The following is a 57,671-nucleotide window of genomic DNA, read 5'->3' as shown; positions in this document are numbered from 1 at the left end:
AAAGAAGGGGCTGCAAAGCGCTCTTCACGCTGCCACGACGGAAGCCGCCGCCAGCGCCGCTTACATGCGTGACTTCCTGGACATCATGCGGAGGGTGAGCTTTGCGTCGCTGTCGGGGATTACGGCGTTGTAGTGTTCCCAAATGTTCCCTATGTGATCACCGTGGTATGCGAGGTGACTGGAGGCAGCTTGCTCCCGGAGGGAGCGCGGATGGTAGCCGGTCGGTGAAGGGAGTCTCGACGACCGAAACCACCGGATCTTGCGCGTGAGAATTGGAGCGTGCCGGAGGTGCGCCGGAAGGTGTGCCAAAACCATGTAACGCGTAATCGTCAGCGACACGCCCTTCCGCCGTACCCTCCGGGACGGAGCATCGTTCTTCATCTGATCCGGTGGTTCCCGGCCTGATTACAGGCCTCCACCACCGGCTACCGGCCAATGTCCCTCCGGGACAAAGAAATAAACTTGCCGACAGTTTCCGTTCATCTTGATCGTTCGTGGGGCAACTGCATGCTCCGCACCACATTCCTCACATTCGTTATCGTTGCGTTCACGGCAGGCTTTGTCGTTGCCCAAAACCCCAAGCCTCCCGCCAAGAAACCCGCGGCTGCCAAACGCGAACCACTCCCCAGCACCCCGCCGGACACCATCCAGGCCGAGCTCGATATCACCTATGGCAAGACACCCGAGCAGGAACTCAAGCTCGACATCTACCGCCCCAAAGCTGGCGGAGACAAGCTCCCTGCATGCCTCCTCGTGCACGGGGGTGGCTGGGTGAAGGGAGACAAGGAGCGCTTCCGACCACTCGCCATCTCCCTTGCGGAGAAAGGTTATGTCGTCGCAAACATCGAATACCGCCTCGGCCCCGTCGCGAAGTACCCGGCGGCGGTGCAGGACTGCAATCTCGCGGTGCGCTTCGTGCGGGCGAATGCCTCGCGTTTCGGCATCGATCCCAATCGCATCGGCGCGTGGGGAGGCAGCGCGGGCGGCCACCTCGTCGGCATGATGGCCGCAGCACCAACGCACGAAAAATACCTCACCGGTGATTTGCGGGATGTCTCCGCAGCGGTGCAGGCCTCCTGTGTCATGGCCGGGCCCACGGACCTCACGATGGAAAAGTTCGTCGAGGCCCTCCGTCGAGCGAAGGAGAAGAGCTACGCGTTTCAATGGCTCGGTAAACTCTATGACGATGCGCCGGAACTGTATCGTGAAGCGTCACCCATCACACACTTCAGCAAGTCCACCGGTCCTGTGCTCTTTCTCACGGGAGATCTCGACAATCCGGAACGTGATGCTCCGGGAATGGCAAAGCTGAAGGAGCTCGGTGTGCCGACGAAGCAGGTCATCTTAAAGGATGCCAGGCACGGCTGCTGGATGCAAAAGCCCTGGCATGCGCAGTGCGTGGATGCTGTCGATGCGTGGTTCAAGGAGCATCTGAAGTAAGCGGTGTCTGTATTCCTCCCTGTCATCCAGTCATGACGCGACTCACTTTCCTCACTCTGGTAGCCACCCTCGTCTGCACGGCAGCGCGCTCGTTCGCAGCGGAGACCCCATCCCGCCCACCAAACATCATCTTCATCCTCACGGATGATCTCGGCTACGGTGATCTCGGATGTTATGGCGCAAAGGATATCAACACGCCGCAGCTGGATCGCATGGCAACGGAGGGGACGCGCTTTATTGACTTCTCCGTGGCAGCGGCCCTCTGCACGCCCTCACGCGCAGCGATCATGACCGGGCGTTATCCGGGCCGAAGCGGACTCGCCACGGGTGTATTACGACCTGATGCTGCCAACGGTCTGCCGACGGAAGAGCTCACACTCGCCGAAGTGGCGAAGACCCGAGGCTACGTCACAGGCTGCATTGGGAAGTGGCACCTCGGCTTTGTGAAAGGCTCACGTCCCATGGACCAGGGATTCGACAGCTACTATGGCGTGCTGCACAACCTGGATAAACACGAGACGGTGATCTTCGAAAAGGAAGGTGGCATGCCCGTGCTGCGTGGTGATGTGGTGGAGAAGCGCCCTGCCATCCCATCGGAAATGACCGGACTCTACACCGCGGAGGCCCTGAAGTTCATCGAGACAAACAAGGACAAGCCCTTCTTCCTCTATCTCGGGCATGCCATGCCGCATATTCCCTTCGAACCTTCGGCACGATTCAACGGACAATCCTTCCGTGGTGCGTATGGCGACACCGTGCAGGAGCTCGACTGGAGCACCGGCGAGATTCTTGAGAAGCTGCGGGCACTTGGTCTCGCGGAGAATACGCTGGTGATTTTCACGAGCGACAACGGTCCCGAGCGCAAGACGCCCGGATCCACGGCCGGCCTTCAGGGATCAAAACACACGGTTCATGAAGGCGGTCTCCGTGTTCCGTTCATCCTGTGGTGGCCCGGTCATGTGCCAGCAGGCCGGGTGAGTCATGACATCATCTTTTCGCTCGATCTCCTGCCGACATTCGCCCGGCTGGCAGGCGCGTCACTTCCGCCAGATCTCAAGCTCGATGGCCTCGATGTGTCCCAAGCATGGCTGGGAAAGGGGATGCCCTCAAACACACCGCGAACGTTGTACTCTCTCTATGGGCTGAACCAGCGTCGGCTGGAGTCGATTCGCGAAGGCATGTGGAAGCTGCATCTCACCGAACCGCCCGCCTTGTATGATCTGGATATCGATGTGGGCGAGACGCGTGATGCGTCAGAGGGCTACTCAGACCTTGTAGAAAGGCTGTCCAAGATTGCGGCGAAGATTCGCGCGGAGACGGTGAAGACTGCGGTCCCGCGATGATCATCTTAGGCGGCGAATACGTCGTCAGGCTACAAAAGCAAACGATGCATGGGGGTCCCCACCTTTTGCAAACCACCTAGCGCGAAGCCCTTTGGAGCGCGTGTGTGCGCGAAGCACCGCTTTGGTATGCCATGTCGCGAATCGAGCGAACTTCCTGGAGTGCTGGAGCTTGCTCCAGCTTTCCGCAGGCAGCTTGCTGCCGTGAAGTCAGAGAACAGAGCAGCAATCCTCCAGCATGGTCCTCAATAGGTCGCTTCGCGCAGGGCAAAGGGCCGCGTGAACCATTTCAGGATGTCCGTCATCTTCCTGTGTGCTATTGCCTTGGTGGCAGCAGCCCAATGCCCCGTCTGGAGCCGCCTTCCTCACGATCATCAAAGATCGCCTTTTTCCCCGCGAACACCGGTGTGTCCTTCGCGACCTGCACCGCCTTGGCATAGGGGTCTTCTTCCAACCGCTTCATATCATCCATCTCCAGCCGCGTCGTGGCGAAGACGGGAAGGATTGGCGTGCCATCCGCGCGCTCCTCGTACTTCCCGTCCTTGTCCTGCACCATGAGCAGGCCGCCCACGCGTCCACCAGGAGTCTCACCCACCACGATGTCCAGCTTGAAGGGTTCTTTCATCTTCACCCACTTGCCGAAGTAGGCCGTGCGATTTCCCGCCACGGGCGGTCCCTTGAACTCCTGTCGGATTTCATCGTCGTACTTGCCCTCGCCCACACCGGCCATCGGCACCCAGGAGCCATCCAGCACCGGCCTGTTGTTGATATACACAATGAGCAGGTCATCGAAGAATCCCACGAAGCGATATGTGCCCGCCTTCGGCGGAGTCACCATGCCGCTGTAGTGCACGAACCATCCACGCGGCTCCACTTCCTTCTCCACGTTGAAGCACTTCGGCCCTTCTTGTGCCGCCATGTTTGGCACGAGCAGGTAGGTGAAGCTCACCTCCTGCTTCGCCTTGTAGTAGTCCTTCAGCGCGGAGGGCGAGAAGCGGCGTGAGGCCGCATGATTGATCACGGCGATGTAGTCGGGGAAGGTGCCGCTGTAGGGCAGGGCCTTGCGCTCACGATCCTGCTTCATGTCATAGAAGGCGCCGGGCAGCCCCTCGCCACCCACACGGCCAAAGAAGGTCATCGGCGCAAATCCCTTGGACATGCCGATGCCCTGGCCTCCACCACCACCTCCTCCTGCTCCGCCGCCCCCGAAGCCCAGGCTGCCCGACGCTCCGCCCATGATGGAGCTGGTCTCTGGCAGGTCGATGCTCTCCATGGGAATATCTGGCAGCTGAATCGCCGCGAGCCCGGTCTGGCTCACAATCTTCTGCCGTGGGATGGCCTGCTGCATGGGGCGGCGCTTCTTTTCCTTCAGCATCTTGTGAAGCTCATGCGAGGCCGTGTCTCCCGCCTTGTTTCCGCCGCCGGGAAGGAAATCCACTGGCTTCTCCGGGTTCGCGATGGTGGTGATCAGAAAGTAGGCGCCCACCAGGAGCAGCGCGTGAATGGTGAGGCTGAGCAGCAGCGAGCCGCCACCCACAGCATACCAGTATCTTCTCGCCTTGTGTCCGAAGGTCTCCGGCGGAGCAGGCGCAAGCTCGGGCTGGAACTGCATGGGAGCAGCATGAGCATGGGCATGCCCATGCCCCTGTGATGCAATGGCGGCAGGCAGCGGGATGGCCTGGGTGACCACAGGCGCTACTGGGGCGCTGGAGGAGGGGGGCAGGACATAGTCCTGGGACTCAGGAACGCTGGAAGTGGGGGACAAGCTCTGAATGACCACCGATTTCGGCTTCTGCACAGGCCCGGAGGACGTGGCAGGCTCGTGGTTGGGGTGGGGCACTTGGGAGGAATCGCTGGGGCTCATACGGGGCGGATGGCAGGGAGAAAATGGGCTCTGCCGGGCACATCGATTCATCCGCGATTGTCTTGGAATAATTCGCCCCTTTTCTTTTGCTTCGTGTTGCCTGTGACCGGGAGGGCATGGTCATTTCCCTGCGCAGCGATGTGGCCTCACCAATGATGGTCATCCGGTGTCCTTGATTTTAGGCGCGGAAGGACAATCCCTGTCCCGGGCAGAGCGGCCATGTGCGGATTTGTTTGCTCAGAGCCAAGGGCCTTGCTACCTCTTGGCTCTCTCCTCACGAATCCATGTCCCTGACCTACCTCGACGCCATCCGCGAAGCCCAGCACGATGCCCTGGCCCGGGATCCGCGCGTCTTCATCTACGGGCAGGATATCGGCAAGTTCGGCGGCGCGTTCAAGGCGACGAAACGCCTCGCGGAGGAGTTCCCCGGCCGCGTGCTGGATGCCCCCATCAGTGAGGATGCCATGGTGGGCGTGGCCATCGGTGCTGCCATTGAAGGCGCACGGCCCATCGTGGAGATGCAGTTCGCGGACTTCAGCAGCGTGGGCTTCAACCAGATCGTCAATCAGGCAGCCACCCATTTCTGGCGCACGAATGTGCCGTGCCCCATCGTCATCCGCCTGCCCAGCGGCGGCACCGCCGGCTCCGGCCCCTTCCACAGCCAGAGCATGGAGAGCATCTATGCGCATTACCCGGGACTCATCATCCTGACGCCTGCGACGGTGGAGGATGCCTACCACATGCTGCTTGCCGCCGTGGGCTGCACAGACCCGGTGATCTTCTGCGAGCACAAGTTCCTCTACTACCACCTCAAGGCGGATGCCCTGCCGGATGAAACCCTCCCGCTGGGGAAGGCCCGCATCGCCCGCCCTGGTCGCCACGCCACCGTGGTCGCTTATTCCGCGATGGTGCATGAGAGCATTCGCGCCGCGGAAGAGCTGGCGAAGGACGGCTACCAAATCGAGGTGGTGGACCTGCGCAGTGTGAAGCCGATTGATACGGATACCATCCTCGCCTCCGTGGCCCGCACGGGCCGCCTGCTGTGTGTGGGTGAATCCTTCCCCTGGGGCGGAGTGACTGCGGAGGTGATTGCGCGTGTCACCACGGAAGGATTTCACCTGCTGGATGCTCCCCCGCAACGTCTGAATTCCAAGGACACACCGATCCCGTATCATCCCAATCTGTGGAAGGCCCATCGTCCGACGTCCCCGGCGATTGTGAATGAGTTGAGGCGGCTGCTGAAGTATTAACGTACCTCGCGAGTCCCTTCGCGAGTCAGTAGGCTCGGCAGCGCACCAGATCATATCATCTCGCGAAGGGACTCGCGAGCTACGTTGGTAGCCGTCACTCGCTGGCACTGCATCGTCGTGCGGCGATGGCCTCTTCGTGGTAGAGGCTGGATAATCAGCACTTTCCCCAAAGAACTTTCCCATTGCACCCGTAGTGGCAATCCGCTGGAATCCGACTCCACCACCGCCACCTCTTTCTTTTTCACTCCGCATGACTCAAGCCGCGCCCGCCCTCTCTGACGAGAAGTCCCACATGAAGCTCTTTTGGGCGTGTTTCATCGCGCTGGTGGCCACGTCGTTTGTCTTCGGCATCCGGGCGAATACGCTGGGAGCGCTGCAGGATTCGCTGAATCTCTCGGAGCAGCAGAAGGGGGCCATCAATGGCGCGGGCATGTGGCCCTTCGCCCTCAGCATCATTTTCTTTAGCCTCATCATCGACCGCATCGGGTACAAGACGGTGGCTGTCTTCGCGATCATCTGCCATTTGGTGTCGCTGTATTTCCATCTCCAGTCCAGCACGTACCGTGACTTCTACTGGAGCACGCTGCTCGTCTCCGTGGCGAATGGCTCGGTGGAATCGTTCATCAACCCCGTGGTGGCCACCCTCTTCGCGAAGCAGAAGTCGAAGTGGCTGAATATCCTGCACGCAGGCTGGCCGGCGGGATTGGCGCTGGGCGCGCTGGTGTGCCTGCTCTTCCCGAATACGACGCTCTTCTTTGACACGTCTTGGAAGTTCCGCTTTGCCACCTGCCTCATCCCGGTGGTGGTGTATGCCATCCTCGTGTTCCCCTGCAAGTTCCCCGTGCAGGAGCGCGTGGCCGCAGGCGTGAGCTACCGCGACATGCTCAAGGTCTTCGGTGCGGTCGGTTTCTTCATCTTCTTCGCCATGTTCACCATGGCCATCTACCAGTCTCGCACAGAGGAGATCAACTGGGGCGTGGTGCTGGCCGTCGGCGGTGCCGCCGCATTGCTCGCAGGCATTTACACCCGATCGTTGGGACATTGGCTCTTCCTCGTGGTGCTGGTCACCATTGGACCGCTGGCCACCACGGAGCTGGGTACGGACGGCTGGATGCCTGAACTCCTGAAGCTCGGCGGCCCTGCCGGGGTGGATGGCGCCATGTTTGCCGCCGGCATCTTCCTTTACACCTCCACCATCATGACGGTGCTGCGCTTCTACGCCGGGCCCATCGTGCACAGCTTCTCGCCCATCGGCCTGCTCGTCGTCAGCGCACTGGTGGCGATTGGCGGATTGCTCTTCCTCTCTGTGTCCGCTGGCTGGATGATTGTCGCGGCCGCCACCGTGTACGCCTTTGGCAAGACCTTCCTCTGGAGCACCACCCTGGGCCTCACCGCCGAGCAACTTCCCAAGGGCGGAGCGCTCGCGCTGAATGGCGTGTCCGCCGTGGGCGTGCTCTTCCTCGGCGTGCTCGGCGCGCCGTACCTCGGCTTCAAGCAGGACAACGACCTCGCAAAGACCCTCTCAACGGAGCATGCCGCGCTCTACGCGGAAGTGAAAGGTCCCGAAAAACCCAGCACCTTCGGCAATGTCCCCAGCCTCGACCAGGCAAAAGTCACCGCCCTGAGCGCGGAAAAGAAGGCGGAACTGGAAAAAGTGCAGGCCCCGAGCAAGCGCGGGATGTTCGTGACCATCGCCATCCTGCCCACCTTCATGCTGGTGTGCTACATCTTCCTCTGGTTCTACTTTAAGGCCAAGGGCGGGTACAAACCGGTCTCCATCTCCCACGGCGAAGAGGCCGAACCGGGCTTCTGAGGCCACGGCAGGGGCAGTTTTTGCTTGTCCGGCCTCTCCTTTCTGATAAAACCGCGCTGCCCTGAAGGAGTCGGCGCTTCTTCACGTTTGTTTTTGCCAGTTTCTTCAAGACAGCAACCACGCATCCATCCATCCAACCAACACAATAAAATATGAGTAACGACGGCATCGCACCCAACGCCAAACGCCTCCTCTGGGCGGGCTTTATGGCCATCTTGGCGGCAGGGGTAGGTTTCGCAATTCGAGGGCAGATTTTTGACGTCTGGCGCGCAAAGTTCGGTTTCACCGGCCTTGAGGTAGGTCTTGTTGGTGGTGCTGGTTTCACGGGCTTTTGTTTCGGCATCATCATTGGTGGTGTGATCGTGGACAAGATAGGCTACGGGAAGCTGGTGGTCGCCGCGCTGTTGTTCCACGTGCTTTCTGCGGTGGTGACATTCGGAGCCATGGACGGCATGGCGACCAAGACGGCTTTCGTTTATCTCTGGACCGGAACGTTCCTTTTCGCGGTGGCGAACGGTACTCTTGAAGCCGTGGCAAACCCGCTGGTGGCAACGCTGTTCCCCAACAATCGTACGCACTATCTCAACATCCTCCACGCGAGCTGGCCTCTGGGCATGGTGCTCGGCGGCAGCGCCGGTGCGTTCCTGGGTGAGCAGTTCCACTGGGGCTGGAAGGCCCAGCTGGCTCTCTTCCTCGTGCCTACGGCCATCTATGCGCTCATGTTCATGGGCCAGAAGTTCCCGAAGTCGGAAGCTTCCCAGAAGGGCCTTGGCCTTGGTCAGATGCTCAAGGACGTGGGCATCATGGGTGCCGCAGTGATTGGCCTTTTCATCGGCCTCTTCTTCAAGGATGGCCTTGGACCCTTGCTCGCTGGCTTCACCGGCAGCGACTTCTTCAGCAGCTCGAGCTGGATGTGGATTTCCGTAGCCATCGGTGTGGCCACCTGGTTGCTCTTCAGCGGACTGAGCGGTTGGGCCGTGGGTGCCTGGCTCCTTTTCGTGCTCTTCATCACCCACGCGCTCGTCGGTGCTGTTGAACTCGGTACGGACGGCTGGATCCAGAACATCACTGGCAACATCCTTACGCCGATTGAAGGCAAGTACCTGTTCATCGCTACCTCGGCGCTAATGTTTGCCCTTCGTTTCTGCGCCCACTTCATTGAGAAGAACCTCAAGCTGTCCCCGATCGGCATTCTGCTGGTGTGCGCACTGATTGCGTGCCTCGGCCTCAACATGGTGGCCGGTGTGACTGCCTTTGGTGGCGCTCTTGGCGCGGTGCTGATCTACGGTGTGGGCAAGACCTTCTTCTGGCCCACCATGCTGGCTGTGGTCGGTGACCGCTTCCCGAGTACGGGTGCTGTGGCCATGAGCATCATGGGCGGCATCGGGATGATGTCCGCCGGTCTGGTCGGCTCGCCCGGACTCGGCTATGCCAAGGACCGTTTCGCGGGTGAGTCACTCGCAAGTACCGATGCCGCACTGTATCAGCAATACAAGGCAGAGAAACCGAGCGCTTGGATGGGCTTCATTCTGGATCCTGCGACTGGCCTGGACGGCAAGAAGCTGGGCGAAGCCAAAACGAAGCTGGGCGCTGCCCGTGAGGAGTTGGTTAAAGCAGGTACCAAGGACCCGCAGGCTGCCTATGCAAAACTGACTCCCGAAGAGCAGAAGGTGCTCAAGGCAGACATTGAAGGTGATCGCAAGACCCTTCGTGCAGACGCCTTCATTCCTGCTGCGATGGCAGTGATCTACCTGCTGCTCCTGCTCTACTTCAAGGGCATCGGTGGATACAAGCCAGTTTCCATCGAAACCGAACGCATTACCGGTGGCGTCAATGCGCCTATGGAAGCGTGACGTTTCCAACATGAGTCCTAAAAGGCGGCTGACTTCGGTCAGCCGCCTTTTTCTTTGTCCACTCATCACTCAAGCCAGCGCACCAATATTTGAGAGAAATCCTCCATGAACGTCTCGTGACCGAAACAATCCACATCAGCACGGCGCGGCCCTTAAGCAAACCACCTTGCGCGCAGCGCTTTGGACTGCGCGTGCGAAGCACCGCTTTGACCGGAGAGATTCCGTCCTGACACCCTGAAAAACTTCATTGGAATCCCAGCGTCCGAAAGTTCCTGGCAAGAGCACCATCGTCGCGCATTGGAAATCGCAACATCCTCAGTCTCCGAAGTTCCTCTGCGCCTCCGCGTCTCTGCGTTGAATCCAATGCAGCCCGCCTCACCCCCGTACGGCACGGCCATCAAATCCCGCCAACTGCCAACACAGGTCGGACAGCGCCGCAAACCCATCAGTCCACTCCGCACCCCTCAATAAATTCAACACTTGTTTAACAAGTATATCGGCCTAAAATGACTCCCAACCATCCGCTCGCATCATGCGTCAACACACCGCACCCTCCACCCATCATAGCCACCACCAATCAAGAAAACGCCCGCTTTCACTCTGAAAATCAACAGCCTGCAAAACGATAGTTCGTTTGGCCAGTTTTTACGTTTCGCAGCACCCCCCGCCATCTACCTCATTCGATGGCGTTCGCGTCCATCTCACAACCCCCATTTGCCATCCCCTCAAGATCCGCGTTCCTTATCCCCATGCCCCTTCTCCGGAAGCCACTCGGAAGCACAGCCCTCATCGCCGCACTCGCAGGCGTGTTGACCATTCTATTTCACGCACCCGCCACTCACGCCGCCACTCCCTCCGAGTCCGACGCCAAAGCCGCCCTCCAGCAATGGATGACTGCCTCCTCCAAAGCAAAGACCGTGACCGCCGACTTCGAGCAACTGCGCAACCTCCGCAACGTGAAGCGCGCCCTCCGCAAACCCGGCAAGCTCTGGATCGTGAGGGAGGGCGGCAAGTTCCGCTGGCAGATCGGCGAGCCGCCCACACTCATCGCCGTGCGTGGTGCAGATGGCGGCATGATGGTGGTGGATGTATCCGACAAGGAAGCCCAGACTTGGACCAAAGAAGCCCTCCTCGAGAAGGAGAAAGAAGGCAAGGGACAGGGATTCTCCTCCATGATGGAAGCCATGCACACGCCCTCACTGGCCGTGTTCGAGCAGCGCTTCGAGCTTAAGGACTGGCGCATCGATCCCTCCAATCCCACTTGGTGGGAATTCGACCTCGCCTTCCGCGACCGCCGCACCTCCCTCGTCGTGCGCCAGCTTCAGCTCGCCGTAAACACCCAGGACGGCGCCCTCCGTTCCATGACCCTCCACATGCGCGACGGCTCGAGCTTGAGCACCGTGATCCGCGGCTACGCCCTGAATAAGCCAGTCCCCGCGGATACCTTCAAAGTGGACACCACCGGTTACGAGGTGAAGCAAGGCGAGTAGCGAACGAATCAATCAAAGACCAGTGACGCAGGCTCCTCTCAATTTGCACTTTTCATTTTTCACTTCTCATTTTGCATCGAGCTGCAATGCCGGACCCTGCTGGGAACTTCCACCCTTGAAACGAATCATCAACCCGATGGAACCTCCCCCCACAGCACCCAACCCTCTCGACTCTCTTCCCCACGGCCCCGAGTTCCGGTTTGTGGATGCCATCGTGGAACTGGAGCCCGGCAGACGCGCCGTTGGGACCTATCTTCTCAAGGGCTCAGAAGACTTCCTGCGCGGACATTTCCCCGCCCAACCCATCCTGCCAGCCGTGATCATGGTGGAAGCCATCGCCCAGGTCGCCGGCGTTGCTCTGCAGTCTGACTCCCAGATTCCTGCCATGCCGGACCTGCGCCTCACCGCCATTCGCAACGTGAAGATCCTCGGCACCGCCGTACCCAGTGAGACACTACAGATCGAAGCCACCATCCAGGGCCGCATGGGGAATCTGGTGCAGGCCGCCGGAAGCGTGAGGGTGGGGGACCGCCTCATTGCCGAAGGCCAGGTCACCATGAGCGGCGGCAGCAAGGAGCCTGTCCTTGCGCCTACCGCTTGATGGCCTCCGACCTCCGTGCGAGAATCCCACCCTCATCACCCATGGCCACTTACGTCTACGAGACCATCCCCCAGCTTGAGGGCGAAAAGCCCAAGCGCTTCGAAGTGAAGCAGAGCATGAACGACGCCCCTCTCACTCGCCACCCGGACACCGGCGAGCCCGTCGTGCGCGTCATCACCGGTGGCGCTGGCCTCATGGGCATGAGCTCCGGCGCCAGCTCCGCCTCCTCAGGAAGTGGTGGGGGTGGTTGCGGCACCGGTTGCGGGTGTCATTGACCGTTCAGGCGCAGGAATTTGCTGCAAAGTACAGATATGACTTGCAGCAGCGCCCTCTGCGGCCAATATGGCTGCCCGCTAAATCGATTTCGGACAGGTGCCAGAGTGGTCGAACGGGCACGATTGGAAATCGTGTGTGCTAGAAATAGTACCGAGGGTTCGAATCCCTCCCTGTCCGCCACTGAATGAACGAGTTAAGTCCTATGACTCGGGGTTTATCGCGCTATCGCCTTTTGGTTACTTTAACCCCTGTTTAACCCCTTTTACAGGAGCCTGGGCTGTGTCATTACCTTGGGATGAAAAGCAGCTGAGATGGTACCATGGTGTCGAGGCGTTCTCGCGGAATCCATGGTGGAAAGAAGCAAAGAGCAACCCGAATTCGCGCTCTGCCTCGTTGCTCTACACCGGAGAGAAGAGGTCTTCCCACAAACTCTTCAAACCTGAACCAGTCATTTGGGAGACGGCGCGGCGCCATCCGCTGTTTGACACGCTTCGCTTGGAATTTCGCGCACCCTCTGGACCCGATAGCGAGGAGACCCGCAGGGCGAGACAGAAGGAACGTCTCAGCGGGTTGCGGGAATCTGGACGGAGCCTTCCCGGTCTTCACAAGCGTTTTGGAGAGGTGTCGTTCCTTGTTAATGCCATCCTTGGATATGGTAAATTGGCTTGGACTGCACTTGACGACAAAGTCAGAAATAGAATCGCGGACAATATGGTCAGATCGAGTCATGCCTTGGGCTTTCCCGTGGGCGCCTACATGACCGATCTGCTGACTGAAAAACTGCAGTTTCAGTTAATCGACCATGAGCTGCAGGGGAAAGAATTCCCTGAAGAGCTTGAGGTCGCGCAGCTATTGAGAGATGCACATAGCAGAGGCAATCGATTAATGGTACTGGAGATAGATCCTCACTCGAACAAGGCTGCCATCACTAAGAAATTTGATGGCATTTTTAGCCGCTGGTATGCTGGCGCACGCGTAGACCGCAATTACGCATCAAAGTTAGCGAGTTTGGGAATAGCCCTACCCAAAAAATTGCCCAAGTCTCGCGCCAAGTTGAATTGGCAGAGATTGGAGGAACTCGAGATTTTAGATGGAAACGACAAGCTTGGCTTTGAGAAGCGCCGAACGTTTTGCAGAGTGTTCTCCCAACTGCCATTTGGTTAGCAGCTCCGCCAAGATGTAGGGGGTACATCCTCACGTTTTACTGATTGGTCGGTCTCGGTCAGCGTGCTTGCACCTGATGCAAGACGAACCAAGACCCGCCAACAACACTGAGCTGCCCCTTCCTGAGAAGAAGCTACGCCAGCTAGGCATTGCATCGCGCTCGACCTTTCAGCGGTGGGAGTCCAGTGGACTTCGCGTTCTCAAAATTGGGGGGCAGAGGTTTATTTACGCATCGGAGCTTAGGCAGTTTTTGGAAGCTGAGGCAGCTTCCAACCTGCCGGACAAGGACGGCAGCGAAGGCACCGAAGGAGAGAGGGGGAACGGATGAGTTCGTCCGTCAAACATCAGCGGGCTATGGACTACTTGTCTCGTTGCCCGCTTGCCGGGGCTGGAGTGCATCGGTGGATCTATGGTGCGGCCTGCTCCCTGCGAGAGGCCGGCTTCACGCCAGTGGAAGCCCACGGTATGATCGCAGGAAGCTCGCAGAGTTGTGGTCGCGACGTCTCCGATCGGGAGATTTTCGACGCCATCAACTCCGCTTGGGCTTGCGGGGTATCAACTAATTCACTCCCCCGGAACAAAAGTGCGCGTTCGACCGGGAAACCGAAATGGCCGGTTAGAAACTATTCAGCCATCCACAAGATCGCTGTGGCGGGGTCGAATCTTGATGGCCTTCGCCAAATCTCTCCCGAGAAGGTGGCCGATGAAGTTCGAGTTACGGATACTGTCTTGGGAGCGCTTTACCGGGGCAACTCGTTGATGTGCTGTGGTCATACCATCAGGCACTTTCAGACTAAGTCCCTCCAGGACTGGGGGCAAGATTTGCACGACCTTCAGTTCATTGTGCCGTCACCAATGAAGGCCACAACCGGGCTGACCAAATTGGGCCGGAGTTCTGCAAGAAGCTTGGATAATATTGGACCTCGTGAGTTCCTGGTGATCGAATGTGATTTTTGCTGGGGGGATCAAAATGGAAAAGACTCAGCGGATCGCCCGCTTCTGGAATCTCTCCGCGAAAAGGGATTGTCGATAGCAGATCTCTGCGCATCGATACTCTTGAAGCTTGCCGAAAATGCTCCTCTGGCGCTGGTCGTCTCGAGTGGTGGGAAATCGCTCCATGGCTGGTTTCCGTGCAAGGGTTTCTCCGATGCGCAGCTTCTGCCATTCATGAAGTTTGCGGTTAGTTTGGGTGCGGATCCTGCAACATGGGTCCCTTGCCAGATGGTTCGGATGCCGGACGGGACGCGGGATAACGGCGCTCGTCAGCAAGTGCTTTACTTCAATCGGGAGGTCTTAGCGTGAACGTACAACTGGCGACGAATTGGAAAATGGGATCCTTCGAGGAGACCGGTGGGACGGTGCTTGCCGACTTGCCAGCAATTGTCAGCTACCAAGAATCACTTCGAAAGCAACTAGAGCCGCCGAAAGTGATCGTGGAAGGCCTCATCCACAAAGGGACCAAAGCGTCCTTCGTGGGAGGGTCAAAATCTTACAAGACATGGTGCTTGTTGCACCTTGCTGCATGTGTGGCGTCCGGGCGCCCTTGGCTCGGCAGATGTGTGGAGCCAGGGAGGGTCTTATTTGTCAATTTTGAATTGGCCGAGGTTTTTGTTAATCAGCGTGTGGCGGAGATTCTGAAAGCGTCAGAGATTCCTGAGCCTGAGGAACTCCACTTTTTGCATCTGCGGGGGCATGCCTGTGGAGGCGAAAAGATCCTTCCGAAGATTTCGGCCCTTACGAAGGAGCGCGGCTTTGATCTGATGGTCATAGACCCTACGTACAAGCTGCTGGGTGGCCGTGATGAGAACGCCGCCGGAGAGATTTCTGAGTTGCTGAATCAGTTTGAAAAAATCTGCGTTGAGACTGGGGCTGCTGTAGTCTTCGGCGCTCACTTTTCCAAGGGGAACCAGGCTGCGCGTGATGTATTGGACCGCGTTTCTGGAAGTGGTGTATTTGCCAGGGATCCCGACACGATTCTGACCCTCACTCCACATGAGGCTCCGGGATCCTTCGTGCTGGAAAGCACCCTGCGCAACTTCGCCCCCGCCGATCCTTTTGTAGTCAAATGGGAGCCTCCAATCATGAAGTTGGCTGAAGATCTCGATCCCAAACGCCTTCGTAGCAGACGGGGTAGTCAACTCACGAAACCAACGATGGAAGAGTATCTTGCATTGTTCCCTCCTGGCGGGTTGTCAGCCACCGAATTGGTTGATGCTCTTGCTAGTAAGGGATGGGCGAAAAAATTTGAGAAGCCTCTCCGTGAAGCGGCGATCAACTCCGGGAAGTTGGTCGTCGAAACTGGAGCTCACAACAGAAAGACAATTAAGCGTACACGACCAGACATCACCCAGCCAAGTGTTTAAGGCTCAGTTTCAGTTCGCCCGCCTTAAAAGGCGGCGAACTGAACTGACCAACGCCTCTTGGGTCTGGGCACTAGTATACCTCTTTGCTAAGACAGACTTTCACCTTCAGCTGTTTCCGTACAATGAGCCAAGCACCTGATTGTTCGAACAAAACCCAGTTGAGACCATGGATCGAAACCTTCGGTAACCATCTCTGTGGCATGTCTTGCACCCTGGGGCTGCCGGTGGAGGAGGTGGCACTTTGTGTAGCTGGAGTGCTTGCCAACGTTACAGGACCTCTCTCGGGCTTGGTGACGAAGGGTGGGGCAGGGATTTCGCAAGGAGTAAATCTCATCAGTGTGGGGGAGCTGTCCCACCGGTCGCAGCGCCTTGCGGAACATCTCTTCCGGCCTCTGCACTCGCTTCAGGATTTCATGCGTCATGCTGCGCACAGGACGAGCCGTGTGTGGGGCGACATGTATCTGTCTGGCCCGGAGTCGCTGAAAACGTGGCGCGAAGCGCTGGCGGTTCGACCCACGGAGATTCATACGCGTCTCGTTCAGATGTTAGAGGCGACGGTTAATGATCTGAATGCAGGCGATACGCTGCCTATGGGCTGGGACTCGCCGGTCGACCCGATGCCTTCCCATGATGGAAAGCATACCGAGATGCTGTTGCGCGAACGCGTGCCCGGAGTGCGCCATCTGCCATCGTTTGTGCTCCGCCCCGGTTCTCTCAACGAACTGCCGGGTATGATGGCCGATGTTGTCGAACAGCACGCGTTTGTTCTGGACCCTGAAGGCCGCCTTTTCGAGCAGAACGATGCTGATGGAGCGAAGTGGGGTTCCCATGCCAGGTATCTCTCTCAGCTGATGGGAGGAAAAGATGTTCCCATGCCGCGGTTGCATCAGGATCAAGGGAACGGCAAGCTCGTGCGCGGCAGAATCGCGCTCTTTTCAAGTCTCTCTCCTGAGCGGGTTGCGGAAATCCTTGGAGAAGCTGGAGCTGGCACCGAGAAGCCTGTTCTTGAAGAAGCAATCTTGTGGGCGCCGTCCGAGTGCAAAGTGCGTCCGCTGCAGAGTGGAGGGACCCAAGCAGTGTGGGGGACCTACAAAGGAATTCTTGAACGACTGGTCAACGATCGGGCTGCCCGAAAAGGAACCATTGTTCAACACAGTCCGCACCTCATGCACCAGCTTGAAGAGCTTGATGCCGAGATGGTGAGGCTGCTCGATGCAACTCCTCCAGAACTTCGGCGCTACATGCGACCGTTTGCAGCTCTGGTCCAAAAGCTATCGTGGGCCTTCACCGTTCTTGGGATTGACGAAGGAAGGCTGTCAAAGGCCGTACAGGCCACTACAGCATACGCCGTCGAGAGGCATGTGGCGCTTCTCAAAGCAGCATTTGCTCAAGTGCAGGTTCAGCGCGCAGCCAGATTCGCCAGGCAGATCCAGTCGATCCTCAAAGCAAAAGGTCCCTGCAACGCCCGGACACTTCAGCGCTCGATCTTCCAAAGCAGACGCTCAGACATTGACGCGGGGCTCGAACGACTGATGAGCGCCGGGCAGGTCGTCTATCTCCAGACAAAGCGAGAGTATCACATTCCGGACGATGGCGACCTCACGAACCATCGTCTCACCCAACCCTTAAACAGTACAATCAATGGATAGCCTCTTAGAAGAACTTTCGAAAGGTAATGGCCAATGTTTGGAGGCTTTCGGCGGGCTGCCCCCTCTGGAACCAGTGGCCTCGCATTCAGACCCCACGAAACAGGAGGCCGAGCACTGGCTGCTCCGCAATGCGCCCGCAGATAACTTCGCCAAGGCCCTGAACATCGTGCCGGAACCTCTCAAGGTTCTGACAGTGGATGCGGCGAGTCGGTGGAAGTTGCGTCCGGAATCCATCATGGTCGTCCTGCTGCACGTTCTGGCGGGGATCGCCGGCGCTAAGCACCGGTTACGGAGAGCCCACTTGGGGATATCCTGTCCGTTCAACTTGATTGTCTGCGGGGAAGCTCCCACAAGCCATAATTGGATCGAGTTTTTTGCCGAGCCCTGGCTGGGACACCTCCGTGGCAGGCTGAGGATGCATCAGGCTTTTGGTGCCGCTCATTTTATGAATGAGCTCAAGAGCATGGATTCACAGTCTTCGTTCCTATTCGGCTCTGCCCTCGACAAGAACAAGCAACTAGTGCGCACCCAATTAACTCTGGCCCCGTGTGCCATGGAGCGGTCCCCGTTGCCCGACAAACTGCTCGAAGCTTTGAAGCACAGTTGGGGGCGGACAGTAGTGTCTCTCAATGGTGGCATTGATCCGATGCAGGAGCTTCATAGCGCCAGCCGAAAGCAGGTTGTGGAACTGAGCCGCCTGCTTCAGATGAGTTGGAAGGACATGGACCTTCCGGCGAAGGGACCGATTCCCTGCCGAGGAGTGATCCACCTGTTGTGGAGGTCGGAGATCACCGCAGCGCGTAGGGTCATCTGGGGCCCTCAGAGTCCATGGAAAGCTGCGAGCCCACCGGTTCTGGTGGTTACGGAGGGAGCGTCTCCTGCGTATCTGGTTCCGCTCGATGCGGAAGTGTACGGGGAGTGGGCGAAGCTGTGCCGTCGTCTGGTCGACAGTACGGAATCTGGACACGACGCCGTGGTCTGGAGCCTTTCCCCCGAGGCAGACGCCTTGGCCGCGGGATTTTGCGTCGATCTGGCAACTAACGCCTCCAAACTGGCGCCACTGAGGCCGCAGCAATTTGCCTGGTTTCATGAGCTGGTGATTCGCTTGGCGATGTTGCTTTCGATCACAGGCAAGAATGAGAACTCTGTGCCGGGAGTTGATGCTATCGTCTCTTCGGAGGCCATGGATGCCGCATGCATTCTGGGGCGGTGGTTGGCACGCGAACATTATGATTGTCTCAAGTGGTTACGGCTTGGTCCAGATGACGACGGTCGAACCATCTTCGACGAGACCTACGACATTGACAGCATTGACAATTTTCAGCTCGAAATGGCTATTATGGATCGCTTGGGGGACAAAGGACCCATGACCAGGCGGGAACTAAGCCGTACCTTCCACGAGATGACTTCCCGTACTCGGGACAGAGCCATTTCTGGTCTCATGAGGAATGGATTCGTTATCGAAATGCCCGATGGAAGGGTGAAGCTTCGCCCACTTCCTACAGACATGCCTGATGGCTGGGGAGCGCCTGGCCCGTTTCCGACAGATGAGATTCCGTGAAACGCTGACATTGTCAGCGTCAGCAGGTACCCTTGATGGATTCGGACCCAGGCGTGGGAAAGCTTATAGACAGTCTTGACATCGCTTGCAGCCGTCCACACATCGACTTGAGAGCCTGTGGCGACGGAGAGTTCGGACATTGATTTTTGCGGCAACTCATCGGATGTGTACCAGTCACGCACCGCACTCCATTTTTATATGATTGCGAGAGAGTTCATCGAAACATGCTCGGGATTGAGCGAGAGCGCGCTACAAGCTCTGTTGAAGGAGGATATGAGCAACAACGACGACGATGTTGTTTGGGCGCTCCGCGACCAGCACGGGAAATGTCTCCTGACGACCTATGCCTGCACTGAGTTCGTCGCCTGGATTAAGTTCAGTGAAAACTGTGTCGAGGACGAAGTGGCCTTTCGCCGCCAGGGTTGCACGTTGACACGCCACCATGCCACCGGTCCCATCCCGGAGCGCCTGGAGTCGTGTATGCTCACCGCAGACGCCTCTGCTCAGACAGAGACTTCAGGCCCTCCCTGAGCTCCTGTAAGCGCTCGACTCTCTCCCGCTCTTTTTGCCTGTCACTACGGTTGGCGTTGTACCCGAGTACCCCGAAAGCCAGCAGTACGGCCAGGTAGACTTTGGTCAGCCAGGCTGGCCTGCGGCTCCGGGTATTCCAGATCGCAACGCCAGCCAATGAAGCCACGGCCAGGGTAGCCAGAAGAGCATCCATCGAATCCGACATGGCAGTGGGTTAGTTCGATTCGAGCAGCGAATCCATGGCGGCCTTTCCAAGAATCACCCCGATGCCGAAGGCGATCTCACTCACGTCCTGGTTGGTGGTGCCGGTGGTTTCCAGCATGTCGTGAGCCGTCACGGCGTTGAGGGCTGCGTTGTACTTCAAGCGAAGCTTGGTGTGTCCGGTGGGCTTGAGCAGCCCATGCCAGTACAGCGTGTAGTCCACGGTGTAGCGGTGGATGCCTTCGGCGGAGGTCTTGGAGGCACCCTCTTTCCAAACGATGGAAACGTCGGTGACGTTTACGCTGACACCGGTGCCCACGGGGTGAATGGACTGGAAGAGGCCCTGGGCTCCGGTGACTGTAATTCCATCCGGGAGTTTGATGGGGGAGTTGAGGTCGGCTTCGAGGCGGAGCTTGAACAGCTTGCGAAAGGATTCCTCGGACGTGATGGCCCCGTCCTTCTGGCTGTCTTCCATCTGTACTTCCCACTCGCCGACCTGCTTGTCCGTTCCTGTTTTGGCGTTGGCTCCAATGTAGTACTCGCCGGACAGCCGGTGCTCCCGACGTACACCTTCCCAGGCAATGGAGAGTCCCCACAGGGGATCGGACGTGGTAAACTTGTAGATGTTCCCAGTCCGGGTGCCCTTGAGCGGGTCACTGCCGATGAGCCAGCCGCTGATGGACATGTAGCCTTCGATTTCTCCACCCGCCTTCTCGGTCACGTAGAGTTTCAGTAGACCATCCAGCCCATGGGTGACGTTGCGACAAGTCCCGGTGAGGAGCGCGGAGTCCTCGGCATGAACTGGAGCAAATGCGAGCGCCAGAGCACTTAAGAACACGAGGGCCGAATGACAGGTTTTCGACTTCATAGGAATGACCGGTGTTGGTGACCGGTTAGCGTAAATCTATTTGCTCTCATTTTGGAAGCAAGTGCTTTTGCTCTCAAAATCGCAGCGTGCAAAAGGCTGTCCACAGTGCGCTGTCCAAGATATTCTGCGACCATGTCCGCGCCTTGCGGGAGAGGGCCGGGATGACGCAGCGTGATTTGGCGACTGCGTTGGGACGGGAGCACGGCATGGTCGCCCGGATTGAGCTGGGCGAGCGGCGTGTGGACCTCGTGGAGGCCTATGAGTTGTTCAGGGCGCTCAAGGCAGACCCTGCCAAGGAAACCGCCTTGCTCATGAAGCGCTTTGCCGAGGCCGATGCCAAGTGAAGGCGCGGCAGCGGCATCGATTCGCGGGTTTCACGGTCGCGTAGGAAACTCGACAACCAGATGATGCGGTAGATGTGGGTCTGTAGCCCGACTTGGCGGGAGGAGTGCCAACACAAGTCTTGCACAGTGGTCGGCAATATCTGCTCAAGTTGTCCTGGGTGTTGGACGTTGAATTGTTATGAAGGAGCGAGCCGACATTTGGGGAGCTATCGCCGTGGCCGTGATGTTGGTGCTCACCGCGTGGGGGAATGCCCTCGTCATGGCCGTGGTCTCTGTAGTGGGGCTTCTTGTGGTGCTGTTCGTCTTCAAGGGCCGCTCACGAAAGGGGGAGCTGCTGGCGGCCACTGTCGCGTTCGCCGTGGGGGCAGTGATCGCCTTTGTTATGCTGAGCCGCTGATGAGTGCCGGACCCCGGGAGGGGCTGTTCAACCGGGATGGGGAGCGTCCGATGCCAACCTGCAGTCACGCGGCCAGGGCGATGACCGGTGGATTTATCGGTGAGGATGGGTAATGAGTGGCTGCGGCTCGCCAATGTCCATCGCACAAGACTGGGCCGCCCAACTGCTGTACTACCACGAATGAGCTTGATTCCAGAGCAGCTTACGCGTCACGCCCACCGCGCTGCGGAGGTGGCAGGCATCCTGGCGAAGTATGGTCTGGCCGACTGGCTGGCGCATTCCGGATTTGAACTCCCGAAGAAGTACTTCACGGACCGGGATGGGAAGATGCTTACGGACCAACCCCGGCCGGCACGCATTCGACTGGCTGTTACGGAGTTGGGAACCACCTTCATCAAGCTCGGGCAGATGTTGAGTACGCGCGGCGACGTCATCGGTTGGGAAATCGCCGAAGAACTGGTGAAGCTGCAGACTGATGTGCCTCCCGATGCTCCAGAGGTCGCCATGGCGACGGTGAGCGCGGAATTGGGAAAACCTGTCGACGAGGTTTTTGCGGAGTTCTCTCCAACCCCGATGGCCTCTGCCTCGATAGGACAGGTGCATCGAGCCCGTCTGCACAATGGCACCGAAGTAGTGGTGAAGGTGCAGCATCCGGACATCGAGAATCGCATCCTGGCGGATCTCGACATCCTGCGGTGGCTGGCTGAGTTTGCAGAGAAGTCAGCCGAACTCAGGCGGTATCAGCCTGCCGCGATCGTGGGCGAATTTCATCGTTCACTGTTGCGTGAACTCGATTTCAGACGGGAGCAGAGAAACCTGCGGGAATTTGCCACGAGTTTCGCGTCCAATGCATCGGTGCGATTTCCGCGGGCCTACGCCGAGTTCAGCACCAGCCGTGTACTCACGATGGAGCTTCTGCAAGGTGCGAATCTCCGGGACACCGCGCAGATCGAACTTCTGGGCGTGGATCGCCAGGAACTGGCCTGCCGCGGCGCCACCTTGTGGATGGATATGATTTTTCGCGATGGCTTTTACCACGCGGATCCGCATCCCGGAAACATTCTGGTGATGGAAGGGGGAGTGCTCGGCATTGTCGACTGCGGGATGGTGGGCCGTATCGACGAAGGCTTGCGAGAGAACGTCGAAGAAATCCTGCTGGCAGTGGCCGCTCTGGACGCGCGGCTGCTGGCCCGCATCCTTACCCGGCTGTGTACTCCGCCGCCCGGGTTCGATGAGGCAGCCTTCAGCGCTGACCTAGCTGATTTCATCTCGTTTTATGGAGGCGAGCCTCTCGATCATTTTGAGCTCGGGAATGCGCTCAATGAAATAGCTCGATGCATTTCCCGCTATCGCCTTATCTTGCCCAGCACTCTGGCCCAGATCATCAAGGTGCTGGTGATGCTGGACGGTACCGCCAAACTGCTGAGTCCGCAGATCAACATCAGCACCATCATTGCCCCGTATCAGAAGGATATTTTCCTGCGCCAGCTTTCTCCGCGGCGAAAGGTGAAGAAGCTCCACCGGTTGCTGAACGAATGGAATGACCTCGCGCAGAACCTTCCTCGCGGGCTCTCTGAACTATTCCAGCAGGTGAGGGAGGGGAAATTCGACGTGCACCTGGAACATCGGCGATTGGAACCCGTGGTGAACCGGCTGGTCATGGGGATGATTTGTAGCTCGCTGTTTCTTGGGGCCTCGCTCATGCTGAGCAACAAAGTGCCTCCTTTGGTGGGTGGCCATTCGGTGCCTGGCGTGCTCTTTGTTGTTTTCAGCGGCTTGCTGGGAACTCGTCTGCTCCGGACTATTTGGAGGGATCGTTAGGTGCGGCTCTGAGCCTCACGTGCGGTGGCGTGGTGTTCGGATTTAGCTCTGGGTGAGCGGCGTATCGACTTGGTAGAGCGGGGAGCTTTCAAGCTTCAACGGTCCATGCGGCCAAGGGAAGGTCGCAGCTCATGGAGTGCTTTGCCATAGAGGCAACAATAGGGTAACTGTGGCGAAAGCGTACACGCCCTTGTACGACGGGTTGGCATCCACGCACGCTTGAGATGGCTCACCGTTGCTTTCAATAGTCTGCCGGAGCGGAAAAATGGGAATGATTCCGTGCCATAGGCCTCAAGCGCGGTGCCCGCTGTCCGCATTTCACTGGCAATCAGATATCGTTCTGATCCGAATAACTAGAGTCCACAAAAACGCTGGCTCAAGGACGCAAACGAAATGTTTGCAAAAACATGACAACCGAGTTGACGCCAATAGAAGTCTTCCTTTCGAAGGAAGGCGCTACCGCGGTACTGTCGCATGAGCGCGCTCACGTAAACTTATGAGCCTCGCAAGGCGCGCACGATTGTAACGTTGAACAAGAATACAAGGAATATTTGAGACGATGGCATAGGCGACGACAACGCAGTCTCCCCAAAGTGGATTCCACGTAAAGAACAATGGCGTCCATGCAAGAACGGTCCAGTGACACATTTCCCCCCGCCAGGTCTCTTGCAAAAACCGTTGTAGGTAGGCCCGTTCCGAGCCGGACAGCCTTCTTTTTGCGAAACCGCCTTCGAACCACGAAGCCCCGTCTGGAAGAAGCTTTTTCCACTTTTTGATTCGGAACGCACGCTGGTAAACGTCCCCATTGTGTTCCCACCCAAGAATTCCGGGCGGCGCGAACCACCGCGCAGGGAGTCGTGTGAATATCCAGGCCAATCCGATCTGGATTGCAGCCCATCCTGTAACGTTGCAAAAGATGGTCCAGAAGATTGAAAGTTCAACGTGCATTGAAGTGGCGCCCCTTCCAACCGACAGTCCTCCCCAACGTTGTCAGTGACATTCCAAACACAGCAAAGAAGAACAGAAGCTGGACGGGATAAAAGACCGAGGCCAGTGGTCGAAAACCGCCAACGGTCTGGCCCATCCAGCCGACCTGCACCGCGCACAGAAGATAGGTGGCCCCCCAAACATGCTCTCCCGTTATTATCCAGCCTAGCGGGACGAACGCCAAGCTGGTCATCCAAGCGATGCTAATCGCAAGTGTGCCGCGGGGCGTGCTTTTGGCCCCAGAGGCAAACCCTTTGACCCAACCGAGCACCAGCTCTGAAAAACCACGGGGGTACATTCGAAAAGAAAACTGACGCTTTCCCAGTATGCTGCGCACCGCCACCCCCGCTCGCCGAAGGTGGTGGGCGAGCATGACGTTTTCGAGCACGAAGCCTTTAACAATCTCATGGCCTCCTGCACGCACGTAACTTTTTCGGTCTAACAGGAGCACCTGTCCGAACAAGCCCTGAGGTACTGTGCCGAAGACCATATTAAGATTGAAGAACAAAGAGAGTTCCTCATAAGGTTCCCTTACGGCGTGCCAAGGTCCCACCGACAATGCACCTCCCTGGTAGGCATCGAGCAGACTCTGTAGCCCATTCTCTTCAACCCAGGTGTCGGCGTCAACGAAGAGTAGATGGCTTCCGCTAGAGGCACCTGCGCCCTGATGGCAAGCCCAAGGTTTGCCTCGCCATCCTTCGGGCAGTGGCGCTGAGCTAACTACTCTTGCTCCCAACTCTGCAGCAATTTCTGCGGTTCGGTCGCTTGACTCGTCATCTACCACGATGATCTCGTGCAATGCGTGTGACTGGTGCTGCAGCGAGGCCAGCAGACGCGGCAAATTCTCTTCTTCATTCCGAGCAGGAATAATGATGCTGACACTAAGTTCTTTGCCTCCAGCGGGAGTGCCATTCCGACGATGGGCAGGCTTCAACTTTACCAGGAGAGCAAATCCTGCTGACCACAACACCAGAGTAATGGCGAGCAGTATCAACATTGCGCATGCCAGGCGACCACCTTCTTGGCCACATTCTGTCCGCACAGCACTACCATCGGCATCCCTCCCCCGGGATTAACCGAACCTCCCACAAAGAAAAGATTGGGATATTTGGTGCTCTGTTTTGGTGCCTTGAATGCCAAATTCTTCCAGCGGTCGCTCACCACCCCGTAAATGGAACCTTTATTCGAGTTGTACTGTTCGCGAATGTCGAGCGGTGTCCAAACATGTTCGACCACGACATGTTGCCTCAAATTCTCAAGTCCCATGCGCTCCAGCTTTTCCAGCACCCGATCCTTGAGGGCTTCGTAGTCGGCTCGGCTGAGCGGGTGTTCGTCGTCGATGTAGGGGATGTGCGGCAAGATCTTTAGAGCGTCGCATCCTTGTGGGGCCACCGTTGCATCCGTTCGGGACGCTGCAACCACATAGAGGGTGGGGTCGTGGGGTAATTCGCGTTTCTCAAACACCGTGCGAAAATGTTCGCGCTGATCATCACTGAAGAAGAAATTGTGGTGAGCCAGTTGAGGGTATTGACGGTCCAGCCCCAGATCTATGATGAGTCCTGAACAAGCTGGCTCCAGGCGTTTTTCAAGTTTGCGCGTGAAGGCCCCTTCTTCACCGAGAAGTTCCTTGTACGCCGGAATGACTTCCATGTTCGAAATCACCACATCGGCCGCATGGAATTCTCCACCGACCACGATACCGGTAACCCTGCCTCCCTCACGGCGCACTTCCTCTACAGCGGACTCCAGATGCACCTTTACTCCCAGTTCTTCCATGAGGCGGCCCAGGCCAACAGCGATGTTGTAGAGCCCTCCATCTACATACCAGAGGTCGTAGCGAAACTGGATCGTCGCCATCGAGTTCATGAAGGCAGGAGCGCGGAACGCCGACGAGCCAACATACTTGATGAAAAAATCAAAAACGTCCCTGAAATAGCGGGTGTCGAAGTGCGACGCAACTCCGCTGTGCATGTTGCGAAACAGATCGAACTGAGGAAATTTCCACAGCCCATAGTGTTTTCCGAATTCGCGCCAATTGTCGAGACCCTGCTCGAAGTAACCATCGTTCGTAAGGTCATAGAGGTCCGCTGAATACTTCAAAAATCGCTCCACGTTCTCGTACGGTTCGCCGACCTTTAGCGCCTCCGCTGCCATTTTGTCCGCCTCCGGATACAAATCCACGACTGTGCCGTCCTCAAAAAAGTTCCTCCAGTGAGGCCTCACTGTCCGGATAGGTATATAATCCTCCAGATTCTTTCCCGATCTCTCGAAGAGCCTCCGAAAGATGTGTGGAAGCGTCAGGATGGAAGGCCCAAGATCGAAAGAGTAGCCGCGCTCCCTGTGCACGTTGAGCTTGCCGCCGATCTGGCTGTTCTTCTCGAAGATGGCTACTTCATATCCTTCCTGCTTGAGGGATACGGCCGCAGAAATGCCGCCGAGCCCAGCACCGATCACAATTGCTTTCCTCTGGGGCATAGGTCCTGGGTCAGGTTGAACTGGCAGTCCGTTTCAGTCCTTCTTTGGCGCCATCGTCGTTAGGCCGGACAGAAAGTGCTTTGCGGAAGTAGCCGGCGGCCTTCTCCCGGTTCCCGAGCGCTTCCTCGGTACGGCCCAGAAATACCAGGCATGCATCGTAGCCCCACCGAGCATTTTCTTCGCCTGCCGGCTCCTTGTTCTCGGTTTCAAAGAGACGCTCCGCAGTTTGCAAAGACTTAAGGGCAGACTCAAAGCCATCCTTGTCCTTGGCTGTATGATACTTTGCGGCGCCGAGGAGGTATTGCACCCTAGGATTGTCCGTGCCGTGTGCCAGAGCTTGGTCCTGATGCCGCGATATGGAGGGACCAAAGCGGAGCCCGCTTAGCATGCCATCCACCTTCATGCCCATCATCGTTCCAAGCATGGCGTGTGCCTCAGCATCCTTCGCATCCTTTTGAAGTGCACGGGTAAGCGTCTCGATAGCCGCTTCGCGGAATTTTACCACCGCAGGTGTCGACGCACTGCTTCCCGACTCACTCCGCTTTTGAAGCATCTGGTGGAACTGAATCACCCCAAGCCAGTGGTACACTTCGGCGGAAGCACCGTCACTCGCTGCGGCTTTAGAGACTGTACCCGCGGCCTGTGCGAAAGCATCAGCGTTCCATGACGCGTAAGCCTCTCGGAACTCTCGCACTCCCTTGTTAACTTCAGATGCAGATGCCACCAGCGCAGTGCCCGAAAACACCAGAAACAACGCCAGTCCGGAAAGAGGTAGAACGATGCGCCTTTTCATGACTCGCTTTCGTATACGTTGGAATCCCACCAACGGTTGATCGTGGACCTGACAAAAATCGTTCAGAGCCAGAAAAATTTTTTCCGGTCCGGCGTTACTCGTCCGACCGGTTTCCGGCAGAACATGCTCTCGATACTGCTTGAGGGACTCTCCGCGCACGGGGACGACCTTCTAAAAGCCGTATATCGGGACCTGGGCCGTTCTCCGGAGCAGACCTACCTCGCCGAGGTGGCATTCGTGGAAAGCGAGGCAGCCTATGCCATGAAGCATATAGGCCGCTGGGCAAAGCCCAGACGGGTGCCCACTCCTGTGCTGGCGTGGCCTGCACGGTCGAGCTGCCAGCAGGAGCCATACGGCGTGGTCCTCATCATGGGGCCATGGAACTATCCACTCCAGCTTATACTCACCCCGTTGGTCAGCGCGATTGCCGCCGGAAACTGCGCAGTGCTGAAGCCTTCAGAGCTGTCACCCGCCACTTCTGAGGCCATCGCGAGGCTCGTCTCGTCCATCTACCCTCCGGAGTATGTGGCCGTCGTAGAAGGTGATGGCGTTGTGGCCGCCGCATGCCTGAAGCAACCATTCCAAAAGATCTTCTTTACGGGAAGCACCGAGCGCGGGCGCGAAGTGATGGCCTGTGCAGCTGATCGATTGATACCAGTAACTCTTGAGCTGGGCGGCAAGTCGCCTTGCATTGTTTGTGCGGACGTTCCCATCGAAATTGCGGCGCGGCGCATAGTCTGGGGGAAATTCCTTAACGCCGGCCAAACCTGTACCGCCCCGGATTTCGTCCTGGTGGACCGCCGGGTGAAAGAACAATTCCTGGAGAGCCTGAGTAGAAGCATCAAGGAATTCTACGGCGAAGATCCTCGCCGCAGCGCTGACTACTCGAGGATCATCAACCGGCGGCATCATGAGCGGCTGGTTGGCTATCTGGCTTCAGGCGAGACCTTTTACGGCGGGCACCATGAAGCAAGTGACTTGTACATTTCCCCTACGATCCTTACGAATGTTTCCGAAAATGATCCTGTTTTGCAGGAGGAGATCTTCGGACCCATCCTTCCCGTGGCGACTTTCGACGAGATTGCGGAAGCGATATCGTACCTACGCAGCCGCCCCACTCCCTTGGCTATGTACCTGTTCACGGAGGACAAGGAAACTCAGGACGCCGTTCTCCGAGAGGTCCGCTCGGGGGGTGTTTGCGTTAACGACACACTGCTGCACATGATGGGAAAATGTCTTCCCTTCGGAGGGCTCGGACAAAGCGGGATGGGGATGTACCATGGAAAGTACGGGTTTGAGTGTTTCTCACACCAGCGGGCGGTCATGAACCGCGGATTCCGCTTCGACTCAGCGTTCCGCTACCCCCCTATGAAGACCTCGCTGACGATGTTGAAAAAGGCCGGACGCTTTCTGTTGGGACGCTGAAACCCCAGGGCAGAAAAATATCTTTAGCGGGATGGTATCCAGTTCGCCGCCGGTGGCGTAGGAAGAATCGCATGGCGAAACCTAAACGCGTATTGATCATTGGAGCTGGCCCGGGGGGGCTTGCCACTGCGATGCTATTAGCAAAGGAAGGGCTTGAGGTCACGGTTTTGGAGAAGCAACCCCGTGTGGGAGGGCGCACTTCATGCATCGAAGGTGATGGTTATCGCTTCGATTTGGGGCCCACGTTCTTTCTGTATCCCCAAGTTCTGCAGGAGATCTTTCAAGCAGTCGGCAAAGACCTCTTTACCGAAGTGCCGATGCAAAGACTGGACCCGCAATACCGGATCACTTTTGGAGCCGGAGGTGAGATTAACGCTACCTCAGACATAGAACGGATGTGTTCAGAGATCGCGCGTCTGTCGCCCGAAGACGCTCCGAGATTCCGCCAATTCATGGCTCACAATCGGGTGAAGCTTGAGAAGTTCGCCCCGTGTCTGCAAACCCCTTTCCAAGGCTGGACGAGCCTTCTCAGCGCCCGTCTTCTCGCTGTCCTGCCGTTCCTGAAGCCCTGGAAGTCCCTTCATCAGGAGCTTGCGGATTTCTTTCATGACCCGCGCATTCAACTGGCATTCACATTTCAGTCCAAGTACCTAGGGATGTCGCCCTTCCAGTGCCCAAGCCTGTTCTCCATCCTTTCCTTCCTGGAATACGAACACGGGATCTGGCACCCCACGGGTGGTTGTAGCGCCCTCACCGAGAATATGGCGAGGATCGCCCGTGAGCTTGGTGTGAAGATTCATCTCGATACTGCAGTCGAACAGATCATCTTCACAGGTAAGCGTGCTGTAGGCGTCCGCACGAAGCATGGCGAGGAACTCGCTGATGCCGTTGTGGTGAACGCGGATTTTGCTCACGCAATGTCCAAACTGGTGGCGCCACAACTTAGAAGAAAGTGGAGTGATGCTACTTTATCTCGTAAGCGGTACTCATGCTCCACTTTCATGTTGTATTTAGGAGTTGAAGGTCGCTTCGAGAATCTCACGCACCACAACATCTATGTGGCCAAGGATTACCGGCGTAACCTGCAGGATATTGAGGAGCGGCACGTGCTCTCGGACGACCCATCATTCTATGTTGCCAACACGGCTACGACTGATGACACCATGGCCCCGCGCGGCCACAGCGCCCTTTACGTCCTTCTACCCGTTACCCATCAGCATCCTAATGTAGACTGGAACAAAGAGAAGATGCGCTACCGCTCGCTTGCCCTTAAGCAACTGGCAAAAATTGGGGTTCCGGATATTGAGAAACGGCTCCGCTTTGAACGGATCATCACACCTCAAGACTGGGAACAGAAGGTGGACATTTACAGAGGTGCGACCTTCAATCTCGCCCACAGTTTTTCCCAGATGTTGCACCTTCGGCCGAGAAACCGATTTGAAGAATTTGATGGGATGTATCTTGTAGGAGGTGGAACTCACCCCGGGAGCGGGCTGCCGGTAATATTTGAATCCGCCAGGATCAGCTCACGACTCCTTCTGGAGGATCTCGCGTGAATCCTAACACCAGTCAGTACAATGTCTCTGAAAACCTGGTTCATTACAGGCTGCTCCAGCGGCCTTGGCCAAGCTCTCGCCAAAAAGGCTCTTGAGTCTGGCAATTCTGTCATTGCGACAGCAAGGAACAAGTCCGACCTCGCTGGATTCGCCTGGTCAGCCTGTGAGCGATGCCGCATTCTGGAACTGGACGTTACAGACCCGGAGAGCGTTAGGGAAGCTATCGGTTTTGCAGGTCGATTTGACGTACTCGTCAACAACGCCGGCAGGGGGCTTCTGGGTGCGGTGGAGGAGTGCGAAGAATTCCAGATCAGGGACAACTTCGAAGTAAATTTTTTCGGAGCCCTCAATCTCATTCGGGCATGCTTGCCCATGTTTCGTGAGCAGAAGTCCGGACACATCTTCAACTTCAGTGCTGCTGCGGCGATTTCGAACTATCCGGGATTTGGCGCGTACGGGGCCGCGAAGGCCGCACTCGAGGCTCTCAGCGAGAGTTTACGATTAGAATTGGCACCGTTCAATGTACGCGTGACAATCGTGCGGCCCGGGCCCTTTCGTACTGACTTCGTTGGTCGAGGTTTGCAAGCGGCCGGGAATCACCTCCCAGCTTACGACAGTACTTCAGGCAAGTTTGCGCGATTGGTCCGTTCGACCGACCGCAGACAACCAGGAAATCCAGACCTGGCTGCCAAAGCCATCCTTGAGGTCGCTGCTTCGGCCAGTCCGCCGTTGCGCCTGACCCTAGGCAGGTACGCGAACCAAAAGGCGCGGCGTAAGAACTCAGAACTCGAAAGGGAGCTCTGTGACTGGGAGCAAGTAGGTCTGGGAGTCGACTTCGAGCTGCCAGCGAATGGCCAAGCTTCGTGAGCATGCGCTCTCGCTAGAAGATGTTCGACCAGATATGCCGTGTAACTTGGCCAGCCGATGAAATACGAGTCCCCATCCCAATGCCTGCCCATACACTAATCCGTGATCAGTTCGTTCCGTCTACATTAGCTCAAGCATGGTCCTTCTTCTCTGATCCCAGAAATTTGAGCCTCATTACGCCGCCGCAGCTAGGGCTGCAGGTCGTAAGTCCAAATCTGCCTGCCAGGATCTACAAGGGGCTGGAAATAGAATATTGCGTGAAAGCGCTGCCACGCTTCTCAATGAAATGGCTGACAGAGATCACACATGTGGTCGACCACCGATGTTTCATCGATGAACAGCGCGTGGGGCCTTATGCACTCTGGCGGCATGAGCACTATTTTGCGGAGTTGAAAGAAGGCGGAGTGCAAATGTCAGATCGCGTCACCTATCGTCTACCATTCCAACCTTTTGGGGAACTGGCACACGCGGCCTTTGTGAAGCCACGTCTGAAATTCATTTTTGACTATCGGGAGGAGCGCGTAAGAAAGTTGTTCAGCAAGGATTTGCCAAATTGAACGCACCGACTCCTGGTCACTGGTAGTGATGGCTTGCTAAGTTTCACCCCAACGCATTTTGTCCACTGCATTAATTCTCGTCGGTCACGGTTCTACGCTGAACCCTGACTCAAGCGCGCCGACGCATCAGCATGCGGATGAGATCCGCCGTCGTGGCGTGTTTGATGAAGTGGCTTGCTGTTTCTGGAAGGAAGAGCCCTCCATGCGCGAGGTGTTCTACACGGTGAAGAGTAAGGAGATCTTCGTAGTGCCGAATTTCACCAGCGAGGGCTATTTCTGCCAGGAGGTGATTCCGCGGGAACTGCGCGTTGAAGGCCCGATCACGAAGCGCGGCGATACGAATATCTACTATTGCGCACCCGTCGGTGTGCACCCCAGCATGACCAAGCTCCTGCTGAAGCGTGCGGATGAGGTGGCGCCCGGCGTACCGCGTGAGCAGACCGCGCTCGTCATCGTGGGTCATGGCACCAGCCTGAATGAAAACTCTACCAAGGCCATCAAGGACCAGGTGACTTTCATTCGCGAAGGCGGATATGGGTTTGCGGAGGTGCTCGATGCCTACATGGAAGAAGCGCCGTTTGTCGCGAAGTGGAATGAGATGAGCACCGCGCCGAACGTCGTCGTGGTGCCCTTCTTCATCGCGGATGGCCTGCACAGCTACCAGGACATTCCCGTGTTGCTTGGCATCACGAATGAACCCACGGCAGCCGCGAGCCAGAACGACGTCTTCTGGCACAATCCCCACGACCTTCACGGACGGAAGCTGTACTACAGCAGCGCCATCGGCACTGAGGCACTCATGGCGGATGTGGTCCTGGATCAGGTGAGTGACTTTAAGACGCGGCATGGGCTAACGAAGGAGACTGCTGCTGGTTCCAATGCATCCTTGCTCAAGCACGGCGAGGCACTTGAATTCCTGCTTTCGCGGGAAGGAGGCTTCCGCATTGGGCAGGTGCAAGTGAATCGGAATGATGATGGCTCATGGCACTGCCACCATGTGGACGACGCCGAGAATCGCGGTGGACTCCAAGCCTTCAAGACCCCGGAAGATGCACGCTCCATCGCGACCTACGATGACGCAGGAAACTTCCGCGCCTTGAAAACCGCCCCCACTCTGCGCCGCGGCTGGATGCTCGAACTTTCCAACACATCCGAATTGCTGCTCGCCCTGGACTTTCTCTACCCGGCAGCGGTGGGACTTTGGGAGCACTGGCTTGGGAATACCCTGGAATCCGTATCGCTCCGCGAAACGCTTGGCCGCCAGACCGGCATGTATCGCTTTGCGAAGAACATCACGGACGAGCAGGCACAGCAGCTGGTCGCAGAAGTCTGCAATCCCACCTCGAAATGCCTTCGAGCCATCAGTTGGTCACTGGACTCGGAACAGCCGCTGACCGCATTGCCAACACTAGAGCAAATGAATTGTAATAGTGAGTGTAAGAGATCGTCATTGCCATCTTTACTCTGCGTGGCTCCATGTGGCCAAGTTATCAGCGCCGCAGCAGAACGATCCCGTTTGTCCAGAACTACATCACGACAATAATCTGTGTCTTTTTTGAAGCAGATCGAAATCCTCATGGCCACGTCCTGGTTTCCAAGCTGTACCAGCGACGCGACGATGTTCGCTAGGAGACATCCCGGTGACGGCGCGGAAGGAGCGGGTGAAGGCACTATGGTCGGCGAAGCCGCACGCCAGCGCGACCTCCGCGATCGAGGAGTCCGTCTCGAGCAGCAGTCGTGAGCCTGCGGTGATGCGCGTCTTGGTGATCAACTGCATGGGGCTGACGCCATGGATTCGCTTGATGATGCGGGCGAATCGACCTGCGCTCATGCCGGCTCGTTTTGCCAGCGTGGACGGGCTCACCGGTTGGTCAAAAGTGCTCTCAAGGTGGCGCAGGGCCTGGGCGACGGCACGTGGCACCTCCTCAGGGCTCACAAGTGCCGTCAGGTCCTTGGAGATGCCGATCAGCCCGGTGACGCGGCCTCGCCCATCCCGGATTGGCAGCTTGGTAGTAAGGCCCCATACGGGGACATTTGGTCGGCGCCAGAAGAGTTCCAGCCTCTCTGTGATGGGCCGGCCCGTGCGGAGTACATGTGCGTCCTGCTCCGTAGGGATGCGGCCGTATTCGCCGGGGCACACATCACAGGGTCTGCGGCCTAGCATTTGTGATTTGTGTTCCAAGCCATGCCGCTCGACGAGGGACTGGTTCACCACGAGGTAGCGCCCGGAGGCATCTTTGATGAAGAACGCGGTGTCATGCATGAAATCCGCGATTTGCTCGACAAGACGCGCGTCGACGACGAGGCTCCCTTTGGTTGAAAGGCTGCCGAGGAGCCCCGTGGCTGTAGTTCTCATGTGAGGAGGAGACATTACGTGGGAGATCCTCACCCGGCTTTCTTGCGGGTGTGCCATTGTGCAGCTTTTGATGCGTTCATTGGCCATCTCGTTCAAGACTCAGGCATGGACCTCCGCCATTGTGACTATCGCCATGTGCTTCTTTTTCCCTCTGACTACCGCCTGGAACATGACGAGGTGTGTTGTCCTGACTCCTCTATACGGCATGATACTCATGAGTGGTTCCCTTTTACCAGCGGCCGAGGATCATCCGGAATGGGAAGCACTCCGCAGCCGCGCTGAAAGTGGCGAGCCACAAGCTCAATTCGAGTTGGTCCATCGCCTCCGAGATGGCAGGGGAGTCCCCAAAGATGAGGCGGAGGCCATGAGGTGGGCACATCGCGCAGCAGACAGCGGCCATCCGGATGCGATGGATTTCGTCGGCTTTGCCTACCTTCGTGGCAGCGTGGTAAAGCGCAGTCCTGAAATTGCCTTTGGCTATTTCAAGGCGTCCGCTCCCCAGTCCGCGCAAGCTGCCTTCAATCTTGGCCAGTGCTACTTTGGCGCGCAGGGCACGGAGCAGGACATCCCTCGGGCACTGGAGTGGTGGAAAAAGGCAGCCCAGCGCGGGCACGGAAGGGCGGCGGCGAGCGCTGCGATGGCCTATTTCTCCGGCGAAGGCGTCGCTCGGGACCTTGTGCAGGCGCGGCTTCTCGCGGAGCGGGCAGCGGAACTGAAGAATCCCTCAGGACTCGTCCTGTTGGGTGAAATGCAGTTTCAGGCCGGAGAACTGGATGCGGCCAGGGTGAGTTGGACAGAGGCCTCCAAACGCCTTCCCACCGGCCCGACCGGCCATCCGGCCCAGCCGTCTGACAATGCTGCCGCGCAGCAGGGAGCCGATCTTTTGAAGCTTGTCGAGTACCGGCGGCGCAAATCCGTACCGGGCGAGTTTACCTTCGTGCCGATGCCTCACATCCATCAGGGCTACAACAACTGCGGTGCCACCGCCTGTGCCACCTTCGCGCGCTTTCAGGGCAGTGAGATTGGCGGTTGGGAGTTCAAAAAGCTGTGCCCGTCTCCCCTCGGCACCGGCACAGATTGGTGGCACCTGCTGGAGGCATCGAAGAAGATTGGGCAGAGCTGGAAACTCGTCACGTTCACTCCGGATGATTCAGGGTTCGCCGAATCAACCAAACTCCTGAAAGGTGAGCTTGATGCCGGCAGACCGGTGGTCGTCGATTTCAAATACATCGGCCCCCAATACCCCGGGGGATTCGCGGGTCACACCCTCAGTGTTTGTGGCTACATAGCCGCGGAGGACCTCTACATCCTCTGCAATCCCGCTGTTGCCACTCCAGGCTTGCAACTCATCACTGCGGAGGACTTGAAGAACTTCTGGCGTTCCGATTATTACGGAGCCCAGGCGAAAGGTGTGCTCTCGCGTCCGGCGTTCGTGATCTCACCACCATGAAGTCTTTCGCGGCCATCGTCATCGGCTCCACGCTGGCCACCTGCGCAGCCGCTGCGCCTCCGCCGGTCATCGGAGGGCTCGAGCGGACTCATGATGAGAAACTCAGAGGTGCCGTGCTCATCAGCGAATTGGGGTGCGTTGCCTGCCACAAGAGCAAGCAGGCCGCATTTGCGCCAAAGTCAGGACCTGACTTGTCGGAAGTCGGTGGTCGGGTGCAAGGCATGCATCTGCAGAAATTCATCGCAGATCCTTCGGGCGTGAAGCCCGGCACGACGATGCCGGACGCGCTCGGACACCTGTCTGCTGCGAATCGCGACGAAGTGGCGAAGGCGCTGGCGCATTACCTCGCCACGCTTGGCAAACCCGCCCCCTCGACGATACCTGCAAGCGACGCCATCGAGCGGGGACGCAAACTCTACCACTCAGTGGGGTGCGTGGCCTGTCATTCCCCAGAAAAAGCCCTCGACGGCTCCGTGCCTCTTGGGCCGCTGGCGGACAAATACACGCTCGCGAGTCTCGCCACGTTTCTGAAGGATCCGCTGGCCGTACGGCCCGGCGGGCGGATGCCAGATTGCCACCTTGAGGACGATGAAGCCATGGATCTGGCGAGCTACCTGTTGCGGGAGCAGGCAGCACCGGCAGCGGACTTCCAGCCCGACGCCAAGCTTGCGGCCCGCGGTCGCGTGCTGTTTGCCGAGCACCACTGTCACGCCTGCCATCGCACTGGCGAGACTGCTACAACACCGGAACTCCCCGCACTCGAAAGTTTGCGGCCGGACGCTGGTTGTCTCTCTACGAAGCCTGGTAAGTGGCCACTCTACGCCCTCAGTGACGTGCAGCGCGCATCGCTCCGGAGCGCGCTGGCCGAAGAGCATAAAGCATGGACCCCCGCTGAGCAGGTGCGAGTCACGATCACGCGGTTGAATTGCATCGCCTGCCATCAACGCGATGACCTGGGTGGCGTGACCAGGGAGCGGAACGTCTATTTCACGGGGAGCGAGGAAAGCCTTGGTGAGCAGGGCCGGATGCCGCCGCCCCTCACCGGAGTGGGCGCAAAGTTGAAGGAAGAGTGGTTGCGCCAGGTCGTGTGCAACGGCGCGAGTGCCCGGCCGTCGCTGCATACGCGCATGCCGAAATTTGGTGCAGTCAACACTGAGCCGCTTGTCACGTGGATGAAGCAGCTGGACACCCTGCCGCCCGCGCCTGTGGAGCGCGTTCCGAATTCGGCAAGGCCGCAAAACATCGGGCGCGATCTTGTGGGCGTGAAAGGGCTGAACTGCATCGCCTGCCATAGCTTCCGAGGCCGCAGCGCGGCGATTCGCGGCCCAGAACTCACGACCCTCGCAGAGCGCCTGGAAGAAAACTGGTTTCACCATTTCCTCGCGCATCCTCAGCGCTTCGCCGCGCTCACCGTCATGCCTAGTTACTGGCCGGATGGAAAATCTCCGTTGCCAGACGTTCTCGGCGGAGATCCCCGGCGCCAGCGTGATGCCATTTGGCAGTACCTCGCGCAAGGTCCCGAGGCGCGCGAACCTGAAGGGCTCGTGCTTGCAGCCCTCGTCATTGAGGTCCGCGATGAAGCGGTCATCGTGCGCCGGGCATTTCCAGGCATTGGCAAGCGGGGACTAGGCGTCGGTTATCCTGGAGGCATCAATCTCGCCTTCGACTCGTCTCAGATGCGGCTGGCTTCCCTCTGGAGTGGCGGTTTCATCGAAGCGTCCGGGCTTTGGCGGGGGCAGGGGTCGGGGCAGGCACGGTTGCTCGGGAAAGACCCCGTCCAATTCCCACCGGGTCCCGCGTTCGCCGTGCTGCCCACGCCCGCGACTGCGTGGCCTGAACCCGACACCTCGCCCAGACCATCGCCGTTGGTTTTCAAAGGCTACTCACTGGATGCGCAGCAGAGGCCAACGCTGCGCTATGCGATGGAAGGCTTCATCGTGGAGGACTTCTTCCACGAGCGCCGCGACGATGCTGGTCGCGTATTCTTGGAGCGCACGCTGAGATTCCCGAGTGCACGGCCCTCCGATTTGCACTTTCGCGTGGCCCGCGAGAAGACAATCGAGCCGCATGCCGGGAACCTCTTTGCCGTCGGCACAAAGTTACTCGTCCGCCTTCCTGCCGAGCCGCTTTTGCGGGCAGCCGGAGACGCGAAGGAACTCATCCTTCCCGTTCACGGTGAGGAGCTGAAAATCGAATACCACCTCACGTCCAAGCCATGATCGTGCGTGTCTTGTTCCTGCTTTGCCTGTTCATGCTCCGCGTCCGCGCAGCGGAGAGTTTCGGGGATACCTGGGGCACTGCGGAGCGTGAAGAGGCCTTCTACCGGATTGTAAACGTGCCCATGCCCGACGGAGTGTATCTGGAGGCCGGGAGCTTTGTCTCGCTGCCCGATGGCCGGCTTGCGGTTGGCACGCGTCGCGGTGAGATCCTGCTTTTCAGCGGGATCTCCGAGGAGAAACCGCGTCCGCAGGTGACCACCTTTGCCAGCGGGCTCGATGAAGTGCTCGGACTTGCCTGGCGCGACGGTGCGTTCTTTGCCACACACGCCACCGAGATCTCGCGCATCTCCGACACCAATGGAGACGGTCGCGCCGATCGCTACGACACCGTGAGCGACGCCTGGGGTTTCGGTCATTACCACGAATATGCGCTAGGCTCGAAATTCGATGCTGCAGGCAATCTCTATGTCGCACTGGGTCTCTCGGAGTCCTATCACTCAAAAGCCCTGTTCCGGGGCTGGGCGCTGAAGATTTCGCCAGACGGGAAGACCGTTCCGATCTGCAGCGGCCTGCGCAGTCCCCTCGGAGTCGGCGAGAATGAGCACGGCGAAATGTTTTACGTCGAAAGCCAGGGACCGTGGAACGGCTCGTGCTCGCTCAAGCACCTCAAGCCCGGGGGATTCATGGGGCACCCGGTCAGCTTCAACTGGTATGCCTTCGCCCCGGAGATGGGCCCGGTGCCAGTCATGCCCAATTCTCCCTCGCGCATGGAGACCGAACGGAAGCGGGTGCCGGAACTTGTGCCATACGCGGTGGTCTTTCCCTACAAAAAAATGGGGCGTTCGATTTCCGCATTCGAAGTGTGTCGTGCGGGTGGAAAGTTCGGCCCTTTCGACAACCAGATATTCCTCGGCGACTACACGCTCAGCATGGTGATGCGGGCTACGACTGAGAAGGTGAACGGCGTGTGGCAGGGAGCCTGTTATCCCTTCCGCGAAGGCCTGGGCACCGGCATCCTGGCGGTGCATTTCACGACAGATGGCAAGCTCATCAGTGGCGGCACCAACCGCGGCTGGCCCGTACGCGGCATGAAAGATAACCTGCTTCAACGGATTGACTGGACTGGCAGGACGCCATTTGAGATTCTCGAAATCCGGGCGCAGCCTGACGGCTTCACTGTGCGCTTCACGCGCCCGGTTGATCCCCTGCAGGCTGCGCGTCCTGAGAGCTACGCGCTGCAGACCTATACGCACATCTACCACCAGGGCTATGGAAGCCCTGAGGTCGACCAGACGCGCCCGGTGGTGGCCTCGGCGGAAGTTGCGCCCGACGGCCGGAGTGTGCGCCTCCGCGTGAGGGGGCTCATGCAGGGCCACGTGCATGAATTCCTCCTGCCCGAATTCAAATCCAGCGATGGTGAGTTGCTTTTGCACGACCGCGCCTACTACACGCTGAACGAGATTCCAAAGCCTTGATGTATTGATGTATCCATGAAAATTTCCCGCGTTCTTGCCTACCGTGTTGAACTACCGCTGCGTGAGGGCTCCTACAAGTGGAGTGGCGGCAAGTCCGTGACTGTGTTTGACAGCACGGTCGTGCGCATTGAGACGGACGTCGGCCTTGTGGGTCATGGCGAAGTATGCCCTCTCGGGCCGTTTTATCTGCCAGCATATGCAGAAGGAGTCCGGACAGGCTTGCGTGAACTCGGTCCACACCTCATTGGCGAAGACCCGCGTCAGCTCGTAAAGCTGAACCGCCACATGGACGCCGCTCTCAAGGGGCATCTCTATGTGAAGAGCGGAGTGGACATCGCGTGCTGGGACATCCTGGGCCAGGCGTCTGGACTGCCTGTATGCGAGCTGCTTGGCGGACGCTACGGCGACAAGGTGCAGCTTTACCGTGCCATTTCACAGGAATCGCCGGATGAGATGGCGGCGAAAGTGGCCGGCTACCGGGCGGAAGGCTACCGTCGGTTCCAGCTCAAAGTCGGAGGTGATCCGGACGTGGACATCGAGCGCATTCGCGCCGTTGCCGCGAAGCTCCAAACCGGGGACCGTCTCGTGGCGGATGCGAATACCGGCTGGGTCCAACATGAGGCCATCCGTGTCGCCAAGGCGGTGAAGGACGTGGACGTCTACATTGAGCAGCCGTGTCTCACCTACGAAGAGTGCCTTGCAGTGCGAAGGCAGATTCCACATCCATTCGTGCTCGACGAAAACATCGACGATCTCGGCATCCTGTTGCGCGCAAAGGCAGACCTTGCGATGGACGTGGTGAACTTGAAGATCAGCAAACTTGGCGGACTCACGAAAACCAAACAGGCTCGCGACCTCTGTGTCAGCATGGGCATCGCCATGACGCTGGAGGACTCATGGGGTGGTGACATCGCCACAGCCGCCATCGCGCACCTGGCGCAAAGCACACCTGCGGAGTTCCTGTTCACCACCACGGACTTCAACAGCTATGTCACCGTGAGCACAGCCGAGGGCGCTCCGCAGCGCCTCCACGGCCACATGGGCGCGAGCACGAAGCCAGGTCTCGGCATCACGCCAAAAACGGACGTCTTCGGCCCGCCGGTCCTCTCCTTGCCATGAGAGCGAGATTCTTGATGGTGCTTCTCGTATTTGCATCGCGAGTACCGGCTTATGGCGCTGGTCCCGTGGCCGCTCCCAACGTTCTCCTGATTCTGGCGGACGACCTCGGTTACGGTGACCTCCGCTGCTACAACGACCAGTCGAAGGTGGCCACGCCTCACATCGATCGGCTTGCGAGCGAAGGGATGCGATTCACGGACGCGCACAGTCCGGCCACGGTATGCACGCCCACTCGATACAGCTTGATGACGGGGCAGATGGCGTTTCGTGTGCCAAATGGAGGCACGGTTTTCACCGGTGTCGGCGGACCGTCGCTCATTGCCACGGGAAGGCTCACGCTGCCCGGCATGTTGCGCTCCAAAGGCTACAGCACAGCTTGCATAGGCAAGTGGCACGTCGGCCTCACCTTCTTTGATAACGAGGGACATCCGGTGAACGCCGGCGGTCTCGATGCAGTGAGACGCGTGGACTTCTCGCGCCGCATCCAGGGAGGGCCCGTGGATCACGGGTTCGATTTCTTTTTCGGCACAGCTTGCTGTCCCACCACAGATTGGCTCTATGCCTTCATCGAAAATGACCGGGTGCCCGTGCCACCGACGAGGCTCGTCGACAAAGGGTCTTTGCCGAAGCATGCCTACGCCAACGACTGCCGCCCGGGCCTGATCGCTCCAGATTTCCCGATGGAGGAAGTGGACCTTGTCTTCTTGAAGAGGAGCCGCGAGTTCCTTGAGAAGCACGTCAGCCAGTCACCCGGCAAGCCATTCTTTCTCTTCCATTCCACGCAAGCCGTGCATCTTCCTTCGTTTCCTGCTCCGCAGTTCAAAGGCGCAACCAAGGCAGGACCGCATGGCGACTTCATCCATGAACTCGATTGGATTGTGGGAGAGTTGCTTGCCACTCTCGAAAGACTTCGGATTGCGGAGAATACTGTAGTCATTTTAACCAGCGACAATGGCCCGGAAGTCACTAGCGTGGTCCAAATGCGCTCTGACCACGGTCATGATGGCGCGCGACCCTGGCGCGGCATGAAGCGCGACGCTTGGGAGGGTGGTCATCGTGTTCCCTTGATCGTCCGCTGGCCCGGTAAGGTGAAGCCTGGTACGACGAGCTCGCAGCTTACCGGTCTCACCGATGTGATGGCGACCGTTGCCTCCGTAGTCGGCGCCGACCTTCCGAACCTGGCCGCGGAAGACAGTTTCAACATGCTGCCTGCATGGTTGGGGACAGCAGAAGGCCAAATCCGCCCCTTTCTGATTCAGCAAGCCGGTGGCGGGGCGCGCACGCTTTCCATCAGACGCGGCGATTGGAAGCTGATGGATCACAACGGATCGGGCGGAAATCGATACGACGCCTCCCCTGAGCTCAAGCCCTACTACAGGCCCGACCATGCGCCTGCTGCACTGTACAATCTCGCCGCAGATCCCGGCGAAACGAACAATCTCTTCGACACTCGACCGGACATTGCCAGGGAACTCAAAGCGGTGCTCGAACTGTCCAAGTCCAGCGGACGGAGCGCACCAAAGCCATAGCCACCCATGAAACCAACATTCATCATCATGGCGCTTTCCGCGCTCATTTGCGTTGAGGCTGTCGCGTTGGAAAAGAAGCCGCTGAAAGTGTACATCCTCGCTGGGCAGTCAAATATGGAGGGGCACGCCAAAGTCGAGACCTTTGATTACATCGGCGATGATCCAGCAACCGCGCCGCTGCTGAAGATGATGCGGGGCCCGGATGGGAAACCGGCGGTTTGTGAAGGAACGTGGATTTCGTATCTCACGGGTGTGGGCCAGAACAACGGCGAAGGTGTAGGCAAACTCATGGCTGGCTACGGTTCAAGGAGAAATCCACAGGAGGACGGCGGGAAAATCGGGCCGGAGTTCACCTTCGGGCTCACGATGGACGCGGCGCACACGGAGCCGGTTTTGATCATTAAGACGGCCTGGGGAGGAAAGAGCCTGCATACAGATTTTCGTCCGCCGAGGGCGGGTGTGTACGAGCTCAATGACTACCAGAAAAAACTGTACTATGGCCCGCCTGGACATGGCGTTCCCAAGGACATGAACTTGTGGCTCGCCGAAAAAAGCCGCGATACCGGGCACTATTACCGGTTGATGGTGGACCACGTGAAGAAAGTGCTGGCTGACCCCAAGCGGGCCTGCCCGGCGTATGATCCGGCTCAAGGCTACGAAATTGCAGGTTTTGTCTGGCTGCAAGGCTGGAATGACATGGTTGATGGACACACCTATCCGGCTCGCGGCAAACCTGGTCGCTTCGATCTCTATAGCAATCTCCTAAAGCACTTTATCCGGGATGTGCGCCGTGACCTTGATGCTCCGACCATGCCGTTCGTCATCGGTGTGATGGGCGTGGGAGGCGTGAAGGCAGAGATGGATACGGTGGAGTTTCGCAAGGCGATGGCAGCACCGGCATCACTTCCGGAGTTCAAAGGTAACGTTTTTGCCGTGGAAACCGCACCTTTCTGGTCTGAGGAACTCGACGCGATTGATAAGAAGCATGCCAAAGTCCGTCAGATGCGAGGCCTGCTGGACTCAAAGCACAAAGATTACTCCAACGCCGACGGGACAATGACCGAGGAGCAGAAACGCCAATACATGAAAAACTTCGAAGGGGAACTCATTTCTGAAGCCGAAGTGGCCCTTTGGAATCGTGGAGCATCAAACGCGGGATATCATTACCTCGGATGCGCCAAGACATTTGCATTGATGGGTCGTGCCTTCGCCGAGGCTCTGCTGGCGAACGAGAAGTCAGCACTGTAGATCGCCGCGCGAATCTCGAGCGCAAGTATGAAGAGGGGGGCGGAATTTGTCTCAATGGACTGCTAACAGCTAACTAGGAGGCGTCCGAACCTGGCAGAACGACTTTGAACACGCTCCCTTTGTCCGCTTCCGATCGCAGTTCAATGGAGCCATGCAGCAGGTCAACCAATCTCGCGACAATCCACAGCCCCAGCCCAGAACCCCGAAGCGGGGACTCTTGCTTCACCCGGTAATGCTCTGAGAAGACAAGTTCGCGGTCCGCCGCTGCGATGCCAACCCCAGTATCCTCGACAATAATTGCCATTCCATGATCTCCCAACGCATCGCATCTCAGTACAACGTGTCCTGTGAATGTATATTTGACGGCATTATTCACCAGGTTTTCGATGATCTGGCGAATTTTGAGTTCATCGCTACAGATTGTACCGAGTAACGGGTCTACCGTCATTGTGAAAACAAGACCTTTGCTCTCAGCCATGCGTGCAAAGGATACGCTCAGAAACTGCAGCAGACTGGAAAGGTCGAAGGGTGTAGATTTGATTGCGGTCGATCCGGAAAGGATGTTCGATAGGTCAAGCAGATCGTCAAGAATCGCAGTCATGTGCGCAGTATTCAGACTCAAGCTGCGTTGCATGTGCTCGATAGAATCCTGATCGCCCACATCTAGTAATCCGGAAGCAAGACCTACGGAATTGAGCATGTTGCGCAGCTCGTGTGATACGATGCGAATAATCCGGAGCGTCTCCTCGTTCGCCTTGTGCAGGGCCGCTTTGTTTGACTCAACGTATTGCACAACAGAGTGTGATTCGACTTCGTTGAGAAACTTGTCTATCGCCTCGCATGCCTCGGCATAAATCAAAAGCTGATTTTCTTGAGCGGATGCAAACTCACGTGCTTCTCGAAACAAGACCGCGCGAAGCCAGAACATTTCCAAAAGCAGTTCTCTTAAGCGGTAATGTTGCTGCCACCGCTGTTCCCCATGCTTGTTTGCATTCAGCTTCGCCTCGTCACCATTTCCTGTCGAGCCATATCGAAGTGACTGGATCAGTGAATCGAGTAATTTGGGAACATGGTCCTTCAACTGTGGATCCGAAAGGGCGTCCGCCGCAGTCAGGCGCGGATCGGCTTTGACCTTTTCCATCCACATTTCCACCACGCGGTCCGAGTTCTTCGCTAGGAGGTCGCCGAATTCGGTATAGTGAGGTTTAAACATGGGGTGTAGGATCCGGCTGTCGGCCACGTGGGTTGTGTGTTCAGTTCCAACTATTCACGCTAGTTGCTATCGATTGTGACCCAACGTCCGGCCCTAATTCACTTGGACGGTAAACGCGCGAACAGAACCTTCGCTGATTCCGCCACGCCTTCCGTCGTTTTAGATGGATCGCTCATTGCCTGTCCTCTGACCATTTTAAGCGTTTAATATGAGGAATTTATGTCTTTTTTAGAGCCGACTGGACACGCTGAACTCCCGAATGAAAAGGTAAAGGTTGCACTGGCCCACCAAATGATGTGATCGAACGCTTTTGACATACCGCCTTTGATGCTCCGATGTCGCAGGCTTCCTTATGATGTCCATTATACCCCGTAGAAGCGTCTGCAAGCTTCGTACCTTGCGGCTCCAAGAACGACACCATACTGCCGCGGGACTCGGATGGCGATCCAAACTTGCGAGCGGCCTCTCAAGTGGGGGGGGATTGCCTCGTTTGCTGCATGCCTTGTTCACTCAGTCACCTCGAACTAAAAGTTGCCTTGGCTGCTGCGCCTTCAACAACGATACGTCCCGCGTTCAGAAGAGAAGCTTCACTTCGCAGAGGACCAATCAACTGCAAACTCGTTACCGGCATCCGCTCTTCCTTGAGGGGAACGGGAACAGCGAGCGCGGGATTGCCGGAGTAGTTGACCGCGGTCGTGTTCTGGAGCGTCAATGCCTTGGCCTCAAAAAGTGCGTGGCGACCAATCCACGGTATCTTGTAAGGTTGCTGCTTCAAGGTCGGAAGTGCGATGAAGTCAACCTTTTGAAAAGTCCGATCGAGCATTGCCTGCCAAGCTGGGCGGCGTTTCAACGTCTCTTGATAAATCTTACTTCCACGCTCCAGCCTACCCAGTAGGATGGCGGCCTTCGTTGTAGGAGTAATGCCTTTCTCTGAAAGGAGGTGTTTGTTGGACGCATATCCATCTGCCATGGCGAGGATTCGTCCGTGCCTTTCGGCCTCAAGCCATGCCGCCGTGAAGTCGGGGTTCAAAGGCACCACTGCGAAGTCCGCAGCCTCTAGCGCGTCATCCACGGCCCGGTCGATGGCGGGATCGGTACCAGGTATACGTAAGCGGCCGACCACAATGCGAGGACGCTCCGGCGTCGTCGCGACCGCCTTCTCATACTCGCTGGAAAATCCGGGCTTCAGAAGCTCCATGCCTTCGACCAAGCGTGGAATGTCCTTGGCCATGGGCCCGACGGTGTCGAGGTGCTTCGGCGAAAGCGGATACACGCCCTTCAGCGAAACGAGGCCGAAAGTTGTTTTAAGTCCACATACCCCGCAACAGGCCGCGGGCGTTCGAATCGATCCAGCCGTGTCGGTCCCGATTGCAATGTCTGCCCGGTTGTCAGCCACCGCGACGGCGCAGCCGCTAGAAGAGCCTCCGGGCATCAGGCCAATCCCTTGGTCCAAACTGTTTTTGGGAGTGCCAAAGTATTCATTCACTCCGGAAGTCCCGAGGGCCAATTCGTTGAGGTTGGTTTTGCCCACAAGACAAACGTTTTTCTGCCGCAGGTATTTCAGGCAATCGGCGTCCTGCTTCGCCGGGTGCCCCCATTTTGAAAAGTATTCCGAGCCCACCGTGGTTACTTCGCCACGCAGATCGATGATGTCCTTGACCGCTACCCGCGTCTTGCCCTCCGCCCCGACGGGAGGATCCCAGTATCGGATGAAGGCTCGATCACCCCAATGGTGCCTGGACGGTGAAGTGCAGGCACTTAGGAGGCCCACGACAAAAGCTAAAACAAAAGTCGGCTTACGTTGGCGAAAATTGCTGAGCATAAGTTCCTGACCATTCCTGACCTGCATTTTCCGAAACTGCTCCGGCGTTCGTTCTCCGATGCCGGCTCCCGTTGAGAATCCTCAGTGATGACACTAAAGATGCCGTACAAATGCGCTCCGCCTATGAATTCGCTACGGCATTGGAATCCGAGGCTCCTACCTTGAGATGAACAAACAGCACACAGAAAACATCCACGCCATTCTCCAGAGCCGTATGCGATATCCTCGAAATTGGAGATCGCGAACGGCACTCAGCGTCGTCCGTCACTTTGTATGGAGGCTTCTTCCCAGGAGGTCCTCAGCTGCGCGGCTTCAAGGTTTAGGGCTCCTTGCCGGTCGTCGTTGGACACTTTCAGATGCCAGAGAATGGTTTCTGCGATTTCCACCGGCACTCCTTCTGCACCGTACTCGGTGATGGTGGCATCGCTCAAGGCGGGAATCTGGTCGCTTCCAAGCTCCACCATGTGGTTCGTGAGGATGCGAAAGATCGAGTTGGATCGTTCGTCCTGCGGAATCGAGGCCCATGAGCGCTTCTCGCCGATGCTTCCGAGCTCTTTCTCGGTAGGCAACATCTGACTGACATTGGCTTCCTGTAGGAATTCCCCGATGGGTGCCCGGGCCAGTTTTTTCCGTGCTGCAGACCTGGCGTCATTTGACAGGCTCTCCCAATTGCGGTCTTCACCGATGCCGGCCAGGGCGGATCTTGTTGGTTCCGGCATATTGTGGGATGCCTCGTAAGCCTTGGTCTTGATTTTTTCGGCACTGGCGGCGATTGCCTGCCTCTCTGGTGCTTGGCGGACACACTCGTTTCTCGAGTGAAGCGCGTCTGCACAGAGGGCAATAAATGCCAAGGTTTCATCGATGATTCTTTTAAAATCACTTTCACGACGGTCTCCTGCGACGAGATGCGGAGGAGGTGCAAGAATGTTGGAAGCAACCAAGTGGGCAGCAAGGTTTGCCAATTCAGTAGGAGATAAGCCGACAGACGAAAGATGATTCGAACCGCAAGTCATAAAATCGGAGTTTTAGTGAGCCCTATGATTACACATCATGGGAGATGTATGGATGAGTTCGCCTCCATTTGGCGATTTCTGGAATGAGGGTGCTGCCCTTCACCCACGGAAGGCAGCACCCGCTCATGACGCACAGACTAGTCTTAATGGGTGGTTGCCTTGGGCAGCATCACCACCATCATTCGCTCTTTCTTCTCCACCTTCATCTTCGCGCGGTCTACCGGCCCGGGCAGCGTAATGCGCTGGGTGTACGCAGCTCTGTGAACTCCTCCATCATTGGACTGTTGGCCGGCAGGGCTGCTCTCGCTCCTCGCCTCGATTTGTAGTGTCTGGCCTTCAACCGTGGCAATCACGTTTTCCATGCCTCGGTCGGGAAGGAAGATGCGAACCTCGTAACTGTCGCCCTTGTCTTCCACATTGTAGGTGGATCCGAAGCGGTACTCGTCGAAGATGTCCTTGTAAGTGGGGATAAATTTGAAGGCATTGAAGGAATCCTCGAAAGCGCGGTCCATGTCTCGGCGCATCTGCTCCATCCGCTGCATGATCTCCGTATCACGCGCTAAGTACAAGGGAGGTGTTAGTAAGCCCTTGGATGATGCGGCAGACAATTCCGCCTTGACTGGGGTTTTGGGGATAGTCACCACAAGCATGTTCTGCCCTTGTTTCCGTTCTACCACGGGAATCGCATTGGCCGATACATCTTTGAGGGTGATTGTTTGCTCGTAGCGCTGCGTTCCTCCCTCTTCTGGGGCTGTGACGCGGAGCGTTTCTCCTGTCAGGTTGACCTCGACCTTGTCGAGGGTTCGGTGCGGAAGGTCCAGGCGGAGCATGTAGCTGTCGTTTTGTTCCCGGAAATCCGCAGAGACGGAACCTGCCGGTTTGTTCTGGGTGCCCGCTTTGTCCAGACCTTTGACGGCGTCCCGGAAGGTGTCCGATATTTTTTCCTGCCATTTTTTAAGATGTTCGGCAATGCCGCCGGGTCCTTCTTTTGAGCTTTCTGCACCGAATGCTGATACCGTTGTGAGGGCGAAGGCAAGAACCAAGGCTAGAGTTCTGGCCGCGACGTGGCGGCGGTATATGGATGAAGTTTTTGAGTTCATAGTTTTTGTCTCCTCTCTTCAATCAAAGGCTTAAGGGTTGTTCATGGTTTCAGATTAGGTCAGTGGGATGATGCGGGGCTTGATATGCTCGGCTTTCGGGAGCGTGATGGTGAGCATGCCGTCTTCGAGACGCGCTGTGATCTTCTCCCACACAATGCTTGTAGGGAGGGCGACGGTCCGGCTGAACGGTTGCCCGGCTTCTCCTTCGCCTCGTTTCCAGAAGCGCTGGCCAGAGACCGTCAACATGCGGTCTTTGAGTTCAATGGCGAGATCCTGCCTTTTGATGCCGGGCACCTCCATACAGACGTAGTAGTGATCGGCATCCTCGTGGATGTCGGCTCCCAGGTTTTCTGGACCCGTTGCGGTATGATTGCCGCTTCCGCTCCAATCCAGGTCAGCTGGCAGCATCGCCGGAATGATCCAGGGATTGCTGCTCCAGTTGCTGCGACGAGCATGGGGGGCGAGCGAAGTGTTGCCCGTTGTGCGATTGTGTTTCATGACGTGGTTCCTTTCTTTGTGCGGTTAGATTCGGATGGGATGGTTCGGTTGAAGTGTCTCGTATCGAGTTTCCCGTGGCCCCACTCGTGAGGCCGCGCCTCGAGGTGCGTGTTTTGTCCGAGCGATTTTCGAAGTGTCACGTAACAGCGAGGTCAGTACGACCATGGCGACGAGGACAGGGCAAAGAAGAATGGTGAGTGTCAGCACCAGGGTGCCCAATATCGGTGGAGGCATGAGTCGGAAGAGGTAGGACATGTTGACTGCCAGATGGGATTCTTGTCTCCATGTGCGTGTCGCTGCTTCCATTGCGTAGCGAGCCGGAAGCGGCGCTCGGCTTGTGCTTCAGTCGACCCTTGTGCTTCAGTCGACCTTCACTTCGATCTGGCGAGGAAGGGCCTTCTCATGCTTTGGCACGGTGATTTGCAGCACACCCTCTCTAAAGACAGCGTTCACCTTGGTGGGCTCGGCATCATTGGGGAGGGCGAATGTCCGGAAGAACGCTCCGTAAGGCCTTTCGAGCCTGTGGATTTTGCGGCCCTTCTTTTCCTCGCTCGGTTTGCGTTCTCCGCTGACCGTCAGCCGCCCGTTTTCCAAGGTTATCTTCACATCCTCTTTGGGCACCTGCGGTAGTTCCGTGGTGATGATGTATTCCGATGCGTCCTCCACGATGTCGACCAGGGGCGCCCAGGGCTGGCCTTCGCTTTCGGAGGTTCCGTTGGAGGTACTGGGTGCCAGTGCGTTGAAGACTCGATTCTGAAGACTTTCAATCTCGCGAATTGGATTCCATCGCATAACAGCATTCATAGCTTGAACGTTGAGTTAGGTAGAGTAGGCGCGGGTGGGGGAAGCTGACAGCCGTCCGCGCAATACGACTAGTCAGCTGGACTCCAGGAGGAGCGCCATTTTTCCGCACAACAAAATCTGTACCAGATTGGGCGTGGTTTAAGACGCTCATAATCAGGAATCTACTGTCGAGCCTTTGGAGTGCTCGAAGTGCAAAAATGTCTCAGTTTTGCAAATTTTTCCCAAGGCCCTGTGTCATGATTTCCCGCCAGGAATTCCCCGCTTTCGGATTCTAAGAAGCCGGTTTTATGGAGCGTTTTTTTCAGGCTATGAGCACAGCAAACTACCCCAATAGCTTGCCGCAGCGGTTCGTTGGCGAGCCCAACTCTGAAGCTCGACAGACCGTGCGTGTGGCAGGTGAATCCGAACAGAGGAATTCGCATCCCAACACCTCCGAACAATTCGAAGTCTTCTATGATGACCGCGAGGTATACGGCGGTTACTAAACGACGGTAGAGCGCGCGGAGCCTCAGAGAGGCCCCGCACAGCGTGCGGTATCATTCGACGGGGCCGGGCGAGACATGCATGCCTCCACATCATAATCATTTGAGGCGAGGATTGTATGCCCTCTTGGGGCAGCTGTTTCTGCTAGGTTCCTTGTCGTTGGATGCCCTAACCGTAGGGGTTTCAGCGGGGGGGTGTCTCTGAACAGAAATATCATGGCCATGGCTGCTCCGCCTGAGCGCCTTGAATTGATGGTTGATTCCGCGCACGATAAAAATCTGGAAGACGCTGAGTGCGCGCAAAATGCACGAGGGGGGTGTCTACATCTGACAGGCCGATCTTCCGGGGACGCGAATGCAAAGTTGAGAGTTGATGATTGTTCAGGCGTTTGCTCGCAGAGGAACGTCCACGATGAACTTGGTTCCCTGCCGTAATTCGCTGTCAACCGCGATGGTCCCTCCATGGGCTTCAACGATTGCTTTGCAGATGGCAAGTCCCAGGCCTGTTCCACCCGTTGCACGGGTGCGGGATGCATCGGACCTTCGGAAGCGCTCGAAGATCAGTGGTAGCTGCGCTGCATCGATCCCAGGGCCTGTATCGATGATTGAAAAGCGGGCGGTCTGTTCTCCGGAAGTCGTCAATGTGATCCCTCCTTCAGCTGGTGTGAAATGAATGGCGTTCACGACCAGATTGCTGATGACCTGCTTCAGGCGAACCGAATCCCCATGGCAAGGAGCTGCCTGAAGATCTAGATTCAGTCGCAGGGTTTTACTGTCGGCAAGTAACCGAAGCTGCTCCGTACATTCACGAGTCAGCACCGCAAGGTCACATGGCTCCAGGCGCATCTCCTCGACGTCGGCATCAAAACGGGCGAGATCGAGCAAGGATTCAATCAGCGCTTTCATTCGTTGCGCGGCAAGAACGCAGTCAGTTAGTGCCTCCCTGTAGTCGGCAGGGGTTTGCTCCCGAAGAAGCGCCCCTTGAGCGTGCGCCAAGATGAGCGACACCGGAGTGCGAAGCTCGTGAGAGGCATCCGCGGTAAACTGCTTTTGCCTGGAAAAAGCAGCCTCAAGACGGCTGAAGGTTTCATTGAGGACTTTCACAAGCTCACCAAGTTCGTCATCCGGCCCTGATTTGTTGATGCGCTGGGAAAGGTCACCTGCGGCAATTTGTTTGGCGGTGCGGCTTACTTCTTGGAGTGGCCCTGTCACACTTGAGGCAATCCACCAGGCCAGCGCCAATCCAATCAGCAAAATCGCTGTCCCCGCAACCGCAAGCGAACCGGCATCCGCCTGCATTGCATCAAGGTCCTTGTGAAGATTGCGACCTACAACGAAGCAGCGACCCGTCGGCGTAAAATGGACGAGCTCACGGAATACGCCACGCTCGCGAATTTCCTTTGGATTTGATGTTTGAGCGGGGAGCGAGATCTCTGGGGCGTTTTGCGACCGTGCCTGAATGCTGCCGTCCTTGCGCCACACCACGTAGTAAAAATCCTCACCACTACCATTGGCGAACAATTCACGCGCACGCGGCGAAAGCCGAGGTTCGCTTACTTCATCCACTCTTTGTCCGGCTTCTGGCCTGAAGCCCGAAATGAGGATGTTGAACCTCTCCTCAAGTGCGCGGTCCACTGCGGCAATCCGCGCTACACTCTCGCGGTGCCACGCCATGTAGCCAAAGCCCCCCAGCACGACAAAAAGCAGCAGGCCGATCAGGCCCACCAGTCGCACACGTATCGAACTAAGGCGCTTCATGGTTCAATGCCGATGCCATAGCCATGGCCTCGCCTGGTCAAAATAAACTCCTGTCCGAGTTTACGGCGAAGGTTGGAGACCCGCACATCAAGCAGGTTGGAAAGTGTCGACTCGTTCTCGTCGAAAAGATGGTCGTAAAGAACGGTTCGGGATACTACCTCACCGCGGTGCAGTGCGAGGTACTCAAGCAGTGCGTACTCACTTGGAAGGAGCGGTACGACCTCCCCATTTTTCCAAACACTGCGCTGCGCAGTGTCCAAAATGACCTCCCCCAAATCCAGCCGTGCACTGGCAGCACCTGAGCCGCGCCTGATAAGTGCCCGCACGCGTGCCAGCAACTCAGGCAGGTCGAACGGCTTCATCACGTAATCATCCGCTCCGCTGTCCAGACCACGGACACGGTCGGCACTGGCGTCCCTCGCCGTCAGCATCAGAACAGGTGTCGTTTTCACTTTTCTGAGACGCGCCAGCATTTCCCAGCCATCCAATCCCGGTAGCATCGCATCCAGAAGGATCACGTCGTAATCATTGTCCATGGACTTCTGCAGCCCTTCCGCGCCGTCAGCTGCCGAATCGACCGCGTAGCCTTCCACCCGCAAAATCTTGGCGAGCCTGCGCAGCAAATCAGGTTCATCTTCAACAATCAGCAGCCGCATGTCTGCCAGGATACTGCTAAGAAATTGGAACGGCACCTTTTGATTTCATTAAATCAGCCGCTGCGCGAATTTTTTTGGTCGCATAACCTCCTCAAAAGGTTGGCTGGGCTAAAAAGGGGCCATAGCCATGAAAACTCGCCACCGACTCCTTGTTTTCGCAGCCCTGCTTACAGCGGGCAATCATGCAGTGGCACAATCGACCTTGCGTTCTGACCAGACGGCCTTCTTCGAGTCGAAGATTCGCCCCGTACTCATTGAGTCCTGCTACAAATGCCACTCCGAGACCTCGGCAAAAATTCGTGGCGGGCTTTTGCTCGACTCGCGGGAGGGCACCAGGCGCGGCGGCGACAACGGACCTGCAGTGGTGCCGGGCGATTTGAACAAAAGCCTTCTCATCGAGGCAATTCGTCACACCAACAAAGACACCGCGATGCCGCCGCAAAAGGATGGGGGCAAGCTCCCGGATGCGGTAATAGCTGACTTTGAGCAATGGGTAAAAATGGGAGCTCCCGACCCGCGAGACGGTAAGGCGCCTGTTGCCGTCACCCAGACTGAGTGGAGTCCTGACAAAGCCAAGAAATGGTGGTCGTTCCAGCCGCTTCAGCCGCCGCCGGTGCCACTGGTCGAGGATGCCAGCTGGCCAAGAGGAGACGTTGACCGCTATGTTCTCGCAGGCCTCGAAGCGAAGGGACTGCGGCCCGTGGGCGATGCCGACAAACTCACGTTGCTTCGGCGCTTATGTTTCGACCTGGCAGGCTTGCCGCCTTCCCCAGAAATGGCGAAGCAGTTCCTCGCCAATAAGTCGCCCAATGCCGTGGCGGAACTCGTAGATTCTCTTCTTGAGTCGCGTCAGTTCGGGGAGCGCTGGGGTAGACACTGGCTCGATGTCGCACGCTACGCGGAATCCACAGGCAAAGACCTGAACGTTTCCCTCCCGCACGCATGGCGCTACCGCGATTACGTCATCGCCGCATTCAACAAGGACAAGCCCTACGACCAGTTCATACGCGAGCAGATCGCAGGCGACCTTCTTCCCGCAAAAGATGCGAGGGGACGCGCCGAGCAGCTCATCGCTACCGGTTTTCTTGCCGTCGGGCCTAAGGGGCTGGGGGAACTCACGCCGCGCCAGTATGAGCTCGATCTTGCCGACGAGCAGATAGATGCGACCTCGCAGGCCTTCCTCGGTCTCACGGTAGCTTGCGCCCGTTGCCACGATCACAAATTCGACCCGATCTCGCAGCGGGACTATTATGCGATGGCTGGTATCTTCCTGTCCTCCGAAGTAAGTTACGGAACCTTAAGCGGTCCAAAGAACAACCAGGAACGCGGGCTGATCGCGCTACCCAAAGAAGCGGGAATGCCAGCAGTGATCCCAAGCGTCACACTGAGTGAGCGGGCTCAATTGCAGCAGGAATACAATGACGCGAAGGCTCGTTACGACGGACTGATGGCGCAGCGCAGCAGTCCGGGAGCCGGTTCGGCGGGTGCGCCGCGCAGGGGCAAAGGCGGTGCTATGGGTGGAGGCAGCGGTCCACAGTTCTTCATTCAGGTGCAGATAGCGCTCGGCAAAATGGCGGACCTTGAAAGCCGGTTGAACTCATTCGACGAACAGGGGCACGCAAAAGCATTTTGTATGGGTGTACAGGACCGGCCTGCGGGCACCAGTAAGACAGAGGCAATGCGTCCCACAAAAGTCGTGGAGATCAAAGGCAGTTCCGGCATCCGGCCTCCGAGCGGTTTCGAGACCATCGCCGATAGCCCGCTCTTCATTCGCGGAGAAATGAACGAGCCGGGTGAGCGGGTGCCGCGTGGATTCCCAGCAGCGCTTACAAGCGTATCAGCACCGGTCATCCCGCCAAACACCAGCGGAAGAAAGGAATTAGCCGATTGGATCGCAAGCCCCCGCCATGCCCTCACGGCGCGTGTGATGGCAAACCGTATCTGGCACTGGCTACTAGGCGCCGGTCTCGTGGAGAGTGTGGACAATCTGGGAACACAGGGGACGCCGCCAGCAAATCAGGCGCTTCTCGATCACCTCGCAGTGAGGCTCGTTAGGAACCAATGGTCCATCAAGGCCACAATCCGCGAGGTCGTGCTAAGCCGGACATATCAGCTTGCATCCACGCATGATGCTGCGAGCTACGCCGCCGACCCGGAAAACAAACTGCTTTGGCGGCGAGACAAACAGCGGCTCGATGCCGAGTGCATTCGCGATGCGATGCTCGCCGCAAGCGGCCAGCTTCAGCTTACCCCGATTGTCGGCTCCGAGGTTGCCGTAGCCGGTGATGGCCCGATCGGAAGTACCGGCGGCTTCATCCGCATCAATGAGGACACGCTCGTCAATGCTACAGCCAACTATCGCAGCGTGTACCTGCCGATTGCCCGTGACCTCCTTCCCGATGCCCTCGCAGTTTTTGACTACTCGGACGCCAGTCTCGTCATGGGAGCGCGGGAACAAACCAATGTACCGGCGCAGGCGCTCTATCTGCTCAACAACGACTTCGTGCGTGAGCAGGCCGAAAAGTTCGCAAAGCGGATAACCGCCGGACCAACCTCCAGTACTGACCAGCGAATCATCCAGGCCTACGCCCTTGCGTTGTCTCGCCAACCTTCAATGAAGGAAATGCAAACCGCGAGAACCTTTCTGGACCGTGAGCGTGGCAGCGGCAATTCCGCCGACGAGGCGCTCAGCATCTTTTGCCTGGCCCTCTTTGCCAGCGCTGAATTCCGTTTCCTCAACTGACCGCCATGCGCCACAAAACCATCACCATCATTTCGGCTCTGCTTTGTGTCCTGCAGCTTTCAGCTTTCGCGCAGTCCCCGCGAGGCATGCGACGCGGCGGACCCGAACAGAGTGGCAGTACCCCTGTTTTGAAGCCCAACCAGCCAGAGGCCCCGGCCGGATTTGACACACCCCGCTCGGGTGCTGCGCGTGGGAAGGTCATTCCATTTGAATATGAATCAAAGACCGCGGGAGGCACCTTCAGGGCGACGATCTACGCGCCGCCGGGGTTCTCACCCGGAAAAAAATACCCGGTGCTCTTCCTTCTTCACGGTGCGAGCGGGGATGAAAACAACTGGGTACAGGCCATCCACGCTGATGCCATCCTCGACAATCTTTACGCCGACAAGAGGCTTGTTCCCATGCTCGTCGTGATGCCATCGAGCATCTCGGTTGCAGGCCGCCAGCAAGCTGCCGAAAGCCGGGATGCAAAGGCGCGTGCGAGCATGACATTCGGTGAGGTGCTGCTGAATGATTTGCTACCATACGTTGAATCCAAATTCCCGGCACTTACCGGTAGAGAAAACCGGGCACTTGCAGGGCTTTCGATGGGAGCTGGCGCTGCCCTTTCCACCGGCACCGCAAACTCCGACAAATTCGCCTGGGTCGGTGCTTTCTCCGGAGCGGGGAGACGCTGGACGGAACCCAACGAAAAGCTCCGCCTCCTGTGGCTCTCTGTCGGCGACCGTGATTCTATGATGGGTGCCGGTATGGTCGCGGCAGATGCATTCTTCACCGAAAAGAACATCCCGCATGTTTTCCGAATCAATGCGGGAGGACATGAACCCAAGGTATGGATGAATGACCTGTATCATTTCGCACCCCTGCTATTTCAACCCTGACTCGTCCGGAATCATGCACACCCAATTTGCGCCGCAAAGATTCTCACGCCGTGCCATGCTGAGGACGGCATCATGTGGTTTTGGCTGGCTCGCCTTCGCGGGCATCGCTCAGCGTGAGGCTCTCGCCGCTGGCAATCCTCTCACCGCCAAGGCAACTCATTTTCCTGGGCGGGCCAAACGTGTGATCTTTATCAGCCTGCGCGGCGGCCCATCGCACGTCGACACTTTTGACTACAAGCCAAAGCTGAACGCATCCACCGGCCAACCCGGTATGCGCCCAGGGACCAAGCTGCTTGGTTCAAAATGGAACTTCTCCCAACATGGGCAGAGCGGTCTGTGGATCTCTGAGCTTTTTCCCTATGTCGCCCAGCATGCCGACGACATCTGCCTCATCCGTTCCATGCAGACGGATTTTCCGGCGCATCCGCAGGCATTTTTACAAATGCACACGGGCACCACGCAATTTGTGCGGCCATCACTCGGTGCATGGGCGGTGTACGGTCTTGGCACACAGAATGAGAATCTCCCGGGTTTCGTGACCATCTCACCACCCAGCGATGTGGGCGGCGCTCAGAACTACGGCAGCGCGTTCTTACCAGCCATCCATCAGGCGACCCGCATCGGCTCCGGCCAACGACCCATCGCCAATGCCACAGTGCGTAATCTCGCTGCAAAGATGCCTGCGGGCGACCAACGCCGTGCTCTCGATCTGATTCAGGCGATGAACCGTGAATCTCTCGCCCGTGACGTCGTGAATCCCGAAGTCGAAGGCGTCATCGAGTCCTTCGAGCTTGCTTTCAAAATGCAGGTGCAGATGCCCGGGGTTCTGGACCTGTCGGGGGAGAGTGCCACTACGAAAGCTCTGTATGGCATCAGCGAGGGTGGCAGTGGTCGCCGGGGCGGCGGCGGTGGGGGAGGTGCGAGGTTCGACAGCAGCCCGGATGATTTTGGCCGCAAATGCCTTCTTGCTCGTCGCTTGAGCGAGGCAGGCGTGCGCTTCGTTGAAATTGCCGGGGGCAACTGGGACCAGCACTTCAATTTGGCAACCGGCCACGAAGCAAACGCCGCGGCCGTGGACCAACCCATCGCGGGATTACTTACTGACCTGAAGCAGCGTGGACTGTTGAAGGACACCCTTGTGGTCTGCACTGGCGAGTTTGGCAGAACCCCGCATGCCCAGGGAGGCGATGGACGTGACCACAACCACAAAGCGTTCACACTCTGGATGGCTGGAGGCGGCGTAAAAGGCGGATACAGTCACGGGGCCACTGATGAGCTGGGCTATGAGGCAGTAGAGAACAAGGTCCACGTTCACGATCTGCATGCCACGATGCTTCATCTCCTCGGACTTGACCACGAACGCCTCACCTATCGCTATGCCGGACGTGATTTTCGCCTGACAGATGTTCATGGTAATGTGGTAAAACAGATTCTGCTCTAACAAAAAGATGGATTCTGTGGCAATGAGCGTAGACGTCGCCCATCGCCGAACCCAGCTTTGCATCGGATCTTCGTTGCGACTTTCATGAGCGGACTATGGCTTCTCTTTGTGTAGTTCGCCGAGCATCTCGATCAAGGCGTCCACCATCTTCACCGAGGCGTCGATCTGTACCTTGTTGACGCCGATCCATGTCTCGTAGCCGCCGAGCTTGTGTTGAGCGGGTGTAGGTAGGTAGCCATGCGAGCCGTTGGCGATGGAAATGTTCATCAGAGGCCGGATCGGGCTGCGCTGCTTCAGCTCCAGGCCGATCTCAGCAAACACCTCGAAAGGCATCGCTGCGACGGCCAGGTCGCCGATACGGTGCGTCTGCACGATGAC

At 57.6% G+C, this 57,671-nt stretch carries 48 protein-coding genes, 1 tRNA gene and 1 pseudogene (1 of these 50 running past the window's edge); 34 read left to right on the top strand and 16 right to left on the bottom strand.

Annotated features, from left to right (window positions below):
- From DES53_RS31025 to DES53_RS31015, 3 genes are all read left to right on the top strand, one after another.
- Nucleotides 1-133: the 3' portion of a LysR family transcriptional regulator gene (locus DES53_RS31025; RefSeq protein ID WP_113962228.1), read on the top strand. It extends 803 nt beyond the left edge of the window; only the last 133 of its 936 coding nucleotides appear in the window; the start codon falls outside the window, past its left edge; it ends in the stop codon at nt 131-133.
- A gap of 374 nt (nt 134-507) precedes the next feature.
- Nucleotides 508-1,440 (top strand): alpha/beta hydrolase, encoded by a 933-nt coding sequence (locus DES53_RS31020; RefSeq protein WP_170157562.1) that lies wholly within the window; start codon nt 508-510, stop codon nt 1,438-1,440.
- Nucleotides 1,441-1,472: 32 nt separating this feature from the next.
- On the top strand, nt 1,473-2,783 hold the full coding sequence (locus DES53_RS31015; protein WP_113962226.1) for a sulfatase family protein: 1,311 nt from the start codon (nt 1,473-1,475) through the stop codon (nt 2,781-2,783).
- A gap of 313 nt (nt 2,784-3,096) precedes the next feature.
- Here DES53_RS31015 and DES53_RS31010 read toward each other — a convergent pair whose 3' ends face one another.
- Nucleotides 3,097-4,644, bottom strand: a complete 1,548-nt coding sequence (locus tag DES53_RS31010; RefSeq protein WP_245958303.1) for a PA14 domain-containing protein — start codon at nt 4,642-4,644, stop codon at nt 3,097-3,099.
- A 284-nt stretch (nt 4,645-4,928) separates the two neighbouring features.
- Between DES53_RS31010 and DES53_RS31005 the strand changes: the two genes are divergently transcribed.
- The 13 genes from DES53_RS31005 (at nt 4,929) to DES53_RS30940 (ending at nt 19,195) form a co-directional block, all read left to right on the top strand.
- Complete coding sequence (locus DES53_RS31005) at nt 4,929-5,894, top strand: alpha-ketoacid dehydrogenase subunit beta (protein WP_113962225.1); 966 nt, start codon at nt 4,929-4,931, stop codon at nt 5,892-5,894.
- Between the two features lie 250 nt (nt 5,895-6,144).
- The gene (locus DES53_RS31000; RefSeq protein ID WP_113962224.1) at nt 6,145-7,707 is read left to right on the top strand and encodes an MFS transporter; all 1,563 of its coding nucleotides are present in this window, start codon (nt 6,145-6,147) and stop codon (nt 7,705-7,707) included.
- A 152-nt stretch (nt 7,708-7,859) separates the two neighbouring features.
- Nucleotides 7,860-9,560 (top strand): MFS transporter, encoded by a 1,701-nt coding sequence (locus DES53_RS30995; protein ID WP_245958302.1) that lies wholly within the window; start codon nt 7,860-7,862, stop codon nt 9,558-9,560.
- A 749-nt stretch (nt 9,561-10,309) separates the two neighbouring features.
- On the top strand, nt 10,310-11,050 hold the full coding sequence (locus tag DES53_RS30990; protein WP_113962223.1) for a LolA family protein: 741 nt from the start codon (nt 10,310-10,312) through the stop codon (nt 11,048-11,050).
- Between the two features lie 115 nt (nt 11,051-11,165).
- Nucleotides 11,166-11,651: a 3-hydroxyacyl-ACP dehydratase FabZ family protein gene (locus DES53_RS30985; RefSeq protein WP_245958301.1), complete on the top strand. Its 486-nt coding sequence runs from the start codon at nt 11,166-11,168 to the stop codon at nt 11,649-11,651.
- Between the two features lie 41 nt (nt 11,652-11,692).
- Nucleotides 11,693-11,926 (top strand): FmdB family zinc ribbon protein, encoded by a 234-nt coding sequence (locus DES53_RS30980; RefSeq protein ID WP_113962221.1) that lies wholly within the window; start codon nt 11,693-11,695, stop codon nt 11,924-11,926.
- A 91-nt stretch (nt 11,927-12,017) separates the two neighbouring features.
- Nucleotides 12,018-12,107, top strand: a tRNA-Ser gene (locus DES53_RS30975).
- Nucleotides 12,108-12,206: 99 nt separating this feature from the next.
- Entirely contained in the window at nt 12,207-13,091 is an 885-nt protein-coding gene (locus DES53_RS30970; RefSeq protein ID WP_170157561.1) for a hypothetical protein, read from the top strand.
- Between the two features lie 324 nt (nt 13,092-13,415).
- The gene (locus DES53_RS30960) at nt 13,416-14,393 is read left to right on the top strand and encodes a hypothetical protein (protein WP_170157560.1); all 978 of its coding nucleotides are present in this window, start codon (nt 13,416-13,418) and stop codon (nt 14,391-14,393) included.
- Nucleotides 14,390-15,454 (top strand): AAA family ATPase, encoded by a 1,065-nt coding sequence (locus DES53_RS30955; RefSeq protein WP_113962217.1) that lies wholly within the window; start codon nt 14,390-14,392, stop codon nt 15,452-15,454. Before DES53_RS30960 ends, DES53_RS30955 begins: the two co-directional genes overlap by 4 nt.
- A 122-nt stretch (nt 15,455-15,576) precedes the next feature.
- Complete coding sequence (locus tag DES53_RS30950) at nt 15,577-17,103, top strand: hypothetical protein (RefSeq protein ID WP_113962216.1); 1,527 nt, start codon at nt 15,577-15,579, stop codon at nt 17,101-17,103.
- Nucleotides 17,096-18,664, top strand: coding sequence for a YfjI family protein (locus DES53_RS30945; RefSeq protein WP_113962215.1), 1,569 nt, complete (start codon nt 17,096-17,098; stop codon nt 18,662-18,664). The genes DES53_RS30950 and DES53_RS30945 overlap by 8 nt, the downstream gene beginning before the upstream one ends.
- Before the next feature lie 273 nt (nt 18,665-18,937).
- Nucleotides 18,938-19,195, top strand: coding sequence for a hypothetical protein (locus tag DES53_RS30940; RefSeq protein WP_170157559.1), 258 nt, complete (start codon nt 18,938-18,940; stop codon nt 19,193-19,195).
- Between the two features lie 214 nt (nt 19,196-19,409).
- Here DES53_RS30940 and DES53_RS30935 read toward each other — a convergent pair whose 3' ends face one another.
- Complete coding sequence (locus DES53_RS30935) at nt 19,410-20,264, bottom strand: hypothetical protein (RefSeq protein WP_113962213.1); 855 nt, start codon at nt 20,262-20,264, stop codon at nt 19,410-19,412.
- An 86-nt stretch (nt 20,265-20,350) separates the two neighbouring features.
- Here DES53_RS30935 and DES53_RS30930 point away from each other — a divergent pair, with 86 nt between their 5' ends.
- From DES53_RS30930 to DES53_RS30920, 3 genes are all read left to right on the top strand, one after another.
- A complete protein-coding gene (locus DES53_RS30930) occupies nt 20,351-20,608 on the top strand; it encodes a helix-turn-helix domain-containing protein (protein WP_113962212.1) in 258 nt (85 codons plus the stop codon).
- A 178-nt stretch (nt 20,609-20,786) separates the two neighbouring features.
- Nucleotides 20,787-21,005, top strand: coding sequence for a hypothetical protein (locus DES53_RS30925; RefSeq protein ID WP_113962211.1), 219 nt, complete (start codon nt 20,787-20,789; stop codon nt 21,003-21,005).
- A gap of 180 nt (nt 21,006-21,185) precedes the next feature.
- Nucleotides 21,186-22,826, top strand: a complete 1,641-nt coding sequence (locus DES53_RS30920; protein WP_170157558.1) for an ABC1 kinase family protein — start codon at nt 21,186-21,188, stop codon at nt 22,824-22,826.
- Between the two features lie 456 nt (nt 22,827-23,282).
- On the opposite strand, the gene DES53_RS34130 is transcribed toward DES53_RS30920, so the two are convergent.
- The 4 genes from DES53_RS34130 to DES53_RS30905 are packed head-to-tail and all read right to left on the bottom strand — an operon-like array spanning nt 23,283 to nt 27,081.
- Nucleotides 23,283-23,774, bottom strand: a complete 492-nt coding sequence (locus DES53_RS34130) for a glycosyl-4,4'-diaponeurosporenoate acyltransferase CrtO family protein (RefSeq protein WP_425468395.1) — start codon at nt 23,772-23,774, stop codon at nt 23,283-23,285.
- Nucleotides 23,764-24,810 (bottom strand): glycosyltransferase family 2 protein, encoded by a 1,047-nt coding sequence (locus DES53_RS30915; RefSeq protein ID WP_113962209.1) that lies wholly within the window; start codon nt 24,808-24,810, stop codon nt 23,764-23,766. Before DES53_RS30915 ends, DES53_RS34130 begins: the two co-directional genes overlap by 11 nt.
- Nucleotides 24,804-26,288 (bottom strand): phytoene desaturase family protein, encoded by a 1,485-nt coding sequence (locus DES53_RS30910; RefSeq protein WP_113962208.1) that lies wholly within the window; start codon nt 26,286-26,288, stop codon nt 24,804-24,806. The genes DES53_RS30915 and DES53_RS30910 overlap by 7 nt, the downstream gene beginning before the upstream one ends.
- A gap of 10 nt (nt 26,289-26,298) precedes the next feature.
- Nucleotides 26,299-27,081 carry a tetratricopeptide repeat protein gene (locus tag DES53_RS30905; protein ID WP_113962207.1) on the bottom strand — a complete coding sequence of 261 codons (783 nt, stop codon included), beginning with the start codon at nt 27,079-27,081 and terminating at the stop codon, nt 26,299-26,301.
- A gap of 42 nt (nt 27,082-27,123) precedes the next feature.
- On the opposite strand from DES53_RS30905, the gene DES53_RS30900 reads away from it, so the two are divergent.
- The 5 genes from DES53_RS30900 to DES53_RS30880 all read left to right on the top strand — a co-directional run bounded on the left by DES53_RS30900 (nt 27,124) and on the right by DES53_RS30880 (nt 33,029).
- The gene (locus DES53_RS30900; RefSeq protein ID WP_211325751.1) at nt 27,124-28,506 is read left to right on the top strand and encodes an aldehyde dehydrogenase; all 1,383 of its coding nucleotides are present in this window, start codon (nt 27,124-27,126) and stop codon (nt 28,504-28,506) included.
- A gap of 71 nt (nt 28,507-28,577) precedes the next feature.
- Entirely contained in the window at nt 28,578-30,062 is a 1,485-nt protein-coding gene (gene crtI / locus DES53_RS30895) for a phytoene desaturase family protein (protein ID WP_113962206.1), read from the top strand.
- 21 nt (nt 30,063-30,083) lie between these two features.
- On the top strand, nt 30,084-30,929 hold the full coding sequence (locus tag DES53_RS30890; RefSeq protein WP_113962205.1) for an SDR family NAD(P)-dependent oxidoreductase: 846 nt from the start codon (nt 30,084-30,086) through the stop codon (nt 30,927-30,929).
- Between the two features lie 80 nt (nt 30,930-31,009).
- Nucleotides 31,010-31,486: an SRPBCC family protein gene (locus tag DES53_RS30885; protein WP_113962204.1), complete on the top strand. Its 477-nt coding sequence runs from the start codon at nt 31,010-31,012 to the stop codon at nt 31,484-31,486.
- Nucleotides 31,487-31,544: 58 nt separating this feature from the next.
- Entirely contained in the window at nt 31,545-33,029 is a 1,485-nt protein-coding gene (locus DES53_RS30880; RefSeq protein ID WP_165205398.1) for a CbiX/SirB N-terminal domain-containing protein, read from the top strand.
- Here DES53_RS30880 and DES53_RS30875 read toward each other — a convergent pair.
- Nucleotides 33,018-33,842 (bottom strand): helix-turn-helix domain-containing protein, encoded by an 825-nt coding sequence (locus tag DES53_RS30875; RefSeq protein ID WP_113962202.1) that lies wholly within the window; start codon nt 33,840-33,842, stop codon nt 33,018-33,020. The genes DES53_RS30880 and DES53_RS30875 overlap by 12 nt on opposite strands.
- A 70-nt stretch (nt 33,843-33,912) precedes the next feature.
- Here DES53_RS30875 and DES53_RS30870 point away from each other — a divergent pair, with 70 nt between their 5' ends.
- Genes DES53_RS30870 through DES53_RS30845 form a run of 6 tightly spaced genes read left to right on the top strand, consistent with a single transcriptional unit; the run spans nt 33,913 to nt 42,882 of the window.
- Nucleotides 33,913-35,292 (top strand): SEL1-like repeat protein, encoded by a 1,380-nt coding sequence (locus DES53_RS30870; RefSeq protein ID WP_113962201.1) that lies wholly within the window; start codon nt 33,913-33,915, stop codon nt 35,290-35,292.
- Nucleotides 35,289-37,511 (top strand): c-type cytochrome, encoded by a 2,223-nt coding sequence (locus tag DES53_RS30865; RefSeq protein WP_113962200.1) that lies wholly within the window; start codon nt 35,289-35,291, stop codon nt 37,509-37,511. The genes DES53_RS30870 and DES53_RS30865 overlap by 4 nt, the downstream gene beginning before the upstream one ends.
- A 32-nt stretch (nt 37,512-37,543) precedes the next feature.
- Nucleotides 37,544-38,986, top strand: a complete 1,443-nt coding sequence (locus DES53_RS30860; protein ID WP_211325750.1) for a DUF7133 domain-containing protein — start codon at nt 37,544-37,546, stop codon at nt 38,984-38,986.
- A gap of 15 nt (nt 38,987-39,001) precedes the next feature.
- Complete coding sequence (locus tag DES53_RS30855; protein ID WP_113962198.1) at nt 39,002-40,105, top strand: cis-3-hydroxy-L-proline dehydratase; 1,104 nt, start codon at nt 39,002-39,004, stop codon at nt 40,103-40,105.
- Nucleotides 40,102-41,634, top strand: a complete 1,533-nt coding sequence (locus tag DES53_RS30850) for a sulfatase family protein (RefSeq protein ID WP_113962197.1) — start codon at nt 40,102-40,104, stop codon at nt 41,632-41,634. The genes DES53_RS30855 and DES53_RS30850 overlap by 4 nt, the downstream gene beginning before the upstream one ends.
- A gap of 6 nt (nt 41,635-41,640) precedes the next feature.
- A complete protein-coding gene (locus DES53_RS30845) occupies nt 41,641-42,882 on the top strand; it encodes a sialate O-acetylesterase (protein WP_113962196.1) in 1,242 nt (413 codons plus the stop codon).
- Between the two features lie 73 nt (nt 42,883-42,955).
- Here the strand turns inward: DES53_RS30845 and DES53_RS30840 are convergent, their stop codons facing one another.
- The 6 genes from DES53_RS30840 to DES53_RS30815 form a co-directional block, all read right to left on the bottom strand.
- Nucleotides 42,956-44,095: a sensor histidine kinase gene (locus DES53_RS30840; protein ID WP_113962195.1), complete on the bottom strand. Its 1,140-nt coding sequence runs from the start codon at nt 44,093-44,095 to the stop codon at nt 42,956-42,958.
- Nucleotides 44,096-44,609: 514 nt separating this feature from the next.
- Entirely contained in the window at nt 44,610-45,944 is a 1,335-nt protein-coding gene (locus tag DES53_RS30835) for an amidase (protein ID WP_245958300.1), read from the bottom strand.
- A gap of 224 nt (nt 45,945-46,168) precedes the next feature.
- Nucleotides 46,169-46,858 (bottom strand): hypothetical protein, encoded by a 690-nt coding sequence (locus DES53_RS30830; protein ID WP_113962194.1) that lies wholly within the window; start codon nt 46,856-46,858, stop codon nt 46,169-46,171.
- A 215-nt stretch (nt 46,859-47,073) separates the two neighbouring features.
- Nucleotides 47,074-48,030 (bottom strand): Hsp20/alpha crystallin family protein, encoded by a 957-nt coding sequence (locus DES53_RS30825; RefSeq protein WP_113962193.1) that lies wholly within the window; start codon nt 48,028-48,030, stop codon nt 47,074-47,076.
- Between the two features lie 54 nt (nt 48,031-48,084).
- Nucleotides 48,085-48,528, bottom strand: coding sequence for an Hsp20/alpha crystallin family protein (locus tag DES53_RS30820; RefSeq protein WP_113962192.1), 444 nt, complete (start codon nt 48,526-48,528; stop codon nt 48,085-48,087).
- Between the two features lie 360 nt (nt 48,529-48,888).
- A complete protein-coding gene (locus tag DES53_RS30815; protein ID WP_170157555.1) occupies nt 48,889-49,320 on the bottom strand; it encodes an Hsp20/alpha crystallin family protein in 432 nt (143 codons plus the stop codon).
- A gap of 320 nt (nt 49,321-49,640) precedes the next feature.
- On the opposite strand from DES53_RS30815, the gene DES53_RS33365 reads away from it, so the two are divergent.
- The gene (locus DES53_RS33365) at nt 49,641-49,817 is read left to right on the top strand and encodes a hypothetical protein (RefSeq protein WP_170157554.1); all 177 of its coding nucleotides are present in this window, start codon (nt 49,641-49,643) and stop codon (nt 49,815-49,817) included.
- 378 nt (nt 49,818-50,195) lie between these two features.
- Here DES53_RS33365 and DES53_RS30810 read toward each other — a convergent pair whose 3' ends face one another.
- Complete coding sequence (locus DES53_RS30810) at nt 50,196-51,572, bottom strand: sensor histidine kinase (protein WP_113962190.1); 1,377 nt, start codon at nt 51,570-51,572, stop codon at nt 50,196-50,198.
- On the bottom strand, nt 51,569-52,228 hold the full coding sequence (locus DES53_RS30805; RefSeq protein ID WP_113962189.1) for a response regulator transcription factor: 660 nt from the start codon (nt 52,226-52,228) through the stop codon (nt 51,569-51,571). Before DES53_RS30805 ends, DES53_RS30810 begins: the two co-directional genes overlap by 4 nt.
- Before the next feature lie 127 nt (nt 52,229-52,355).
- Between DES53_RS30805 and DES53_RS30800 the strand changes: the two genes are divergently transcribed.
- The 3 genes from DES53_RS30800 to DES53_RS30790 are packed head-to-tail and all read left to right on the top strand — an operon-like array spanning nt 52,356 to nt 57,293.
- Nucleotides 52,356-54,971 carry a PSD1 and planctomycete cytochrome C domain-containing protein gene (locus tag DES53_RS30800; protein WP_113962188.1) on the top strand — a complete coding sequence of 872 codons (2,616 nt, stop codon included), beginning with the start codon at nt 52,356-52,358 and terminating at the stop codon, nt 54,969-54,971.
- A 5-nt stretch (nt 54,972-54,976) separates the two neighbouring features.
- Nucleotides 54,977-55,852 (top strand): alpha/beta hydrolase, encoded by an 876-nt coding sequence (locus tag DES53_RS30795; RefSeq protein ID WP_113962187.1) that lies wholly within the window; start codon nt 54,977-54,979, stop codon nt 55,850-55,852.
- Between the two features lie 13 nt (nt 55,853-55,865).
- Nucleotides 55,866-57,293 carry a DUF1501 domain-containing protein gene (locus DES53_RS30790; protein WP_113962186.1) on the top strand — a complete coding sequence of 476 codons (1,428 nt, stop codon included), beginning with the start codon at nt 55,866-55,868 and terminating at the stop codon, nt 57,291-57,293.
- A 93-nt stretch (nt 57,294-57,386) separates the two neighbouring features.
- Here DES53_RS30790 and DES53_RS33360 read toward each other — a convergent pair.
- A pseudogene (locus DES53_RS33360) lies at nt 57,387-57,671 on the bottom strand (hypothetical protein); the annotation flags it as partial.

Source organism: Roseimicrobium gellanilyticum, from assembly GCF_003315205.1.
GTDB classification, from domain to species: Bacteria; Verrucomicrobiota; Verrucomicrobiia; order Verrucomicrobiales; family Verrucomicrobiaceae; genus Roseimicrobium; species Roseimicrobium gellanilyticum.
Note: the sequence above shows the minus strand (reverse complement) of the source record. Positions and strands in the feature narration are given on the sequence as shown.

Bases quoted from the DNA above. Each gene is read 5' to 3' on its own strand.
- DES53_RS31020 (WP_170157562.1), top strand. From the start codon at position 508: ATGCTCCGCACCACATTCCTCACATTCGTTATCGTTGCGTTCACGGCA.
- DES53_RS30800 (WP_113962188.1), top strand. From the start codon at position 52,356: ATGAAAACTCGCCACCGACTCCTTGTTTTCGCAGCCCTGCTTACAGCG.
- DES53_RS30860 (WP_211325750.1), top strand. From the start codon at position 37,544: ATGCTCCGCGTCCGCGCAGCGGAGAGTTTCGGGGATACCTGGGGCACT.
- DES53_RS30890 (WP_113962205.1), top strand. From the start codon at position 30,084: ATGTCTCTGAAAACCTGGTTCATTACAGGCTGCTCCAGCGGCCTTGGC.
- DES53_RS31000 (WP_113962224.1), top strand. From the start codon at position 6,145: ATGACTCAAGCCGCGCCCGCCCTCTCTGACGAGAAGTCCCACATGAAG.
- DES53_RS30805 (WP_113962189.1), bottom strand. From the start codon at position 52,228: ATGCGGCTGCTGATTGTTGAAGATGAACCTGATTTGCTGCGCAGGCTC.
- DES53_RS30925 (WP_113962211.1), top strand. From the start codon at position 20,787: ATGAAGGAGCGAGCCGACATTTGGGGAGCTATCGCCGTGGCCGTGATG.
- DES53_RS33365 (WP_170157554.1), top strand. From the start codon at position 49,641: ATGAGCACAGCAAACTACCCCAATAGCTTGCCGCAGCGGTTCGTTGGC.
- DES53_RS30865 (WP_113962200.1), top strand. From the start codon at position 35,289: ATGAAGTCTTTCGCGGCCATCGTCATCGGCTCCACGCTGGCCACCTGC.
- DES53_RS30870 (WP_113962201.1), top strand. From the start codon at position 33,913: ATGCGTTCATTGGCCATCTCGTTCAAGACTCAGGCATGGACCTCCGCC.
- DES53_RS30850 (WP_113962197.1), top strand. From the start codon at position 40,102: ATGAGAGCGAGATTCTTGATGGTGCTTCTCGTATTTGCATCGCGAGTA.
- DES53_RS31015 (WP_113962226.1), top strand. From the start codon at position 1,473: ATGACGCGACTCACTTTCCTCACTCTGGTAGCCACCCTCGTCTGCACG.
- DES53_RS30820 (WP_113962192.1), bottom strand. From the start codon at position 48,528: ATGAAACACAATCGCACAACGGGCAACACTTCGCTCGCCCCCCATGCT.
- DES53_RS30845 (WP_113962196.1), top strand. From the start codon at position 41,641: ATGAAACCAACATTCATCATCATGGCGCTTTCCGCGCTCATTTGCGTT.
- DES53_RS30840 (WP_113962195.1), bottom strand. From the start codon at position 44,095: ATGTTTAAACCTCACTATACCGAATTCGGCGACCTCCTAGCGAAGAAC.
- DES53_RS30810 (WP_113962190.1), bottom strand. From the start codon at position 51,572: ATGAAGCGCCTTAGTTCGATACGTGTGCGACTGGTGGGCCTGATCGGC.
- DES53_RS30920 (WP_170157558.1), top strand. From the start codon at position 21,186: ATGAGCTTGATTCCAGAGCAGCTTACGCGTCACGCCCACCGCGCTGCG.
- DES53_RS30855 (WP_113962198.1), top strand. From the start codon at position 39,002: ATGAAAATTTCCCGCGTTCTTGCCTACCGTGTTGAACTACCGCTGCGT.
- DES53_RS30945 (WP_113962215.1), top strand. From the start codon at position 17,096: ATGGATAGCCTCTTAGAAGAACTTTCGAAAGGTAATGGCCAATGTTTG.
- DES53_RS30980 (WP_113962221.1), top strand. From the start codon at position 11,693: ATGGCCACTTACGTCTACGAGACCATCCCCCAGCTTGAGGGCGAAAAG.
- DES53_RS30835 (WP_245958300.1), bottom strand. From the start codon at position 45,944: ATGCAGGTCAGGAATGGTCAGGAACTTATGCTCAGCAATTTTCGCCAA.
- DES53_RS30995 (WP_245958302.1), top strand. From the start codon at position 7,860: ATGAGTAACGACGGCATCGCACCCAACGCCAAACGCCTCCTCTGGGCG.
- DES53_RS34130 (WP_425468395.1), bottom strand. From the start codon at position 23,774: ATGCACGTTGAACTTTCAATCTTCTGGACCATCTTTTGCAACGTTACA.
- DES53_RS30795 (WP_113962187.1), top strand. From the start codon at position 54,977: ATGCGCCACAAAACCATCACCATCATTTCGGCTCTGCTTTGTGTCCTG.
- DES53_RS30790 (WP_113962186.1), top strand. From the start codon at position 55,866: ATGCACACCCAATTTGCGCCGCAAAGATTCTCACGCCGTGCCATGCTG.
- DES53_RS30875 (WP_113962202.1), bottom strand. From the start codon at position 33,842: ATGAGAACTACAGCCACGGGGCTCCTCGGCAGCCTTTCAACCAAAGGG.
- DES53_RS30885 (WP_113962204.1), top strand. From the start codon at position 31,010: ATGCCTGCCCATACACTAATCCGTGATCAGTTCGTTCCGTCTACATTA.
- DES53_RS30905 (WP_113962207.1), bottom strand. From the start codon at position 27,081: ATGAAAAGGCGCATCGTTCTACCTCTTTCCGGACTGGCGTTGTTTCTG.
- DES53_RS30825 (WP_113962193.1), bottom strand. From the start codon at position 48,030: ATGAACTCAAAAACTTCATCCATATACCGCCGCCACGTCGCGGCCAGA.
- DES53_RS30910 (WP_113962208.1), bottom strand. From the start codon at position 26,288: ATGCCCCAGAGGAAAGCAATTGTGATCGGTGCTGGGCTCGGCGGCATT.
- DES53_RS30935 (WP_113962213.1), bottom strand. From the start codon at position 20,264: ATGAAGTCGAAAACCTGTCATTCGGCCCTCGTGTTCTTAAGTGCTCTG.
- DES53_RS30990 (WP_113962223.1), top strand. From the start codon at position 10,310: ATGCCCCTTCTCCGGAAGCCACTCGGAAGCACAGCCCTCATCGCCGCA.
- DES53_RS30915 (WP_113962209.1), bottom strand. From the start codon at position 24,810: ATGTTGATACTGCTCGCCATTACTCTGGTGTTGTGGTCAGCAGGATTT.
- DES53_RS30960 (WP_170157560.1), top strand. From the start codon at position 13,416: ATGAGTTCGTCCGTCAAACATCAGCGGGCTATGGACTACTTGTCTCGT.
- crtI (WP_113962206.1), top strand. From the start codon at position 28,578: ATGGCGAAACCTAAACGCGTATTGATCATTGGAGCTGGCCCGGGGGGG.
- DES53_RS30940 (WP_170157559.1), top strand. From the start codon at position 18,938: ATGAGCAACAACGACGACGATGTTGTTTGGGCGCTCCGCGACCAGCAC.
- DES53_RS30950 (WP_113962216.1), top strand. From the start codon at position 15,577: ATGAGCCAAGCACCTGATTGTTCGAACAAAACCCAGTTGAGACCATGG.
- DES53_RS31005 (WP_113962225.1), top strand. From the start codon at position 4,929: ATGTCCCTGACCTACCTCGACGCCATCCGCGAAGCCCAGCACGATGCC.
- DES53_RS30815 (WP_170157555.1), bottom strand. From the start codon at position 49,320: ATGCGATGGAATCCAATTCGCGAGATTGAAAGTCTTCAGAATCGAGTC.
- DES53_RS31010 (WP_245958303.1), bottom strand. From the start codon at position 4,644: ATGAGCCCCAGCGATTCCTCCCAAGTGCCCCACCCCAACCACGAGCCT.